Source organism: Aquabacterium sp. (assembly GCF_036279655.1).
Classification (GTDB): domain Bacteria; phylum Pseudomonadota; class Gammaproteobacteria; order Burkholderiales; family Burkholderiaceae_C; genus Aquabacterium.
The window spans coordinates 1-54640 of the sequence record NZ_DASUIT010000057.1; the positions used below are offsets into that span (position 1 = coordinate 1).

A 54640-nucleotide genomic window follows, 5' to 3' on the forward strand; every position below is an offset into this window, starting at 1 on the left:
GGGGTTGGTGTCGGCGTTGAATTGTTCGTTGAGGCCCAGGATCGGGTCGCGGGGGGCCATTTCAACGGCGGCAAACAAAGAGGCCATGCAAGCAGTCTCCGGTCGGTTGGGGTAATCTGAAAACCAGTACAGACCCGACAATGGCTCGTAGCCAGATCGGGCAAACCCTTTATTTTATTCGTTTAAGTCCTTCATGTCCCAACCCATTGATCTGCCCGGCAGCACGCCGACCCTTCAAAGCGGTGCCCATGCAGAGAATGTGCTGCCTGCCGAGGGTGAATTCGTCAGTTTCGAGGGCTCGCCGTTCCAGCTGTATCAACCCTACCCGCCAGCAGGGGATCAGCCCACGGCCATTGCGCAACTGTGCGAGGGCATCGAGGACGGACTGAGCTACCAGACCCTGTTGGGAGTGACCGGCTCGGGCAAGACCTTCACCATGGCCAATGTGATCGCCCGTGAAGGGCGCCCGGCCATCGTCTTTGCGCCCAACAAGACCCTGGCGGCCCAGCTCTATGCCGAGTTCCGTGAATTCTTTCCCAAGAATGCGGTCGAGTACTTCGTCAGCTACTACGACTACTACCAGCCCGAGGCCTATGTGCCGCAGCGCGATCTCTTCATCGAGAAGGACAGTGCCATCAACGAGGCCATCGAGCAGATGCGCCTGAGCGCCACCAAGAGCCTGTTGGAGCGCCGCGACGTCGTGATCGTGGCCACCGTGTCGGCCATCTACGGCATCGGCAAGCCCGAGGACTACATGTCCATGGTGCTGATCTGCCGCGTGGGTGACAAGATCGGCCAGCGCGATGTGATCGCTCAACTGGTGCGCATGCAGTACCAGCGCAACGACATGGATTTCACGCGCGGGACCTTCCGCGTGCGGGGCGACACCATCGATGTATTCCCGGCGGAACACTCGGAGCTGGCCGTGCGCCTGGAGCTGTTCGACGACGAACTCGAATCCATCCAGCTGTTCGACCCGCTCACCGGGCGCGTTCGCCAGAAGATCCCGCGTTTCACCATCTACCCCTCCAGCCACTATGTGACGCCGCGCGAGCGCGTGCTGGCGGCCGTGGAGGGCATCAAGGCCGAGCTCAACGAACGCGTGAAACAGTTCGTGGCCGACAACAAGCTGGTCGAGGCGCAGCGCGTGGAGCAGCGCACCAAGTTCGATTTGGAGATGCTGCAGGAGATCGGCCACTGCAAGGGCATTGAAAACTACACACGCCACCTCTCGGGCGCCCGGCCGGGCGATCCGCCGCCCACCCTGGTGGACTACATGCCTGCCGATTCGCTCATGTTCCTCGACGAGAGCCACGTGATGATCGGCCAGCTCGGCGCCATGTACAACGGCGACCGTTCACGCAAGACCACCCTGGTGGAGTATGGCTTTAGGCTGCCTTCGGCCATGGACAACCGCCCCCTCAAGTTCGAGGAGTTCGAGCGCAAGATGCGCCAGGTGATTTTCGTGTCGGCCACCCCGGCGGCCTACGAGCAGCAGCACGCGGGCCAGGTGGTCGAGCAGGTGGTGCGGCCCACGGGCCTGCTCGATCCGATCGTGGAAGTGCGCCCGGCTACCCACCAGGTGGACGACGTGCTTCAGGAGATCCGCATCCGTGTCGAGATCAACGAGCGTGTGCTGATCACCACCCTGACCAAGCGCATGGCCGAGCAGTTGACCGACTACCTGACGGAAAACGGCGTGAAGGTGCGCTATCTGCACTCCGACATCGATACGGTCGAGCGGGTGGAGATCCTGCGCGATCTGCGCCTGGGCACCTTCGATGTGCTGGTGGGCATCAACCTGCTGCGCGAGGGGCTGGACATTCCCGAGGTCTCACTGGTGGCCATCCTGGACGCCGACAAGGAAGGCTTCCTGCGGGCCGAGCGCAGCCTGATCCAGACCATCGGCCGGGCGGCGCGCAATCAGAATGGTCGCGCCATCCTCTACGCAGACAAGATCACCGAGTCCATGCGCAAGGCCATGGGCGAGACGGAGCGGCGTCGTGCCAAACAGATCGCCCACAACGAGATCCACGGCATCACGCCGCGCACGGTCAACAAGAAGGTCAAGGAGTTGATCGACGGGGTGATGTCCAACGCGGCCAAGGACGACCTGCGTGCCGCCGAGCAACTGGCCGCCTCGGTGGCGGACGCCGGTGCGCTGAGCGAGCGGGATCTGGGTAAACGCATCAAGCAGCTCGAAAAGGAGATGCTGGAGTGCGCGAAGAACCTGGAGTTCGAAAAAGCGGCCCGTTTGCGGGACCAACTGGCTCTGCTCAAGGAGCAGGCTTTTGGTGCGGCCGGGGGCGATCACATCGTGCCCATCCAGGCCGGGCGGCAGGCCTGAGCACCAGACCTGCGCCCCAGGACACTCGCTGATCAGTGAGCGTCGTGGCCAAAGCGGCGGCTGATGGCAAGGCCGGCGCGGGTGCACACGGCCACGGCGGCGATCGCTGCGCCCATGCCGGCCCACTCGGGCAGACCGGCCGCCACGATGGGCTCATACACATAACCCAAAGCGAGGGCCAGACCGGTCAGGAAACCGGCGATCACGCCCAGCTTCTCGAACTCGACGGCGGTGTCTTGCTGGTGATGAAAGGTCTGTGCCATGGTGTGCTCCGTTGGTTGCGTGTTGCAATGATGTGCATCTTACGCAGAAATTTCGGGGTTAACCCTTGTATCTGACTGTAAAACTAGTACTAACCCTCTATATGGGGGGTGTTAAGCGTTGTTTGTGAGTTGCGTGACCCATGGCCGCACACCCAAGGGAAAGCCCGTACGTGTAGTTGACTAAAGCAGTAGGTTTCTATATAATTGACTCATTCACTCGGGATTAAGAGCCTTCGTGGATCTGGTGCCCCCGGATCGGTGACATTCAGGTAAACCCTAGCTTTGTGCGGGGTCATTGGCTACCCGAACAAGGAGAGAGCAACATGCGTTTGACCACCAAAGGCCGCTTCGCCGTGACGGCCATGATCGATCTGGCACTGCGCGAGCACACCGGGCCGGTGGCCCTGGCCGCCATCAGCCAGCGTCAGCAGATTTCGCTGTCCTACCTGGAGCAACTGTTTGGCAAGCTGCGTCGCCACGAGCTGGTCGAGAGCACCCGTGGGCCGGGTGGTGGCTACTCCCTGGGCCGCAAGGCCGATGACATCACTGTGGCCGACATCATCGTTGCGGTGGATGAGCCCATCGACGCCACCGGCTGCGGCGGCAAGGAAAACTGCATGGGCGAGGACGGCGGTCGCTGCATGACCCATGACCTGTGGACCAGCCTGAACAACAAGATGATCGAGTATCTCGACTCGATCAGCCTGCGCAAGCTGGTGGACGACCAGATCGCCAAGGGCGTGTCCATCGAGGCGCAGCCCATCAAGCGGGCCATCTCGACCCAACCGGTGGTCAAGCCCATCAAGGTGACTGCGCCCAATTCGGTCTTTGCGCTCGGCTCGACCCTCACCAAGTGAGGGGAAAGGGGCTCACAAGGCCCCCGTCGAGCCCACAAGGTCCGATAATCGAGAGTTCTGTAAAAACGCCAGCCGCTGCGGTGCACTGCATCGCCGAGCCAGCCCTGTTTGAGTCCCCATCATGGACATGACCCCGCACTTCCCGATCTACATGGACTACGGCGCCACCACGCCGTGCGACCCCCGCGTCGTGGACGCCATGATCCCCTGGCTGCGTGAGCACTTCGGCAATCCGGCCTCGCGCACCCACGCCTATGGCTGGGAAGCCGAAGAGGCGGTCGAGAAGGCGCGCGTGCAGGTGGCCGAGCTGATCGGCGCCGATCCCCGCGAGATCGTCTGGACCTCGGGTGCCACCGAGTCCAACAACCTGGCCCTCAAGGGCGCTGCCCAGTTCTACAAGACGCGCGGCAAGCACATCATCACGGTCAAGACCGAGCACAAGGCCGTGCTGGACACCGTGCGCGAGCTGGAGCGTCAGGGCTTCGAGGCCACTTACCTTGATGTCAAGGACGACGGTCTGCTGGATCTGGATGTGCTCAAGGCTGCCATCCGCCCCGACACCATCCTGATCTCGGTCATGTTCGTGAACAACGAGATCGGTGTGATCCAGGACATTCCGGCCATTGGTGCGCTGTGCCGCGAAAAGGGCATCGTGTTCCACGTGGATGCGGCCCAGGCCACCGGCAAGGTCGCCATCGATCTGGCCACGCTGCCGGTCGACCTGATGAGCCTGGCCTCGCACAAGACCTATGGCCCCAAGGGCATCGGCGCGCTGTATGTGCGTCGCAAGCCCCGTGTGCGCCTGGAGGCGCAGATGCACGGTGGCGGCCATGAGCGTGGCATGCGCTCGGGCACCCTGCCCACCCACCAGATCGTCGGTATGGGCGAGGCCTTCCGCATCGCCCGCGAAGAGATGGCCGCCGAGAACGTGCGCGTCAAGGCCCTGCGCGATCGACTGCTGGCCGGCCTGCAGGAGATCGAGCAGATCTTTGTCAACGGTGACCTGCAGCAGCGTGTGGCGCACAACCTGAACATCTCGTTCAACTATGTCGAGGGCGAGTCGCTCATCATGGGCATCAAGGGCATCGCGGTGTCGTCGGGCTCGGCCTGCACGTCCGCCAGCCTGGAGCCCAGCTATGTGCTGCGCGCCCTGGGCCGCAGCGACGAGCTGGCGCACAGCTCGCTGCGCATGACCATCGGCCGCTTCACCACCGAAGAGGAAGTCGACTTCGTGGTCGCCACCCTCAAGGACCGAGTGGCCAAGCTGCGTGAACTGTCTCCCCTGTGGGACATGTACAAAGACGGCATCGACATCAGCACTATTCAATGGGCCGCGCACTGAGTTTCAGTGAACGCGCTACGCTCAAGACGCAATTGGAGTACCACCATGGCATACAGCGACAAGGTCATTGACCACTACGAACACCCCCGCAACGTGGGCTCGTTCGACAAGGGCGACGAGACGGTTGGCACCGGCATGGTCGGGGCCCCGGCCTGCGGCGACGTCATGAAGCTGCAGATCAAGGTCAACCCCAGCACCGGCGTGATCGAAGACGCCCGCTTCAAGACCTACGGTTGTGGCTCGGCCATCGCGTCGAGCTCGCTGGTCACCGAGTGGGTGCGCGGCAAGACTCTGGACGAGGCTCTGTCCATCAAGAACACCCAGATCGCTGAAGAGCTGGCCTTGCCCCCGGTCAAGATCCACTGCTCCATCCTGGCGGAAGATGCGATCAAAGCCGCCGTCAACGACTACAAGACCAAACATGCAGCCTGACCAAGCCACCTCTGCGGTCAACCCGGCCTCGTGCACTGCCGGGCCAGGCAATGGCCCGCTGGCCGAGATCGCCGAGGCCAACGCCAACATGTCCGTGGGCCTGACGGAGGCCGCGGCTCGCCACATCACCCGCTACCTCGGGCGTCGTGGCAAGGGCGTGGGCGTGCGTCTGGGTGTCAAGACCACTGGGTGCTCGGGCCTGGCCTACAAGATCGAGTTTGCCGACGAGATCAACCCCGAAGACATTATCTTCGAGCAGTTGGGCGTCAAGATCTTGGTCGACCCCAAGAGCCTGCCCTACATCGACGGCACCGAGTTGGACTTCGTGCGTGAAGGCCTCAACGAAGGCTTCAAATTCAACAATCCCAACGAGCGTGATCGTTGCGGTTGTGGAGAGTCCTTCCGTATCTGAGGCGGGCACACCCCTTGCGTCAGTCGAAGCCTCACCACCGTGGTGGGGCTTCTCACTTTGAAACGCCATGAACCTCGACGCTGACGACTTCACTCTGCTGGGCCTGCCCCGGGCATTTGCCCTGGACCGCGGTCAGCTGGATGCTGCCTGGAAGACCCTGCAGGGGCGCGTCCACCCCGATCGCTTCGCGGCTGAAGGCGCGGCGGCCCAGCGCATTGCCATGCAATGGGCCGTGCGCGTCAATGAGGCCCACCAGCGCCTGAAGGATCCGCTCAAGCGGGCAGCCTATCTGTGCGAGCTGGCGGGCATCCCCGTGAAGGCCGAGAACAACACGGCCATGCCCCCTGATTTCCTGATGCAGCAGATGGAATGGCGCGAAACCCTGGAAGAGGCTCACTCTCCCGAGGCCGTGGCCGCCCTGGACGCTGAAGTGCGCGCCCAGCGTCAGGCCCGCCTGGCACGCCTGGCGCGGCTCATCGACGACGAGGCACAGCACGCCCAGGCCGCACAGGAAGTGCGGGCGCTGATGTTCATCGACCGCCTGGGCGAAGAAATCGACCACCGACTCGAACAATACGAAGACGGCCTGTAAAGCCCCACCGACCTGCCATGGCCCTGCTGCAAATCTCCGAACCTGGACAGTCCCCCGATCCCCATCAGCGCCGCATTGCGGTCGGGATCGACCTGGGCACGACCCATTCCCTGGTGGCTGCCGTGCGCAACGGCGTCTCCGAGTGCCTGCCCGACGAACAAGGCCGGGTGATCCTGCCCTCGGCCGTGCGCTACCAGCTCGATGCCCAGGGCCGCACGCGCCGCCAGATCGGCTTTGAAGCCCTGAGTGCGCAGGCCGAAGACCCGGTCAACACCATCGTGTCGGTCAAGCGCTTCATGGGCCGCCGACTGGCGGACCTGGTGGGGGCGTCGCGTCTGCCCTATCAGTTCGAGGACCAGCCGGGCATGGTGGCCGTGCGCACCGTGGCCGGGGTCAAGACCCCCATCGAAGTGTCGGCCGAGATCCTGGCCAGCCTGCGCCAGCGTGCCGAAGACACCTTCAACGACGACCTGTTCGGTGCGGTGATCACGGTGCCGGCCTATTTTGACGACGCCCAGCGCCAGGCGACCAAGGATGCGGCACAGATGGCCGGCCTGAACGTGCTGCGCCTGCTCAATGAGCCCACGGCGGCGGCCATTGCCTATGGCCTGGACAATGGCGCCGAGGGCCTGTATGCCATCTATGACCTGGGGGGCGGCACCTTCGACATCTCGCTGCTGCAGCTCAGCCGTGGGGTGTTCGAGGTGGTGGCCACCGGCGGCGACTCGGCCCTGGGTGGGGATGACATCGACCACACCCTGGCCGAAGCCGCCTTGCTCAAGGCCACGATGCAGGCCGAGACCCCGCAGGACAAGCGCGCGGTGCTGGTGGCGGCCCGCCGCGCCAAGGAAAAGCTCTCCACCGATGGCAGCACCCACCTGTCGTGCGCGCTGTCAGGCGGCATGCTGTCCGTGAGCATCACGCGTGAGCAACTCAATGAACTGGCCAAGCCCCTGATCGACAGGACCCTGACCTCGGTGCGCCGCGCCCTGCGCGATGCCAAGGTCAAGCCCGACGAGGTCAAGGGCGTGGTGATGGTGGGAGGCTCCACCCGCATGCCCGCCGTGCGCGATGCCGTGGGTGCCTTCTTTGGCCAGCCGCCGCTGACCGACCTGAACCCCGATGAAGTCGTGGCCCTTGGGGCTGCCATCCAGGCCAATCAGCTCGCGGGCAACAACGCTCAGGGCGAGCACCTGCTGCTGGACGTGCTGCCCTTGTCCCTGGGTCTGGAGACCATGGGCGGGCTGGCCGAGCGCATCATTCCGCGCAACACCCCCATCCCCTGTGCCCGTGCGCAGGACTTCACCACCTTCAAGGATGGCCAGACCGCGCTGGCCGTGCATGTGGTGCAGGGCGAGCGCGAGCAGGTCGAGCACTGCCGCTCGCTGGCGCGCTTCGAGCTGCGCGGCATCCCGCCCATGGCGGCCGGTGCGGCGCGCATCCGTGTGAGCTTCCAGGTCGACGCCGACGGCCTGCTGAGCGTGTCGGCCAAGGAGCTGCTCTCCGGGGTCGAGGCCTCGGTCGTCGTCAAACCCAGCTACGGCCTGAGCGACGATCAGGTGGCCCACATGCTGCGCGAGGGTTTCAGCACGGCGGCCGAAGACATGAAGGACCGCGCCCTGCGCGAGGCCCGTGTTGAAGCCGAACGCATGCTGGAGGCCACCCGCACGGCCCTGGCGGCCGATGGCGATCTTTTGAGCCCCGAGCAGCGCACCCAGATCGACGCCCTGATGGCCCAGATCGGTCAGCGCTGTGACCGGGGTGATCTCGAGGCCCTGGAGGCCGCCATCAAGGCTCTGGCCAACGGCACCGAGGCCTTCGCGGCCGAACGCATGAACCGCAGCATCCGCCAGGCTCTGGCGGGGCGCACACTCGATCAGGTTTGACCATGCCCATCATCAAGATCTTGCCCCACGCCTCGCTGTGCCCCGAGGGCAAGCAGATCACGGTGGCCCCCGGCACCAGCATCTGCGAAGCCCTGCTGGAGAACCACATCGAGATCGAGCACGCCTGCGACATGAGCGCGGCCTGCACCACTTGCCATGTCATCGTGCGTGAAGGCTTCAACAGCCTCAACGAGATGGAAGAGACCGAAGAGGATCTGCTGGACCGCGCCTGGGGCCTGGAGCCCAACTCGCGTCTGAGCTGCCAGGCCATCGTGGCGGGCAGCGACCTCACGATCGACATCCCCAAGTACACGATCAACCACGCGCGCGAGAATCACTGACATGAGTCGTCAGATCTTTCTGGATACCGAAACCACGGGCCTGAGCCCCGAGTCGGGCGACCGCATCATTGAAATCGGTTGTGTGGAGATGATCAACCGCCGCCTCACGGGGCGGCATCTGCACTTCTACATCAACCCGGAGCGTCCCAACCACGAGGACGCCGTCAAGATCCACGGCCTGACCGACGAATTCCTGGCCGACAAGCCGGTGTTCGCCGCCCTGGTCGACGAGATCCTCGACTACTGCCGGGGCGCCGAGATCATCATCCACAACGCGAGCTTCGACGTCGGCTTCCTCAATGCCGAACTGCGTCGGCTGGGGCGCGGCGTGTTCACAGAGCATGTCGATGGGGTGCTCGATACCCTGGTGATGGCGCGTGAGATGTTCCCGGGCAAGTCCAATTCGCTCGATGCACTGTGCAAGCGCCTGGAGGTGGACAACACCCACCGCACGCTGCACGGCGCCTTGATGGACGCCGAGCTGCTGGCCGAGGTCTACATCAACATGACGCGCGGCCAGGACGCGCTGCTGATCGATGCAGGCAGTGCCGACGGCGGTGGTGGGGGTGGCTCCGAGGCCATGGCAGCCATCGACTACAGCCAGTACGCCTTGCCTGTGGTGGGCCCCACGGAAGAGGAGGCCGCCGCCTTCGAGAAAGCCCTGGCCGACATCGACAAAGCCAGCGGCGGAAAAACTTTGTGGAAAACGCTGGAAACCGTGGTATAGTGTCGGTCTTCGCTGATCACGGTAACGAATTCAGCGAAACCCGAACCAGTTTCGGGCGGTTAGCTCAGCGGTAGAGCACTGCCTTCACACGGCAGGGGTCGCAGGTTCGAACCCTGCACCGCCCACCAAGAAAATCAAGCACCTAGCCTCACGGTTAGGTGCTTTTTTCTTGGCGTGCTTGCTTCGCCATGCGGCCGCACAGGGTCAGTGATAGTCCTCTTCAAGTTGATGGCGCACCGCAAGCATCACGACTGTCGATGTGCTCACGATTTCATGCAGCACAACGTATCCAGTGCGTTCAAAGGGGATGATCAGTTCTCGCTGGGCGGGGTTCTGAGCCGCCTTGCGGAAGCTGTAGGGCGTGATCGCCAGCTGGTGTTGCGCTGTGGTTCTGATGGCGTCGATGGCGGCCTGAGCGCGGTCTAATTCTTCGCTGGTCTCAGCCCTGTCGATCAGGAAATCAAAGAGGCGCTCCAAGTCAGCTTCGGCTGTGGGAGCCATCTCAACGGTAAAGCTCATCGACCCAGCTTCTTTCGCTTGGCATCCAGCTTGGATTGCAGCCTGTCCAGGACCGCATCGACAGGCACCGACACGCCTGTGCGGTGGTAAGCCTCAGATGCAGCTTGCGCACGCGCATGGAACTCAGTTTGCATGCGCCTGTATGCGATCGCGTTTCGCACGGTTGTTTCGACGAATTCGGTCAGCGTTTCGCCCCGCAGGAGCACCGATTCAAGATCGGCGCGAAGCTCGGGCTCAACGCGGATTTGGGGAATGACGGCGGTTTTCATTGAAACAGTGTATTGCGTTTGCGTTACATGCGCAAACGCTGCGCGACGGCGCTCCTTACGGCTCCTGTTTCCGCTTGCTGTGTGCGCTCCCGAGCCGTCTTGGCGTGGCTGATCAGGGCATCGGCCGCTCCGGCCCCTGCATGCCGTGCGAGCGTGCCGACAGGTAGGCATACAGATCGGCGATGTGGGCCGTCACCCGAGGCTCACCTTGCCAGGCCGGCATGCTCAGGGTGTACCCCTTGCGCTGCACGATGTCTTCGATCAGGGCTTCGCGTGCGTGACCTTCGCTGCGCGCCTGCGCCGTCGGCAGGCTCCAGTCGTAGCGTTGCAGCACCAGGCCGACGAATTGCCGTGAGCCCATGTCCCGCACACGGGGCAGCAGGTTGGGCCCACCGGCGGTGCCGGCAGCGGCCGGGCCGTGGCAACTGGCACATTTGTCCTGAAAGACGCGCCAGCCGGTGTACACGGAGCCTGGCGGCTGTTTGCGCAACTCGATCTCCCGGTAAGCCTGCCGGTTTTCCAGCTCCAGGGCACATCCGGTCAGGCACATCAGGATCACAGCACCCAGGCTGAGAGGGCGCCACATGCGGCGCTGCCAGGTGGATGTTGGCAAGCTCGTCATGGCCATCTCCTGATCATTGATCGTCGGTCATTATGTGTGGGCGTATCGCCGTGGCGTCAAGTCCATTGCAACACCGCACAGTGGGGTGCACACCCATATATTCACGTGCAGGAAGGCCTCACAATCCGTCCAGAGAATTCAGGACTGTTTGAATGAATCACCCCGTTTCCCTGTGCCTGTTCGGCGTGCTGGCGGTGCTGGCCCCCTGGGCACAGGCACAGTCGATCAGCGAAGAAGAGGAGTTGGCGCTCGCCTTTGGTGACAAGGCCACCGTCAGCATCGCTACCGGCAGTCAGCAGTCGCTGAGGCGTGCACCTGCGGTGGCCACAGTCATCACGGCGCATGACATCGAAGCCATGGGGGCCACGGACCTCGACGAGGTGATGGAGACCGTGGCGGGGGTCCACGTCAACCGAGGGGTGCAAGGCAATATACCGTTGTACGTTATTCGTGGCGTACACGGTGATTACAACTCCCACACGCTGATGCTGCAAAACGGTGTGCCCATGACCACCATGCTGGTGGGCAACCGAGGCAACACTTGGTACGGCTTGCCTCTGGAAAACATTGCCCGCATTGAAATCATCCGTGGCCCGGGCTCTGCCTTGTATGGCGCAGACGCGTATTCCGGTGTGATCAACATCATCACCAAGACGGCTGCAGACACGCCGGGGACCGAGTTCGGGATGCGGGCTGGGTCTTTCCATACGCGCAGTGTGTGGGCACAGCACGGTGGACAGGTCGGAGGCATTGATGTGGCCGCTTACCTGCGCCTGCATCGCACCGATGGCTTCAAGGAGCCCATCCAGGCCGATACGCAAACCTTGCTGGACAGCTTGTTCGGAACGCAAGCCAGCCTGGCGCCGGGGCCGATGAACGTTGGCTACGACGGTGTGGATGGCAGCCTGGACCTGAGCGTTCAGAAGTGGCGCTGGCGCATGGGCTATATGAGGCGAGAAGGGCAGACCGGGCCAGGTGTGGCGGCCACGCTGGACCCTGTGGGCCGGGTGCGCAGTGAGCGCATCACGACCGATCTGTCGTGGAGCGGCATTGAGCTGGCCCGTGATTGGGATCTGGGCATGACGGCCAGCTACCTGAGTTATGTGCAGCAGTTCCCTGTGGCGGCACGCATCTTTCCGCCGGGGGCGTTTGGGGGCAGTTTTCCGGATGGGGTGTTTGGTGCGCCCAATACCTGGGAGCGTCAGATGCGCCTGTCGCTGGTGAGCACCTACTCCGGCCTGGCGAATCACAACCTGCGTTTCGGCCTGGGGCATGATGACCTGAACATGTACCGCACGCAGGAGTTCAAGAACTTCTCGCTCAATGAGGTGGGTTTGCCAATACCTACGCCGGGCGCCGAGGTGATCGAGATCCCGGCCGGTGGGGCCTTTCTGGCCCCCCATCGTCGCAAGGTGGATTACCTGTATGTCCAGGATGAGTGGCACTTTGCCAGAGACTGGACGTTGACGGGGGGGCTCCGGCACGATCGCTACTCGGACTTCGGGGGCACCACCAACCCTCGGGTGGCCCTGGTGTGGGATGCCAGCCTCGACCTGACGGCCAAGCTGCTCTATGGACGCGCATTCCGGGCGCCGGCCTTCGCGGAGCTCTACACCGCCAACAATCCCGTGGTCCGTGGCAATTCGACGCTGCGCCCCGAGACCATCAGCACCTGGGAGGCGGTGTTTGCGTGGCAGGCTCGGCCAGACACCGCGTTGAACCTCAGCCTGTTTCATTACAAGATGAAGGACATCATCCGCTCGACGGATGAGGGGGGGGGCGTGACGACGTTCAGGAACGTCGGCCTGCAGCATGGTCATGGCCTGGAACTGGAGGCCACCTGGCAGGCCAGTCGGGCCCTGCGTTTGGAGGCCAACTATGCCTGGCAGCGCTCCAGGGACGACACCACTGGGCAGGATGCGGGCTTTGCGCCCACGCATGAGCTGTTTGGTCGTGTGGACTGGAGCGTCTCCAGTGACTGGTTGCTGGGCGCCCAGATCAACCATGTCGCGGACCGCAAGCGCGCGGCGGGTGATGTGCGCCCCCAGGTGGCCGACTACACCACCCTGGACCTCACTCTGCGTACCACCATGGGCCGCAAGGGCTGGGAGTTCACCGGCTCGGTCCGCAATCTCTTCGATGCCGATGCGCGTCAACCCACGGTGGCACCCAACCCCGGCCTGTCCATCCCCGGCGATCTGCCCACCGCCGGGCGCTCGTTCTATCTGCAGGCCGTCTACAGGCTCTGAGTGCACCGGCGCACTGCCTCAGTGCGCACGCTCCCGTCCATGGTGAGCGTTTTGTCCCCCACCACCTGCTGAGCGCCGTGTCCCCTTGGGGCGCGGCATTGGCACGCTTGATGCATTGCATCTCACGGTATTACTTTTTGTTCAACCCGTAATAACCGTGAATGGGCTCAATCATGATCAGTAAGGCAGTAGCAAAGCGTCTGTTGGGTGGCGTCAAGGCGTGGGTGGTGGCCTCGGTGCTGGTGGGTGGTTCGCAAGCCGGGTGGGCTGCGCAGCCCCTGAAGATCGGCTACAGCGACTGGCCGGGCTGGGTGGCCTGGCAGGTGGCCATCGACAAGGGTTGGTTCAAGCAGGCCGGCGTGGATGTCAAGTTCGAATGGTTTGATTACTCGGCCTCCATGGAGGCGTTTTCCGCAGGCAAGATCGATGCGGTCACGGTGACCAACGGGGATGCCCTGGTCACGGGCGCAGCCGGTGCCAAGAGCGTGATGATCATGCTGACCGACTACTCCAATGGCAACGACATGATCATCGGCAGGCCGGGCATCAAGTCGGTCAAGGACCTCAAGGGCAAGAAGGTGGCGGTCGAGGTGGGGCTGGTCGAGCACCTGCTGTTGCTCAATGGGCTCAAGAAGGCCGGGCTCAAGGAGTCCGATGTCACCCTGGTGAACGCCAAGACCAATGAGATGCCCCAGGTGCTGGCCTCCGGCGATGTGGCCGCCGTGGGCGCCTGGCAGCCGATTGCCGGTCAGGCCATCAAGGGCACGCCCGGCGCGCGACCCATCCTGACCTCGGCCCATGAACCGGGCCTGATCTACGACGTGCTGACCGTCAATCCGGCCAGCCTGTCGGCCCGCAAGGCCGATTGGCAGAAGGTGGTGGGCGTGTGGGACAAGGTGGTCAGCTACATCGAGGACCCCAAAACCAAGGCGGATGCGGTCAAGATCATGGCCGCTCGCGTGGGGGTGCCGCCCGAGACCTATGCCCAGTTCCTCAAGGGCACCAAGCTGCTGTCTTTGAAGGAGGGCAAGCAGGTCATGCTCAAGGGCGAGGGCTTCAAGTCCCTGTACGGGTCCTCCAGGATCGCCGATGACTTCAATGTCCAGAACGGGGTCTACAAGACGCCTCAAGCGATCGACAGCTACATCGATCCCAGCCTGACCAGCGCAGCAGCCAAGTAAGGCGCGAAGCCCCACTCACCACCCTGGCGGGAGACGAGTCATGAGTCATACCGGATGGTTTGCCGTGCGCGCGGCACTCTCGCCCAGGCGCAAGCTGCTGCTGGGGGTGGGGTCCTTCGTGCTGCCGCTGCTGCTGTGGTGTGCGGTCAGCTACCTGCCTTTTCTGTGGCATCCGCAGGTGCTGATCACCCACCCCGGTGACGTGGCTTATTTCGAGCTCGACATGCGGGTCGACCGGGCGGTCTTTGACGAAGAGTCACAGGCCATGCGGGAGGCCGGGCAGCGCCCTCCGGTGGGCGAGCCGGCCAATCCGGTCTACCTGCCTGCACCTCACGAGGTGGCGCGAGCCTTCTACACCGCCTTCACGACCGAGCCCGTGCAACGCGATGCGCCGTGGTTGCACGAGAGCCTGTGGCACAGCATGCAGATCATCTTCTGGGGCTTTGTGCTCTCGTCGCTGGTGGGTGTCCCTCTGGGCATCGTGTGCGGTACCTACAGCAGCATCGCGCGGCTCAACGAGCCTTTCATCGAGTTCTTTCGCTACCTGCCGGCCCCGGCCTTCGGGGCACTGGCGGTGGCCATCCTGGGCATCCATGATGGACCCAAGATCGCCATCATCGTGATCGGCACTTTTTTCCAGCAGGTGCTGGTGATCGCCAACACCACACGCAAGCTGGACTTTGCGCTGCTGGAGGCCGCCATGACCCTGGGGACCCGGCGCTGGCGCCTGATCTCGCGGGTGGTGGTGCCGGGCATCCTGCCCGATCTGTACCGCGATCAGCGCGTGCTGCTGGGCTGGGCATGGACCTACCTGATCGTGGCCGAGCTGATCGGCACCAGCTCGGGCATCACCTTCTTCATCACCCAGCAGGCGCGCTATCAGCACTTCGACAACGTGTACGCCGCCATCGCGATGATCGGCATCATCGGTCTGGGCGTGGATTTGCTGCTGGCCTGGCTGGGCCGGCGCCTCTTTCCCTGGGACCGCTCCCAGGGCAAGCACTGAGCACACAAGGGGATCGCCATGACGGTTTCATACCTGGATCAGTCCGATGCTGTGCGTGCACGCTTTGACAGGCTCAAGCAGCGCGAGCTCATCCTGGAGGTCAAGGGCCTGGGCAAGACCTATGAGTCGCACCAGGGGCCGGTGACGGCGCTCAAGGACATCCACTTCAAGACCCATCGCCGCGAGTTCGTGTGCGTGATCGGGCCTTCGGGTTGCGGCAAATCGACCTTGATCCGCATTCTGGCGGGGCTGGAGTCGCACACCGCCGGAGAGGTGCTGCTGGACGGCAAGCCGGTGACAGGCCCTGGCCGTGATCGGGGCATGGTGTTCCAGGGCTATACGCTGTTTCCGTGGCTGACGGTCAAGAAGAACGTCATGTTCGGCCTGGAGATGAACAATGCCGGCCGCAATGAGGCCGAAAGCCAGGCCCGTCAGTGGCTGGAGCTGGTGGGCCTGAGCAAGTTCGCCGATGCCTATCCGCACCAGTTGTCTGGCGGCATGAAGCAGCGCGTGGCCATTGCCCGCGCGCTGGCCAACCAGCCTCGCATCCTCCTGATGGACGAGCCCTTCGGGGCGCTGGACGCGCAGACCCGCGCCAAGATGCAGGCCCATCTGCTGGAGATCTGGAAGAACATCGACATCACCATCCTCTTCATCACCCACGATCTGGATGAAGCCATCTTTCTGGCCGACCGCATTCTGGTGCTCAAGGCCCACCCGGGTGAGGTGCAGGAGTTGATCGAGGTGCCGGTGCCGCGTCCTCGTCACGCCATGCAGGTGGGCAGCCCCGAGTTCCAGGCGACCAAGGCCCGCCTGGAGGCGCTGATCCACCCGCCGGCCCCGGCCCACGAATCCCATGAGGACGACGAGGTGATCCCTCAGGTGATCCGCCTCACGGATGTGTCCGACAACGTCGAGTGAGGGGGCACCATGTTCTGGTCTCACATCACCTGGCCCGAGTTGCCGGATCGCCTGGCCCAGGCGGGCCAGGCTGCCATCTTGCCCGTGGGCGCCACCGAGCAGCACGGCCCCCACATGGGATGCGGCATGGACACGGAGATCGCTGACAAGCTGTGCCGCGCGGTGTCGCAGCGCACATCGGTGCCGATGTTGCCGCCTCTGCCCTATGGTTGTTCGCTGGGCCACAGTCGACGCTGGCCGGGCACCATCCCCGTGCAGCCCATCACCTTGATCGAGCTGGTCAAGCAGATCGGCGATGGGGCGTATCACAGCGGTGTGCGGCGCCTGTTCATCGTCAACACGCATGTGACGAATGCGGCGCCACTGCGCTGCGCCCTGGAGATGCTGCGGGCGGAGCATGACGACCTGATGGTGGCCGTGATCAATTCACCCGACATCAGCGAGCGCGTGCGCCGCTTTCACTTCGCCGATGCGGCCGACTGGCATGCCAACGACGCGGAGACCTCCTTGATGCTGGCGGTGTCGCCCGAGATCGTGCGGCCCGAGCGGATGGCGCAGGCGGACGATCCCGATCGCACCGAGGGGCAGGTGTTTGCGCACCCGGTCAATCGCACCAGCCTCAATGGGGTCACGGGCTACCCCAGCCAGGCCAGCGCCGAGAAGGGGCGTGAGGCTTTTGGCTGGATGGTGGATGACCTGTCGGCCCTGATCCAGCGCGGTCTGTCGCAGACCCCACCCCTGGCGCATTCCTATTCGGATCCGGTGGCCTGAGCCATCGCCCTTTGCTTGTCCCCTCACTGACGGAGTTTCTCCATGCATTCCCCCGAACAAGTCCAGGTCATCATGCAGTCCCTGAAAGACAAGGGCGTGAAGTACTGCATTGGTGCCTACGTTGACATCCATGGCATTCAGAAGGCCAAGGTGGTGCCCATTGACCATCTGCCACAGATGGCCGCAGGCTCCGAGCGCTACACGGGCTATGCCGTCGATGGCCTGGGCCAGGCGCCCAATGACGATGAGATCACTTCCGTGCCCGATCTGAACCACATCGTTCAACTGCCCTGGGAGCCCAAGGTGGCCTGGATGCCGGCCGACAACCACTTCCAGGGACAGCCCTATCCGCTGAGCACCCGCGTGGCGCTCAAGAACGTGCTGGCCCAGGCCGCCGAGATGGGCCTGGGCATGAACCTGGGCATCGAGTGCGAGATCTACCTGCTCAAGCAGCAGGACGACGGCCGCCTGGTGATCCCCAACCCCGACGACAAGCTGGCCAAGGCCTGCTATGACGTGCGCGGCTTCATGGACAGCTTTGGCTGGCTGGACAAGGTGGGCTCGTGCATCAACGATCTGGGCTGGGACCTGTATTCCTTCGACCATGAAGATGCCAATGGGCAGTTCGAGTTCGATTTCAATTTCAGCGATGCCCTGACCACCTGCGATCGGCTGACCTTCTTTCGCATGATGGCCAAGCACTATGCCAAGGAGGAGGGGCTGATCGCGACCATGATGCCCAAGCCCTTTGCCGACAAGACCGGCACGGGGGCGCATTTCAACATGTCGCTCTATGACCTGCGGAGCGGCAAGAACCTGTTCGCCTGCGATCCCAAGGAGGACCCGCGCGGCATCGGGCTCACGCCGCTGGGCTATCAGTTCGTGGCGGGCATCCTCAAGCACGGGCGTGCCTTGTGTGCCGTGTTCGCGCCCACCGTCAACAGCTACAAGCGCCTGGTGCGTCGTGGGGCGATGAACTATTTTTCGTGGGCACCGGTGTTCAACTCCTATGGCTCGAACAACCGGACCAATTCGGTGCGCATCCCCGCTGGCGGTGGGCGCTGCGAGTCGCGCAATGCCGATGGCGCGGTGAACCCGTATCTGGCCGCCACCCTGGCCCTGGCGGCGGGCCTGGAAGGCATCCGCGAGGGGCTGGACCCGGGGGCGGCCAATGAGGACAATCTGTACGAGCTCAGCGAAGCGCAGCGCCAGGAGCGGGGCATCCATTTCCTGCCGCAGACCCTGCAGGAGGCGGTGCAGGCCTTTGCAGATGACCCTCTGGTCGAGCGCACGCTGGGCCGTGCCTTGCGCGATGAGTTCATCAAGTACAAGACCGAAGAGTGGGAGGCCTACCACCTGGCCGTGAGCCAGTGGGAAGTCGACCGCTACAGCTACATGTTCTGAGGTGGGCATGAACGATTCCGTTGAGACACGCGCCAGCCAGGTCACGCGCATCAGCATCTCCATGCCCGAAGAGCTGCTGATGGCGCTCGACGAGATGGTGGCCGGAAGCGGCTTTGACAGCCGCTCCCAGGCCATCGGGGCGATGATCAACGCGCAGTTGCTGGAGCACAAGCGTCAACTGGGCAATGAGGTGATGATGGGCACCATCACCTTGCTCTATGACCGCTCGGTGCGCGGCCTGCAAAAGCAACTGGCCGATCTGCAGTGTTCGCACATCGACGAGGTGATCAGCTCGCTGCACGTGCATCTGGTGGGCCAGCAGATGTTGGAGGTCGTGCTGGTGCAGGGCCCGGCCAGCACGCTGCAGGCCATTGCCAATGCCATGACCACCCTGCGTGGTGTGATCACTGGTCGGCTGCAGTTGATGGCCGCCACCATGCCGCCACTTCATCCCTTGCCGCCCGGTCGCTGAGCCCGGGCAGCCCCGCCCTCAGTCGTCGATCAGCACCATCACGTCCTGACCGGCGGCCACGGCCCCGCCTTCGCGGCACAGCAGCGTGTGCACGGTCGCATCGGTCGTGGCCACGATGCTGAACTCCATCTTCATCGACTCGACCACCAGCAGTACATCGCCTGCCTGGACGTGCTGCCCCTCAGTGACGGCCACACGCCAGACATTGCCAGGCACGGTGCTGGCCACCGCGCGGCCCCCTTCGGGCAAGTCGAGCTCGCTGTCTGGACCCGCAGCGGCCACGTCGGCATCGCTGGCGTACTCGATCTGTCCTGCTGCGGCCCAGCGTTCACGTTCGGCCTCGAAGGACAGCTGCTGGCGCTGCTTGAACGCGCCGATGCTTTCGGCGTTGTCGGCCAGAAAGCGCCGGTAGTCCTTGAGGCTGAACGTCGAGGGCTCGATGCGCAAGGGGTAGCCCCCATGGGGGAAGTCTGCGCGGATGCGCAGCAGCTCGTCTTCGCTGACGGGGTAGAAGCGGATCTGGTCAAAGAAGCGCAGCAGCCAGGGCTGGCTGAACGCGCCGTGCTCCGGCCCGTGACGCCAGCGGTTCCACATTTGCAAGGTGCGGCCGACGAACTGGTAGCCACCGGGCCCCTCCATGCCGTAGATACACATGTAGGCACCACCGATGCCCACGGCGTTCTCGGGCGTCCAGGTGCGCGCCGGGTTGTACTTGGTGGTGACCAGGCGGTGGCGCGGATCCACCGGCGTGGCCACGGGGGCACCCAGGTACACGTCGCCCAGGCCCAGCACCAGATAGCTGGCCTCGAAGACGATCTTGAAGACCTCGTCGATGCTGTCCAGTCCATTGATGCGGCGGATGAACTCGATGTTGCTGGGGCACCAGGGCGCATCCTTGCGCACGGACTGCATGTACTTCTCGATGGCCAGACGCGTCTGAGCGTCGTCCCACGACAAGGGCAGATGCACGATGCGCGTGGGCACGGTGATGTCGTCCAGCAGGGGCAGTGCATCTTCGGTGGCCAACAGCACGTGCAACAGCTCGCTGCGCGGCAAACGGGCCGGGTCGAAGTGGATCTGCAGTGAGCGGATGCCGGGTGTCATGTCGAGCACGCCGTCCAGCCCCCGACCACCGTTCAGCGCCTTCAGCGCTTCCATCAGAGCGTGGACGCGAAAGCGCAACTCCAGATCCAGCACCAGGGGGCCGAACTCGGCCAGCAGGTAGCGGTCGCCGGCCTGGCGCACCAGCAGGCGCGGCTTTTCGCCTTCCTTCGGCACGTCGGCCAGGATGGGACTCACGCAGGCCTCGGCTTGATCTTGCGGGGGGGGTGGCAAGGCGGCGGCCTGAGTGCGGATACAGGCCTCCAGGGCGTGCTCGCGCGCGGCGGCCTGCTCGGCCGAGATGCGGTGAAAGCGCACCGTGTCACCGGGGCGCAGTTGGCCCATCTTCCACAGCTCGGCGTTCACCACCACCGCCGGGCAGACAAAGCCCCCCAGGCTGGGCCCGTCCGGACCCAGGATCACCGGCATGTCCCCGGTGAAGTCGATGGCGCCGATGGCGTAGGCGTTGTCGTGGATGTTGGAGGGGTGCAGGCCGGCTTCGCCACCATCGGTGCGTGCCCAGGTGGGGCGGGGTCCGATCAGGCGCACACCGGTGCGGCTGGAGTTGTAATGCACCTCCCAGTCGGTGGCAAAGAAGGTCCGGATGTCCTCGTCAAGGAAAAAGTCCGGCGCCCCATGCGGGCCGTAGAGCACGCCGATGTCCCAATGGCGATCGTAGCGGGGGATGGCCTCGGGGGCGGTGGCACGTTCAGGCGTGCCGGTGCCGGGTGCGGCCAGATGCAGCACATCACCCACGCGCAGCAGGCGCCCGGCATGGCCGCCGAACTGACCCAGCGTGAAGGTCGACCGACTGCCCAGGTACAGGGGCGTGTCCAGCCCACCGCTCACGGCCAGGTAAATGCGACAGCCGGCTTCGGCCCGGCCCAGGCTCAGTTGGGATCCTGCGGGCACAGGGTGGCTTTGCCACATGGCCAGGGGTTGGCCATCGAGCGTGAGGCTCACGGGCGCCCCCGTCACGGCGATCACGGCCTCGGCATTGAACTTCAGCGTGGGGCCCGAGAGCGTGCATTCCAGCGTGGCGGCATCGCTGGCATTGCCCACCAGTTGATTGGCCATGCGGTGGGCATAGGCATCCATGGGGCCGGAGGGCGGCACGCCCACGTCCCAGTAGCCCTGTCGCCCAGGCCAGTCCTGGACCGAGGTCTGCACGCCGGCGGCCACCACGTCGATGGTGGCGGGGCGGTAGACAAAGTCGCTGAGAAAACGCGTGACCTGGCGGCCTTCGCGAAAGACCGCTGTCTGCACGACCTGTCTCAGGTAGGCCAGATTGGTCTCGATGCCGTCCACCCTTGTGTCGGCCAGGGCCTGGTCCAGTTGCGTCAAGGCAGCGTCACGGTCATCGGCGGTGACGATGATCTTGGCCAGCATGGGGTCATACCAGGCGGGGACGTCCGTGCCGCGTTCGACCCAGGCGTCGACGCGCGCCTGTGTGGGGAAGATCACCTCGGTGAGCAGCCCTGCGCTGGGCTGGAAGTTCTTGCCCGGATCTTCGGCGTAGAGCCGCACCTGGATGGCCGCGCCGTGTGGCGTGAGAACCTGCTCCGCCAGGGCTGGCAGATCGCCCGAGGCCAGTCGCACCATCCATTCGACCAGATCGACGCCATAGACCTGCTCGGTCACGCCGTGTTCGACCTGCAGCCGGGTGTTGACCTCCAGGAAGTAGAACCGACCCGAGTCGGCGTCAACGACGAATTCCACGGTGCCGGCCGATCGGTAGTTCACGGCCTGGGCCAGGCGAACCGCCGTGGCATGCAGGGCTTCGCGTTGGGCTGCACTCAGGCCGGGGGCGGGCGTCTCTTCGATGACCTTCTGGTTGCGGCGTTGCACCGAGCAGTCGCGCTCGCCCAGGGCCACCACGGTGCCCTGGCCATCCCCGAAGACCTGGACCTCGATGTGGCGGGCGCGTTCGACGAACTTTTCAAGAAAGAGGCCGGCATCCTTGAAATTGGCGGATGCCAGCCGCTGCACCGAGGCAAAGGCTTCGGCCAGTTCGGCCTCGCTGCGCAGCAGGCGCATGCCGATGCCGCCGCCGCCAGCAGTGCTCTTGAGCATCACGGGGTAGCCGATGCGCTGTGCCTGGGCGCGGGCATCGGCCACATCGCTCAACAGGCCCGAGCCAGGCAGCAGGGGCACGGCATGGGTTGTGGCGAGTTCTCGGGCCGTGTGCTTCAGGCCGAAGGCGCGCATCTGATCGGCGCTGGGGCCGATGAAGGCGATGCCGGCGGCCTCGCAGGCCTGGGCGAAGTCGGGGTTCTCCGACAGGAAGCCATAGCCAGGGTGGATGGCCTGGGCGCCTGTGCGAAGGGCGATCTCCAGGATCGTGTCGGCACGCAGATAACTCTCGGCGGCCGGTGCCGGGCCGATGCAGTGGGCCTCGTCGGCCTCTCGCACATGGCGCGCTCCGGCATCGGCCTCGGAGTACACCGCCACGCTGCGGATGCCCATCTTCTTGAGCGTGCGGATGATGCGGCAGGCGATGGCGCCACGGTTGGCGATGAGAACCTTGTCGAACATGGTGTCCTGTGGCGGGCCGTCCCGCAGGGGGTGTCGCGCGTCAGGTCGTCCTGCCGGCCATGGATGAGGCAATGCTCAGACGGGATCCCACACCAGCAACTGGATGGGGGTGGGGTTGTAGGCGTTGCAAGGGTTGTTGAGTTGCGGGCAGTTGGAGATCAGCACCCACAGGTCCATCTCGGCGCGCATTTCCACGTACTTGCCGGGACCGGAGACACCATCGGCGAAGGTGAGCTGGCCATCGTCCGTCACGGGCACGTTCATGAAGAAATTGATGTTGGGCACCAGATCGCGCTTGCCCAGGCCGATGTCCGCATGCTGCAAGGCGATCAGGTAGTTGTCGCGGCAGCTGTGCATGAACTTCTTTTGCAGGGCATAGCGCACGGTGTTGCTCTCGGCTGCACAGGCGCCGCCCAGGGTGTCATGACGCCCGCAGGTGTCCGCCACGATGGTCAGCATGGGGCGGCCTTCATTGCTCTGCAGCACCGAACCTGTGGTCAGGTAGATGCCGCCCTGGGCGAGCATGGTGTCGGTGGCGCTGTAGTGCTCGGCCAGATCGTCCCGGCTGTAGAAGATCACGTCGGCCGCCTGGTTGCCTTCGAGGTCGACGATGCGCAGCGTCTGCCCCCGGTCGAGCTGGAACAGGATGGGCTCGCCGGCGGGGTGGCGCTGGTTGATCACGGCCTGGGCGGGGTCCAGAGGACTGTCCTGCAGGCGGATGGCGGCGGCGCTGGATGGGATGGCGGTCATGGTGCGGTCCCTCACAGGTAGAGCATGTCGGTGTTGTGGTGGGCGCGAGCGTTCTCGCCGCAGAAGGTGCGGCAGTCATCGTCTGCGGGAGCCGGGCCACTGCGCCAGGCCACGATGCCCACTTTCCTGGGGGCATAGGTGGGCGAGGGGTCCAGGGGATGGGGTGCGGTCGACAGTGCCAGCACCAGGTCCATGTCGCAGCGCAACTCGACCATGTCCCCGACGTGCGCATGCGATGAGGCAAAGTCGAAGCGGCCCTCGGCGTCGACGCTGACCTTGCTGAACAGGTTGACCGGGGCGATCAGGTCACGTCGGCTCAGGCCGTGCTTGCCGATCTCGATGAGCAGACCGTCCTTGCCGGAGCGGTGCATGGCATTGCGGTGTTGCTCGAAGCGGTGCTCACCATAGCGCTGCGCCATGCGCTGGCTGTCCAGCAGCGCCCCCATGGGGTCGTGCCAGCCCAGGCTGTCTGCGGTGATGCTGGCCATGGCACGCCCCATGTCGCTCATCAGGACATGACCACGTGTGTAGCGTGCTGTGTGCTGGGCCTTGAGCGAGTCGGGCATGTTGTAGCGCTCCAGCTTGTCATGGGCCGCATAGAGCACGACGCTGACGTTGGCGCCGGCCTCCAGGGCCACGAAGCGCAGGGCCGTGCCGCGTGACAGGCGCCAGGACCAGTGGCCCCCGCCGGGCACGATCTCCGACCACATGATCCGGTCGTCGGGCAGACCGATCAGGGCTGAGGCGGGAAAGCGCTGCCAGTGGGGCAGGGCATCCACCGCAGAGTCCTTGAGAGGGGGCGTGAGAGAGATGCTGGACATGCACAGACTCCGGAGGAGGATCCACAAAAGACGAGAGACGCTTGTGCTTGCACAAGAATCTCCCGGGCTTTTGTCCCTCCGTGGAGCCGCACGGATGCGGCCGACCGCTCTCGGACCAGGCAAGCCCTCCAGAATCTGGACGGCTTCGGAACCCTAGCGCTCATTGCTTCTCTCTGTCGATGTCAAGCAAGACAGATGCCAGACGTTGCGCGCCAGCTTGGTGCGTGGGCCACATCGCATGGCGTGCGCCCAGGGATCAAGTAAGCTCTGTGCATCGCCACTTTCCTCTCGCCCTCCATGCTGACTGCCCGCTCCGATCGTGTCCTCGCCGTGGTGGCGCTGGTCTTGCTCGCCGCGGGGTGCCTGCTGGTCTTGTGGCCCTTCATGACCTCGCTGGTGTGGGCGGCCATTCTGGCGTCGACCAGCTGGCCGGTGTTCTCCTGGCTGGATCGGGCCGTGGGTTCGCGCCGTGCCTGGGCTGCCAGCCTGATGACCTTGCTGGTCACGGTCGTGTTGCTGGGGCCTGTCGTGGCGGTGGCCTTGGCCCTGGCCGACGACGTGAGTGCGCTTGCGCAGGCGGCCTCGCAGGTGATCAAGGAGGGCTTGCCTGCGGCACCCGCGTGGTTGTCCAAGCTGCCGGTCATCGGGCCCTCGCTGCAAAGCTACTGGCAGCAGTTTGTGCATGATGGGCAGCGCCTGATGTCTGAGCTGAGCAAATGGTCTGCGCCGGTGCAAGCGCTGGCCTTGTCGGGGGGGCGCATTGTGGGGCAGGGCGTGCTGGACATGGGCTTCTCGGTCTTCCTGGCGTTCTTCTTCTTTCTGCACGGCGAGGCACTGGCCCGCCGTCTGCGCATCGGGCTGGAGCACCTGGCGGGCTTGCGTGCCGACTATCTGCTGGGCATTGTCAAGGGCACGGTGAGCGGGGTGATCTACGGGGTGCTGGGGACGGCCCTGGCGCAGGGGGTGCTGGCCGCCACCGGCCTGGCCATCTCGGGTGTTCCCGGCGCGGTGCTGCTGGGCATGGCCACCTTCTTCCTGTCCGTGGTGCCGGTGGGGCCGCCCCTGGTCTGGGGCGGCGCTGCGATCTGGCTGTTCCAGCAGGGGCAACCGGGTTGGGCCGTGTTCATGGCCGCCTGGGGGTTCTTTCTGGTCAGCACCGTGGACAACGTCATCAAGCCCTTCATCATCAGCCGCGGCGCCAGCCTGCCGTTTGCCATCGTCTTCCTGGGGGTGCTGGGGGGCGTGCTGGCCTTTGGCGTGATCGGCGCCTTCCTGGGTCCGACCTGCCTGGCCGTGGGTTACCGCCTGATCAATGAGTGGACGGCCAATCCGCCGCAGATCACGCGTCCGGGCGAAGGGGCTTGAAGGGCTGCCGGTCGCGCAATTCGTCCACATAGGACTCGATGTGCGCGCCTTCCTGGGCCAGAAAGCGGGCCACGGCGTCCGCGAAACGTGCATCCCGCAGCCAGTGGGCTGACCAGGTCGTTGTGGGCAGCAGGCCTCGCGCCATCTTGTGCTCGCCCTGCGCGCCGCCTTCAAAACGGCCATAGCGCTGCTCGATGCACCAGGCCAGCGGAGCGTAGTAGCACAGCTCGAAGTGCAGGCAGGGGATGTGCGCCAGGGCACCCCAGTAACGCCCCCAGGCCGTGCCCTGCACGGGGTCGATGCCCAGCAGGGAGGCCGCCATGCGCTGCCCCTGGTGCTCGGCGACGAACATCAGCCACTGCGCCGGCAGGGTGCGTGCGATCTGCTGGAAGAACTCGGGGCTCAGGTAGGGTGGGGCGCCATGGGCCAGATAGGTCTGCCGGTAGCAGCGGTAGAAGAAGTCCCAGTCCTCGGGCTGGATGGCCGGGCCGACCAGGGCACGCACCTGGACACCGGCGTCTGCGACGCGACGGCGCTCCTGCTGGATCTTCTTGCGCTTGTCCCGATGCAGCGCCCCCAGAAAGTCGGCCATGTCGGCATAAGGTGGGGCACCTGGCGTGGTCAGGGACCGGTTCTCCCAGTGGAACTGCACGCCCTGGCGGATCAGCCAGCCGGCCTGCCGTGCGGCATCCAGGTCATCGCTGTCCGGGAACAGCAGGTGAGCCGATGACGCCCCCATCTGCTCTGCCAGTGTGCTGATGGCCGACAGCAGAGCTGTGCGCGCGCCCGGTTCTCGGGCCAGCAGCCGGCTACCCGGCACGGGCGTGAAGGGTGAGGCACACAGCAGCTTGGGGTAGTAGCGCAGGCCTGCGCGCTGGTGGGCATCAGCCCAGGCCCAGTCAAAGACGTATTCGCCGTAGGAGTGCGATTTGATGTAGACCACACAGGCGCCGGCCAGAGCCTCTGGGGCGTCTGCACGGTGGGCGGTCAGAAACAGGGGCACCCAGCCCGTCTCGGCCGAGGCGCAGCCGCTGTCATGCAGCGCGGCCAGCCACTCGTGACGCATGAAAGGGGTGGCTTGCAGGCCGCTGGCCAGCAAGGTATTCCACTGCCCGGCGTCGACCTCGTGGGGTGACGCGTGGGTGCGGACCTCCCAGCTCAGAGGTACCACCGCGACACCAGTTCGGCCACACAGGCGGGTTTGTCGCCGCCTTCAACTTCGATGGTGGTGCGCCAGACCTGCTGCATGCCGTGGTCTGGAAGGTCTTCCACGCTGATCAGGTGGATGTGGCAGCGGATGCGCGAGCCGGCAGGCACGGGCGCCGGGAAGCGCACCTTGTTGGCCCCGTAGTTCACGCCCATGCGCACGCCCTTGCACACCAAGCTGGACTGCAGGAACTCCGCGGTCATGGCCAGTGTCAGGAAACCGTGCGCGATGGGGCCCCCAAAGGGCGATTCGCGCCGGGCGCGTTCCGGGTCGGTGTGGATCCACTGCTGGTCACCGGTGGCATCGGCAAAACGCTGGATGCGCGCCTGATCCATCACGACCCAGTCGGTGGTGGTGATGTCCTTGCCGACCCAGTCATGCAGGTCGGCGGGCGATTCGAAGACGATCTTGTCGGGCATGGCGAATCAAGGCGGCGGGACCGCAGGGTGCGACATGCCATCGACTCTAGCAGCGCCAGGGCCAGCGTGGGCGCGGGTGGCGGGCGAGTCATGAAAAAGCCAGGGGCGGCTGTTGCGCGGGCCGCCCCTGGTCGTTCAACGGGAGATCAGTGCAGGATCAGCGGGCTTCGGAGGCCTTCTGGGGGTAACGCTGAGCCATCACGTCAAACACGGTCACGTCGTAGTTTTTGTAGGTTGCGGGCTTGGCCTTTTCAGGGGCCGGGGTGGCAACGACGGTCTTTTCGACCTTGTCTGCGTAGGCGCTGGGGAACAGCTGGTTGAGCAGCAGGCCGGTTTCAGCGTCACGGATATTGCCGGTGCGTTGGGCTTCAGCCAGTTCCGCCTTGACCTGCGCGCGGGTCAGGCCCGTGTCGGCGTGGGCGACACCGGTCAGCGAGGCCGACACGGCGATCAGGGTGGCGGCGGCAATGGAAGCGATACGGGTGGTGGTCATGGTCAGCTCCTTCAAAGAGGTGGAAAAGCGTTGTCGATGGACATGACTGTATTGATGTTGATTTGTTTGATAAATAGTGTTTCAATCAATCTATTGATGACTGAATTGAAATAATCGGCATGGACCGTCTGCAGACCATGAAGACTTTTGCCCGCGTGGTCGACGAGGGTGGCTTTGCCGCCGCTGCCCGCGTGATGGACGTGGACCAGGCCCTGGTGACGCGGCAGGTGGCCGATCTGGAAAAGCACCTGGGGGTGAAGTTGCTGGAGCGCACGACCCGCTCCATGCGCCTGACCGAGGCGGGAGAGGCCTATCTGGCGCGGTGCCGTGGCATCCTCTCCGAGGTGTCCGAGGCCGAGGCCCTGGTCAGCCGCTCGCACCAGGACATGGTGGGGCGGGTGCGCATGGCCCTGCCGACGCTGTTCGGCAAGGAGGGCATCGCCCAGCAACTGGCCGAACTGCACGAGCAGTTCCCCGATCTCGTGGTGGAGGTGGCCATGCTGGACAGGCCGGTGGATCCGGTGGCGGAGGGCTTCGACGTGGTCATCATGGAGTCGGCCTTCGGCGTGTCGGCCACGGCAGTGTCGCGGTCCTTGCTGGAGGTGCCCTTCATGCTGTGTGCGTCGCCCGCCTATCTGCGCAAGCACCCGATGCCGATGCATCCTCGTGATCTGGCTGCGCACCATGCCGTGGCGCAGTGGGCCTCGGGCGAGGCCGGCAGTGCCCAGGAGCGCTGGACGCTGGCACAGTCCGATGGCCTCGTCGAGAGTGTGGATCTGCGGGTGGCTTTGCGCACCAACACCTATGCCTTGAGCCTGGAGGCCGTGCGCTGCGGCATGGGCATTGGCCGTTTGACGCCCAGGCTGCTGGCCGATGACCTGGCTGCAGGGCGCCTGGTGCACCTGCTGCCCGGGTGGCGTGCGGGGCAGTTGTCCTTCAGCCTGGTGTACCCGGGGCGCCGCATGTTGCCCCGGCGGGTGCGTCACGTGATCGATGCCATCGTGGCGCGATGTGCGGAGCTGAATCAGACCCTCACGCGCGCATGCCCAGCGGCTGAGTGTCTTGCCAGTGAGTGACACGTCGGGTGCGCTCGGCGGGTGCCGGCGTGCGGGCGACCACCCACACCGAGACCTCCCGGGCGCCGGCCACCCACAGCGTGCGGGCGATCTCGTTGAGCGTGGCGCCGGTGGTCAGCACGTCGTCGACCACGGCCACATGGCGCCCTCGGATCAGCGCCGCCTGTGCCGGTGGCACCGTGAAAGCGCCCCGGATCTGCAGTTCACGTTCATCGGCGTCCAGGGACATCAGGCGGGCTGTGTCTCGTGGCCGCAGCAGGATGTCGGTGCGCATGGGCAGGCTCAGGGCGCTGGCGATGTGCTCGGCCACCAGCGCCGCCTGGTTGTAGCCCCGCTCGCACAGGCGAGCCGCCGACAGCGGCACGGGCAGCACCAGGGTGGGCGCGCCGGCCCGCAGGCGCATCAAGGTCTTGCGCTGGCCAGGAGCCTTGAGCTCCCAGCGCTTGAGGATCTGCTCCAGTAGCAGCGCGCCCAAGGCCTGGGCCATGGCCGGGTCTTCCTTGAACTTCAGGTGGGCGATCAACTGACGCCAGGGCGAGGCGTAGTCCAGCGCTGCGACCGCGTGGTCGAACTGGGGCGGATCGTCGGCGCACTGGGGGCACAAGGCATCCCCCTGGGGGTGCAGGGCCGTCAAGGGCAGGGCGCAGCGCTGGCAGCGCAACTGCGCCATGATGTCGGGCGTCAGGCAGGTGCTGCAGAGCATGCGCCCCTGCCAGCGACGGCAGGCGCGGCACATCGTGGGCCACCACGGTCTTCCTGATTTTTTCATGGGGTCAATATACTCGCGCAACCCCCTTGGACCCCCATGATGTCGAACCCGTCAGACACCTCGCCCCCCCCTGAATTGTTACCGTCTGTGGCGCCTCAGGCGCAGGCGCTGGCGCATCAATGGAGGCGCCTGGCGCGTGCGCCGCAGGCTCCCTGGCTGCACACCGAGGTGGCGCGTCGCCTGGGGGACAAGCTCGATGCCATCCGTCTCACGCCGGCCCACTGGCTGGACTGGTCGGCCACCCTGGGCGGAGGGGCGGCCGTGGTCACGCAACGTTACCCTCAGTCACATCGTTGGGTCTGGGAGCCCACGGCGGAACTGGCTGGGCGTGCAGCCCAGGCCTGGCTGGCCGAGCACCCCAATCCCTGGTGGGCCGCCTGGCGCAAGCAGGCCAGCGCACCCGTGGTACAGGCCGGGCAGGCCTGGCCCGAGGGCTGGCCTGCGGACGGGGTGGGGCTGGTCTGGGCCAATATGGCGCTGCACACCCAGGCCGATCTGGACGCCACCTTGCGTGCCTGGCATGCGGCCCTGGCGGTCGACGGCTTCCTCATGTGTTCGGGGTTGGGGCCCGACACCGCGGGCGAACTGCGTGCCCTGTATCAGCGCCAGGGCTGGCCTTTACCTACGGTGCAGTTCATCGACATGCACGACCTGGGCGACGCCCTGGTGCAGGCCGGCTTTGCCGACCCCGTGATGGACATGGAGCGCCTGACGCTGACCTGGGACAGCGCGCGCGCCATGCTGGCCGAGTTGCGCACCTGGGGTGGCAATGTGGCCCGGGGGCGTTTTGCGGGTTGTCGCACGCCCCGCTGGCGCCAGCGTCTGGAAGACGCCATCGATGCCGAGCTGCGTCGGCCGGACGGCCGCATCGGCTTGACGGTAGAGCTGGTCTATGGACACGCCATCAAACCGTTGCCGCGCGCCCTCGTCTCCGAGGAAACCCGCGTGTCATTGAACGATATGAAGCGCATGATCAAAGGTGGATCTCGCCAGCCGTGATGACTCGCGACATGAAGTGCGCCCACTTGTCAAACCCAAAGCTGGCAGTGATGGGAATACGCATCACTTGAGGGAAAGCCATAACAGATCCGTTGCACACTCGACTTGAGCCAGCGCAACTCAGTCCCTAGAATGGGTCGGAGAAAGTGGTTCGGTGTGGCGATGTTGCCGCGCAAACCGCGACTTTGTTGCTTTCGCCCCTGGTAGTTGCGCTGGCTGGGTTCACAAGACGAGTCGGTGTCCAACGCCCGGGGATGGAGTTGTGGCTTCCATGCCTGTTGCCCTGTCTTTTCGGACTGTCTTTTCGCCCGCTGCAGGGCGCGCACTCCCCACCACACCGCTCGCATCGCGAGCTGCCCGAACGTCTCTGGGTCTGGTCGCCATGTCGCGGCCGGGCCTGTGATGGCTTGCTTCAACAGAGAAGACCCATGAATCACACCCCTCAACCTGCACAACACGGCGCACCCGGGTCATGGCAACGTGGTCTGGCGCGGCTGTCGGCGGCTGCCGTGACGACCACCCTGCTGGCGCTGTCGCCCGCGGCCTGGGCTGTCAATGATCTGCCGGGCGGTCCGTCCGTGCTGCAGATGGACCTGCCGCCGCCAGCCACCAAGATCGCCGCGGCTCAGCAAGATCTGCACGTCATGATGCTGTGGATCTGCGGTGTGATCTGCGTGGGTGTGTTCGGGGTGATGTTCTACTCCATCCTCAACCACCGCAAGTCCAAAGGGGCCAAGGCCGCGAGCTTTCATGAGTCCATCACCGTGGAAGTCGTCTGGACCGTGATCCCCTTCTTGATCGTGATCGGCATGGCCCTGCCAGCCACCAAGGTGGTGGTGGCCCAGAAGGACACCACCAACGCCGACCTGACCATCAAGGCCACAGGCTACCAATGGAAGTGGGGCTACGACTATCTGAATGGCCCCGGTGAGGGCATCCAGCTCATTTCCTCGCTCGACGCCACACAGCGCGCGCTGTCTGACGCCGGCACCCCCGAGGGCGACAACTACCTGCTCAAGGTGGACGAGCCCATGGTCGTGCCCGTGGGCAAGAAGATCCGCGTGATCACCACCGCCAACGACGTCATCCACTCCTTCATGGTGCCGGCCTTCGGCATCAAGCAGGACGCCATCCCCGGCTTCGTGCGCGACACCTGGTTCAAGGCTGAAAAGACCGGTGACTTCTACGGGCAGTGCGCCGAGTTGTGCGGCAAGGAACACGCCTACATGCCCATCCATGTGCGCGTGCTGTCCGAAGAGGCTTACGCCGCCTGGGCAGAAGGCAAGCTCAAGGCTCAGCAGGCCAAGGCCGACGATCCCAACAAGGTCTGGGAGCAGGCCGATCTGATCGCACGCGGGCAGAAAGTCTATGAAGCCAACTGCGCGGCCTGTCACCAGGCCAACGGCAAGGGCGCTGGTGCTGTCAAGCCCATCGATGGTTCGGCCAAGGTGCTGGATGCCGACAAGGGGGTTCAGATTGCCGTGCTGCTCAACGGTCAGAACAACGGCGCCATGCCCGCATGGAAGCAGTTGTCCGACACCGAGATCGCGGCCGTGATCACCTACACCAAGAACAACTGGTCCAACAAGACCGGTCAGACCGTGCAGCCGGCCGATGTGCTGGCTGCCCGCAAGTGAGTCAGAAAGGACAATGAAATGAGTGCGGTTCTGGATCACGGCGGCCACGGCCACGGACATGACGACCACGGTCACCCACACGGGTGGCGTCGCTGGGTATTTGCGACCAACCACAAGGACATCGGCACGCTGTATCTGCTGTTCTCTTTCACCATGCTGATGATCGGTGGCGTTCTGGCCCTGCTGATCCGCGCCGAGCTGTTCCAGCCGGGGCTGCAGGTGGTCAACCCTGAGCTGTTCAACCAGCTCACCACCATGCACGGCCTGATCATGGTGTTCGGTGCCATCATGCCGGCCTTCGTGGGCCTGGCCAACTGGATGATCCCGCTGCAGATCGGCGCGTCCGACATGGCCTTCGCGCGGATGAACAACTTCAGCTTCTGGCTGATGATCCCGGCGGCCATCATGCTGGTGTCGTCCTTCTTCATGCCCGGTGGTGCGCCCGCTGCGGGCTGGACCCTGTATGCGCCCCTGACGCTGCAGATGGGCCCCTCGATGGATGCGGGCATCTTCGCGATGCACCTGCTGGGCGCCAGCTCCATCATGGGCTCGATCAACATCATCGTGACCATCCTCAACATGCGTGCCCCCGGCATGACGCTGATGAAGATGCCGATGTTCGCCTGGACCTGGCTGATCACCGCCTACCTGCTGATCGCTGTGATGCCCGTGCTGGCCGGTGCCATCACGATGACGCTGACCGATCGCCACCTGGGCACCAGCTTCTTCAATCCCGCCGGTGGCGGTGATCCGATCATGTACCAGCACATCTTCTGGTTCTTCGGTCACCCCGAGGTCTACATCATGATCCTGCCGGCCTTCGGCATCGTGAGCCAGATCGTGCCGGCCTTTGCCCGCAAGAAACTGTTCGGCTACACCTCCATGGTGTACGCCACCGGCTCCATCGCCATCCTGAGCTTCATCGTGTGGGCCCACCACATGTTCGCCACCGGCATGCCGGTGACCGGCCAGCTCTTCTTCATGTACGCCACCATGCTGATCTCGGTGCCCACGGCCGTGAAGATCTTCAACTGGGTGGCCACCATGTGGCGCGGCTCCATGACGTTTGAAACCCCGATGCTGTGGGCCGTGGGCTTCATCTTCGTGTTCACCATGGGTGGCTTCACGGGCCTGATCTGCTCCATGGCGCCCATCGACACTCAGATCCAGGACACCTACTACGTGGTGGCGCACTTCCACTACGTGCTGGTGGCCGGCTCGCTCTACGCTCTGTACGCTGGCGTCTACTACTGGGCACCCAAATGGTCGGGCGTCATGATCCCCGAGTGGAAGGGCAAGTTCCACTTCTGGGGTTCGCTGATCACCTTCAACATCACCTTCTTCCCCATGCACTTCCTGGGTCTGGCCGGCATGCCGCGTCGCTATGCCGACTATCCCATGCAGTTCGCCGACTTCAATGCCGTGGCCTCGGTGGGTGCCTTCGGTTTCGGTCTGATGCAGGTCTTCTTCCTGCTGTTCGTCATGATCCCCATGATGCGCGGCAAGGGTGAGCCCGCACCGCAGCGGCCCTGGGACGGTGCCGAAGGCCTGGAGTGGGAAGTGCCGTCGCCGGCGCCCTTCCACACCTTCGAGAACCCGCCCAAGCTGAATGCTTCGGCCACCAAGGTGATCGGCTGATGAGCGCGAACGCTTCTCCCCAGAACGCCTCGGTGCGTGGCAAGAACCTGCGCCTGGCGCTGATCCTGGCGTCGGTGGTGGCGGTGTTCTTCTTCGGCTTCATGCTGAAGATGACCTTGCTGGCACACCCGAACTGATCCCGGTGTGCAGGCATGAGCGCTGACCGCGATCCTCACACCGACCCCGGGCGCAAGCCCTCGTCGGTGTCTCGGCGCGTGGCCGCGAGCAACCGCCAGATGGTGGGCAAGCTGGTCGTGATCGCCGGGGTGATGTTCGGCTTTGGTTATGCCATGGTGCCTATGTACCGGGCCATCTGCGATGCCCTGGGGGTGAACGTGCTCTCGCTCGCGGAGCAGAACATCCCCGGTGGCTCGTCCAAGGCCCGGCCCAACACCCAGATCGATGTGAGCCGCACCATCACGATCGAGCTGGACGCCAATGCCCGCGGTCCCTGGGCGTTTGCGCCTGAGCAGCGCGTGGTCAAGGTTCATCCCGGACAGCTCACCACGGTGATGTACGAGTTCCGAAATGTGCAGGATCGCACCATGCGGGCCCAGGCCATTCCCAGCTATGCGCCCAAGCAGGCGACGGCACATTTCAACAAGATCGAATGTTTCTGCTTCAACGAATACACGCTCAAGCCGGGCGAGGTCAAGCGCTGGCCGGTGGTGTTCGTGGTGGATCCCAAATTGCCTCGTGATGTGCGCACCATCACCCTGTCCTACACCTTCTTTGAAGTGGGCTCCAAGGTGCCTGCGGCGCCCGGAGGCAGGACATGAGCGAGGCGGGCAAGGACCTGCGCGAGGCCGCAGCCCGCAAGGGCTCGTTCCTGCAGACGCTCAAGGCGGTGGCCTGGGCTTTTTTCGGGGTACGCAAGTCCAAGGGTTACCAGGACGACACCGACCGCATCAACCCCATCCATGTGATCGTGGCGGGTGTGCTGGGCGGGGTGATCTTTGTGGTGACGCTGGTGCTGGTGGTTCGTTGGGTGGTGGCCAGTGGTGCGGGGGCGTGAGCCCCGGCCACAGACAAGACAACACCCATGCAAGTGATATGTGAAGCGGCCTGGCCGCGTGTTCAATGACAGGAGCCTGTATGTCGGCAGCGATTCCCAAGGGGCAGACCCCGTACTACTTCGTGCCAGGGCCTTCCAGGCACCCGGCGATGGCGGCGTTTGGCCTCTTCTTTGTGATCCTGGGCGCAGGCCAGTGGATCAATGGTGTCTCCTGGGGGCCTTACTGTGCCGCGTTCGGCCTGGCCTGGTGGCTGGTCGTGCTCAAGCAGTGGTTCGGCGATGCCATCCACGAGAGCGAGGGCGGCCTCTACAGTGACCGCATCGACGTTTCCTTCCGCTGGAGCATGGCCTGGTTCATCTTCTCGGAGGTGATGTTCTTCGGGGCCTTCTTCGGGGCGCTGTACTGGGCACGCATGCATTCGGTTCCGGAGCTGGGCAATATGGAACATGCCATGCTGTGGCCTGACTTCAAGGGCGTGTGGCCATCGGTGGTGGCCGGCGCCACGGGGTCGCCGGCCGGCACGGTCGAACCCTTCCAGACCATGGGCCCCTGGCCTCTGCCCACCATCAACACGGCCCTGCTGCTGACCTCGGGGGTGACGCTGACCATCGCTCACCACGCCCTGCGTGAGAACAAGCGTGGCACCACCATCACCTTCATGTGGCTCACCGTGCTGCTGGGCATTGCCTTCCTGATCTGCCAGGGCTATGAGTACTACGAGGCCTACCATCACCTCAACCTCAAGCTCACCTCGGGTGTGTATGGCTCGACCTTCTTCATGCTGACGGGCTTTCACGGCTTCCACGTCTTCGTGGGCATGCTGATGCTGCTGTTCATCACGCTGCGTCTGCAAAAGGGCCATTTCACGGCCGACCGTCACTTTGGTTTCGAAGGGGCCGCCTGGTACTGGCACTTCGTGGACGTGGTCTGGCTGGGCCTGTACGTGATCGTCTACTGGACCTGATCAGGTCTCAAGGCAGTGTTTCCCTTCAGCGGCAGGGCTTTCAGCGTCCTGCCGCGACACCGGTGGGGTGGATCCACCCCATCTTGTAGCTCAGCAGGATGAACAGGAACAAGGCAATCGACAGCCCGACGCGCAAGGCCAGGGCGTTGACCATGCGGTTGCTTTTGGGCTGGCCATCGCGGCCATCCTTGAGCATGGCGCGCCCGCCCAGGGCCAGCGCGAGAATGATGGCCACCAGTGCCGCGATGAGGATGATCTTCATGCGCACGGATGATACGGCCTGCAGGCCTGCCGTGGTGACACACCGATGACTCGCAAACCCTCCCTGTGGGTGCTGCTGGCCACTGTGATCGGGATCGGCATCACGGCCTCTCTGGGGGCCTGGCAGCTCGACCGAGCCGATCAGAAGCAAGATCTGCACGACACCATGATGGCGCGTGAGCAGTTGCCCATGCTCGATCACACCGCCTTGCCCTGCAGCGCCAGCGACTGGCAGCAGGCCGAACAGCGGCATGCCTGGCTGCGCGGCCATTGGCTCAGCGGGCACACCCTTTACCTCAGCAACCGCAGCATGCAGGGGCGCGCGGGCTTCGTGGTGCTGACCCCGTTGCGTCTGGAGCCCTCGCCGGGCGTGGCGTGCGCGGCCACGGTGGTGCTGGTGCAGCGCGGCTGGGTGCCACGCGATCTGGTCGATCCGGCCCGTGTGCCAAAAATTCAGGACACGGCCGCAGGGGTGCGCGTGCCGGTGAGGTTGGTACCACCGCCTTCGCGCATGCTCGAACTCGGGTCGACCCAGGGGTCTGACACCGGCCCTGTCCGTCAGAATGTGACGCTGAGTGAGTTGTCGAAGGAGTGGGGCGTGATCCTGCGCCCTGGCAGCGTGCAGCAACTGGCGGCGGAGTCGCCATCGGCCGTCAAGGCGCCTGAACTCCTGCGGCAATGGTGGCAGCCCTCGGCCGATGTCGGCAAGCATCAAGCCTACGCGGCGCAATGGTTTGCCATGGCGCTCATCATGGGGACGCTGTACGCTTGGTTTCAATGGTGGCGCCCCCGTCGGGGCGCCGCCCAGTGATGGATGACATGAGTTCGACCCTGACCCCTCCCACCGATGCCCGCCCTCCTGAGGGCGATCCCGCGCTGATGCAGTTGAGCGTGCACAGTCTGCCCGCCCCTGTGGCGGCGGACGCGCAGCGCCTGCGCAGCGGCCGCCTCAAGATGCTGATGGTGCTGGCGGTGTGTGCGGCGCCGGTGCTGGCCTCCTACTTCACCTACTATGTCGTGCGTCCGCAGGGGCGCACCAACTATGGCGAACTGATCAACCCGGTGCGCCCACTGCCAACGGATGCGGCGCTGCCTTTGAGCACACCGGAAGGCCGTGCGGTCCTGGCATCGTCGCTGAAGGGGCAGTGGCTGTTCGTCACCGTGGCGGGGGGGGATTGCACGGCCCGCTGCGAACAGCAGCTCTATCTGCAGCGACAGATCCGCGAGTCACTGGGCAAGGAAAAGGACAAGGTGGACCGTGTCTGGCTGATCAACGATGGACGCCCCATGAAGGACAGCCTGCGCCCGGCCATGCATGACGCCACGGTGCTGTCGGTCGATGGTGCGGCGCTGTCGCGCTGGCTGGCGCCCCAGCCGGGTCGCGCCTTGAGCGACCATTGGTTCCTGATCGATCCCCACGGCCAGTGGATGATGCGTTTTGAACCCCAGGCCGAACCGCGCAAGGTGATCAAGGACCTGAACCGTCTGCTCAAAGCGGCCGCGTCCTGGGATGAGGCGGGTCGGCCATGAACGAGTCGCTGTCTCTGGTCGATCTGGGGCCGGCGGCCAGCGTGGCTCTGGCCGGGGCCTTGCTGGCCTTGCTGCCACTGTTGTGGGCCGCGCGTCGTCTTTGGCGCGAGGGGGGCATGGCCGCCTGGCGGCGCCCGGTGGCCTGGCAGCGCGCCCTGACCCTGGCCACGCTGTTCCTGACACTGGACCTGGTGGTCTTTGGGGCGTTCACGCGTCTGACGGATTCCGGTCTGGGTTGCCCTGACTGGCCCGGCTGCTACGGCAGTGCCAGCCCGGTGGGTGCGCATGGCGAGATCACACAGGCCCTGCAGGAGGCGCCGCATGGCCCGGTGAGCCACGGCAAGGCCTGGATCGAGATGATCCACCGCTACCTGGCCACGGGGGTCGGTGCCCTGATCACGGGCTTGATGGCCCTGGCCTGGTGGTCTCGTGGTCGGGCTTCGGCGGGGGAGCCCCTCATCTCACCCTGGTGGCCCACCTGGACCTTTGTGTGGGTGTGCGTGCAAGGCGCCTTTGGTGCCTTGACCGTGACCCTCAAGCTCTACCCCCTGATTGTCACGGGCCACCTGCTGGGGGGGCTCACCGGCGTGGCGCTGCTGGCCGCTCAGGCGCGTGCGCTGGCCACACCCTCGCAGGCATCGAGTCCCCAGAGTGTGTGGGCCCAGGCCTTGCCCGAGGTGTTGCGGCGATCGGCAGGCTGGGTGCTGGCCGTGTGGGTGTTGCAGGCCATGCTGGGAGCCTGGGTGAGCACCAACGGTGCCGTGCTGGCCTGCGCCGAATTCCCCCTGTGCCAGTCGCAATGGGTGCCTGACATGGACTGGCGCCAGGGCTTCACGCTGCTGCGTGGCCTGGGCGAGGACGGCCAGGGGGGCACCGTCACCCTGGCGGCGCTGACCGCCATCCACATGGCGCATCGACTGGGGGCGATCGTGGCCACGCTGGCCATGCTCTGGCTGGCCTGGCGAGCGATGCAGCTCGGTGCCCGCTCGCACGGGCGCATCTTGCTGGCCCTGCTGGGCTGGCAGGTGGCCACGGGGCTGAGCAATGTGGTGCTGGGCTGGCCGCTGCTGGCGGCGCTCGGTCACACGCTGGGGGCGGCCCTGACGGTGGCTTGGCTCACCGGCCTGGCGGTGTCTCCTCTTTCCAAGCCTGTGTCGCAGGCGGATCAACCGACCCGTTTGAGGGCTCGCTGGGCTTCCTGATATGTCGTCTACACCTTCGTCCCCCGACGCGCCTGTGAGCGCCACCACCTCGCCTGTGACCCTGGGCAATCTGCCCTCGCGCTGGCGCCAGTTCTATGTGCTGACCAAGCCTCGTGTGGTGCAGCTGATCGTCTTCTGTGCCGTCATCGGCATGCTGCTGGCCGTGCCTGGCGTGCCGTCGGCCGATGAGTGCCTCAAGGCGGTCGCTGCTTGCATCGGCATCTGGCTGGTGGCGGGTGCGGCAGCGGCCTTCAATTGCCTGATCGAGCAGGGCATCGATGCCCGCATGAAGCGCACGGCTTGGCGGCCCACCGCCCGCGGGGAGCTCACGCGCACGCAATCGCTGGTGTTCAGCCTGGGGCTGTGCACGATCGGCGGGGTGGTGCTGTATGTGGCGGTGAACCCGCTGACCCTGTGGCTCACACTGGCCACCTTCGTGGGTTATGCCATCGTCTACACGGTGGTGCTCAAGCCCTTGACACCGCAGAACATCGTGATCGGCGGTGCCTCGGGGGCCATGCCACCGGTGCTGGGCTGGGCGGCCATGCGTGGCTCGGTCGACCCGGAAGCGCTGATGCTCTGCCTGATCATCTTCCTGTGGACCCCGCCGCATTTCTGGGCCCTGGCGCTCTACCGCGTCGAGGACTACGCCCGCGCCGGCCTGCCGATGCTGCCGGTGACCCACGGCAACGAGTTCACGCGCCTGCACATCTTCCTCTACACCATCGTGCTGCTGGCCGCGACCTTGTTGCCCTATGTCTACGGCATGAGCGGGCACATCTATCTGGTGAGCGCGCTCATTCTGGGTGCGCTGTTCATGCTCTATGCTTTCAGGCTGTGGCGTCGGTACAGTGATGAGCTGGCCCGCAAGACCTTCCGTTTTTCCATCGTCCACCTGATGCTGCTGTTCGCGGCGCTGCTGGTGGACCACTATGTCTGGCTCTGATCTGCTGATGATGCGCGCACCTCTGGCTTCACACTCCCTCTCTCGTCGCCAGGGCCTGCGTCGTCTGGCGTTGGGCGTGGCCGCACCGCTGCTGGCCGCGTTGCTGTCGAGCGGCTGCGATCAGAAGGGACTCAATCCCATGACGCCCAGTGGCCCGCGCTTTCAGGGGGTCGACATCACCGGGGCGCAGTACGCCCAGAAGCTCTCCCTGCCAGACACCACGGGGCGCATTCGCACCCTCGCCGAGTTCAAGGGCAAGGTGGTGGTGGTGTTCTTCGGCTTCACGCAGTGTCCGGACATTTGCCCCACGACCATGACCGAACTGGCCGAGGTCAAGCGCCGCCTGGGTCCGCAGGGCGAGCGGCTGCAGGGGGTGTTCGTGAGCGTGGACCCCGAGCGCGACACCGATGCCGTGCTGGCCGAGTACATCCGCGCCATGGATCCCAGCTTTGTGGCTTTGCGCGGTTCGGTGCAGCAGGTGACCGATGCCGCGCGCGAATTCAAGGTCTTCTTCCAGAAGGTGCCCAGCCAGGATGGCAAGAGCTACACCATGGACCACACGGCAGGCTCCTATGTGTTCGATCCACAGGGGCGCGTGCGACTGTTCGTGCGCTACGGCTCCGGGGTCGATGCCCTGAGCTCGGACATCAAGCTGCTGCTCGACGAGAAGCCCTGAGCGGGCCGATGGCGCCGGCTCAGTCCGGCAACACCAGGCTCTGGCGGGCTGTCCAGCTGTCGCCGGGGGCCAGGGTGGGCGGGCGGAGGATCTGCGCGGCTTCGACACACAGCATGTGCTGCCAGTCCTCGTCGGGCATGTCCTGAAGGGCCGCGCATTTGTCGCTGCCCGGGTTCCACAGCACCAGGTCCTCGAAGGTCTCGCTCTCCAGGGTCAGGCGGCGCGGGCCGTCACGCAGCAGCAGTGAGCGGGGCACGCGGGCATAGATGCGGTCCATCTCGCCAGCAAAGCGTTTTTCGGGGTGGTCCTCGATGTGCTCGCCGTTGGTGATCGCATCGATGAAGCGGCAACCTTCCAGGCCCTGCAGGCGCACCTGTGACAGCTCGCTCACGGCCAGATAGGTGTGGAGCGCGGCAGAAAATGACCAGGCGGTGTCGCCCGTGTTGCTCACGTGCAGTTCCATGTCCAGGCGCTGCGGCGCCAGGCTCACGGTGAGCTCCAGCGTGAAGCCATGCGGCCACAGGGCGCGGGTGTCCTCGTCATCGCTGCGGGTCAGGGTCACCAGGGCGTGATCGCCTTGCGCGCGCAGTGTGTCGATGGTCCACGGGCGGGTGCGCACCAGGCCATGGCGAGGCAGGCTGCGGTCGGGGCCGCGTTGCTCGAACTGGGGGAAGATCACCGGGACGCCGCCGCGCACGGCTTTGCCCGCCACCACGGGGCTGTCGGGCGAGAGGTAGAGCTGCTCGCCCTGGCCCGCAGGGTGCCAGGACACGACCTGACCGCCATGCAGCAGCACCACGGCATAGGAGCCATCGGGCAGGCTGAGCTTGACGGTGTGGTGGCCCTTGTGCTCGATCTCGACGGCGGACGGGGTGTAAGTGTGTGGGGTGTTCATGTCGTGAGTATCCATCCTTCGACCGGGTCGATGTCGGGGGGCAGACCACAGCGGGTGTCCCCCTCGCTCCAGCGCAGGTGGGCCCAGCCCGCCTGCAGCAGGCAGAGCACGGCATCCAGGCGGTCGCCCTGGGGGTCGCTGGCCAGGTGGTCGCGCTGCGCGGGGCTGAGCTTGAGGCGCAGGCCCAGGCGGGTGCGGCCCTGCTCCAGTGCATCGATGAGGCTCAGGCGATGGAGCAGGCGCTCGTGATTCTGCTGCGCGCGGTCGTCGCTCTTGTAGCTGCCTCGGCCCAGGACTTCCTGCGCCAGCAGACCAGGGTAGGCCTCCAGGGCCAGCCTTGGCGGGGCGTCAGACACGGTGGCACAGGGGCGCAAACCGGGCAGGGCCACATCGGCACGCACCAGGCGCGACAGGCCCTCGAAGTACATCTTGCCCACTGGCACATAGCGGGTCTGCAGGGGGCTGGTGCTGGAGATGCCGGGCAAGGCGGTGTCGGCTCGGCGGTGGGGCAAGGTCGTCGGACGGCTGCCCTGACCCCAGTCGCGCCCCCAGCCATCGACCAGCGCTTGAAAGCCTTGCCGGTCACCGCAGTGCTGCAGCAGTTGCGCGATCAGGCGCTCGGCGGGCGAGCTGGGGATGCCCGGGTTCGAGCCGGGCCATCCCGCCGGGGGCGCATGCGCCAGGGCGTCGACAAAGCACCGTGGCAAGCCAAATGGGAAATCAAAACCGCCGATCCAGCCCGAGCCACCGCGGGGGTGGCCGGTGGACAGCAGGGCCTCGAAGGCGTCCAGCGTGGGCAGGGCTTCGAGCGCCTCCAGGCGCACCACCGTGCCTTGGCGTTGCCCCCAGGCGGCGGTGATGGGTTTGCGCTGGCTGGGCGCGCAGCTGAAGTCCACCCCGAGCAGGCAGGGGCTCATGCGGGCAGGACTCCGCTCAGCCGCCGCGGCAGGTGGCGATGCAGGCGGTGTCGATGAGTTCCTGCAGCAGGGCCATCGAGACCTGACCCGAGACGCTGTAGGGGTCGAGCACCGGGCGCTCGGAGTACTTCAGCAGGGTCGAGGGGTTCACCCGGGCCAGGTTGACCTGGCCCATGGTCCAGCCCGCAAAGCGGCGCTCGGTGATTTCCTCGTAATGCAGCAAGGTGACGTCGTGGTGGCGCGGGTCGGCGCTGATGCGGGTGTAGAGCCCGTTGACCACGTCGCGGCCACCTTCGAGGACCTGCATGAAGATGTCGCCACTGTGGCACAGCAGGCCCGTGACCCCCAGGGCAGGGTTGTTGCGGCGGGACGAGGCCAGCAGGCCGTCGATGACCTCCTGGCTCAGCGTGCTCGACGAGCGACTGGCGTACAGCAATCGAACCAGCATGACTTCAGCCTTTCCGGTGGGTGACCAGCGAGAGGAATTCTCGGCGCAGGTTGGGATCCTTGAGGAAGGAGCCCCGCATCACACTGTTGATCATTTTGGAGTCGGAATCCTTGACGCCGCGCCAGTGCATGCAGAAATGATCGGCTTCCATCACGACGGCCAGGCCATCGGGTTGCATGCGCGACTGCAGCAGGTCGGCCACCTGGGTGACGGCTTCTTCCTGGATCTGGGGGCGGCTCATGATCCAGTCGATCAGCCGGGCGTACTTGGACAGGCCGATCAGGTTGGAGTGCTCGTTGGGCATGATGCCGATCCACACCTTGCCGATGATGGGGCACAGGTGGTGCGAGCAGGCGCTGCGCACCGTGATGGGCCCGACGATCATCAGCTCGTTGAGGCGCTCGGCATTGGGGAACTCGGTGACGGCTGGGGCGGCATGGTAGCGGCCGCGGAAGATCTCGTTGAGATACATCTTGGCCACCCGGCGGGCCGTGTCCTGGGTGTTGTGATCGCTCTCGGTGTCGATGACCAGGCTGGAGAGCACGCCGCTCATCTTGCCCTGCACCTCGTCGAGCAGTTTGTCGAGCTCGCCGGGGTGGATGAACTCGGCGATGTTGTCGTTGGCGTGGAAGCGCCGCTGTGCCTGCTTGATCCGTTCGCGGATGCGCACCGACACGGGCACGCCCTCGTCACCCGGAGCATCGGTGGCGGCAGGGGCGGTGTCGACGGTGCGCAGGGGAGGGGGGGAGCTCATGGGGGCCTTCGGTCCAGTCCGTTGAGGGGCAAGGACGAGATGCTAACGCGCCTTGACATTTCCTGCTGGCTCAGGACTTGACGATCTGGGATCATCACGGGCTGTGAGGGAAGCCGCGGATTGAATGTCGTGATCACTTAATAATGAGATTGATTCGCAATTGCATTTGATGCTAGACTCCGTTCCCATGTCGACCCTGCTTTCCCAAGACCTTGATCTGCGCGCACCGCAGGCCGTGCGCCTGGGATGGCCCGAGCCGCGAGATCTCACGACGCGTCAACGCTGGGTGCTGGCCGCTCTGGTGCTGCTGGCCCATGTCGGGGCCGCCTGGTGGTTGGCCCATGCCCGCCCGGCACCGGAAGCGGTCGGCGAGCCCGATCCGGTGATGGTGGAGCTGATCGCGCCCGATCAGTCCCCGCCGCCCATGCCCCAGGCCGCGCCCCAACCCCCGGCGCCCAAGCTCACTGAACCCTTGCCCGTGCCCCGCGTGGTGACCGCGCGCAGCGCGCAGCCGAGCACCTTCGAGGCGCCGCCCGAGCCGCCCCCCAAGGTGGTGGAGGCCGCACAGCCTGTCACCCCCGTGGCGACGGCCGCGCCCGTGGCCCCCCTGTCGGCTGCACCTTCCAGCATCGCTGCGGCCATGCCCCAGGCACCTGTGGCGCCGCGCCAGTTGGCCATTTCGGCGGTGCGTTATCTGGTCAAGCCGCCCCTGGTCTTCCCGCCGGCCTCCGAGCGTCTGGGCGAGTCGGGCAGGGTGCTCTTGCGCGTGCTGGTGGATGAGCAAGGCCGTCCGGCCGAGGTCACCGTGCAGCAGTCGTCGGGTTTTTCTCGCCTGGATCAGGCGGCCGTGGCCTGGGTCAGGGCCGCTCGCTTCGAGCCCTACAAGGAAGGGGGCGTGGCCATGCCGTTTCGCGTGAGCGCCCCCGTGGATTACGAAACTTCGGATTGATCACCATGAATGACGTCACACCTGTGGTGATGGCCGCATCGGCCGCCACACCGCTCTCCTCGGCCAGTGCCCCTGAGGCGGCCGCCAGCGCACTGGATGCGGCCAACGCCACCACCGAGGTGGGGGCGAGCACCCAGTTGGGTTTCAGCCACTTCATCAGCCAGACGGATGCGGTCGGCCAGGGCCTGTTCGGCATCCTGGTGCTGATGTCGGTGATCTCCTGGGCATTGATCGCCACCAAGGGTGTGGCGCTGATGTTGCGCCAGCGTCGCAGCAAGTCCTTTCTGAACTTTTTCTGGAACGCGACCTCGCTGGATGCGGTGCAGAACGAGATCGCCACCCATGGCGCGCAGGAGCCCTTCGCTCACCTCACGGCCCATGCCATGCATGCGCAGTCCCACCATGCTCGCTATGGTGCGGCCAAGCTGGAAGAAGCCGGTTCGGCCCAGGACTTCCTGACCCGCACCATCAAGAAGGTGCTCGACGAGGAGACCATGCGCATGGAAAGCGGTCTGGCGGTGCTGGCCACCATCGGTGCCACGGCGCCCTTCGTGGGCCTGTTCGGCACCGTCTGGGGTGTTTATCACGCGCTGCTGGCCATCGGGGCTTCGGGTTCGGGTTCGCTCGACAAGGTGGCCGGCCCCGTGGGCGAGGCCCTGATCATGACCGGTGTCGGCCTGGCCGTCGCCATCCCTGCCGTGATGGCCTACAACTGGCTGACCCGCAGCAACCGCGTCTGGTCGGCCCGTCTGGATGCTTTTGCCTTCGAGCTCTTCACCTTCCTGAGCACCGGGCATTCGCTCAAGACCTCGTCCGCATCGGACACGGGCAAGGGCAGCGCCACGGTGCGCCCCCTCAATCCCCAGGCCGGCAAGGCCGGCAGCTGATCGGGAGCGGCCATGGCTTTTGCAAGCTTCGACAACAAGGGGGGCAACGCCCCGCTGGCCGAAATCAACATGGTGCCGCTGATCGACGTCATGCTGGTGCTGCTGGTGATCTTCATCGTGACGGCGCCCCTGCTGAGCCACTCGGTCAAGCTGGAGTTGCCCAAGGCCAGTGCGCAGACGGTCAGTGCCAAGGCGCCCAAGATCGATCTGTCCATCGACGCGGCTGGTGTGCGCTACTGGGATGGGCAGGCCCTCAGCCGCGAAGAGGCCGCCCAGCGCTTTGCGGCACAGGCCCAGTTGCAGCCTCAGCCCGAGGTGCATCTGCGTGCGGACCAGTCGGTGGCCTACCGCGTGGTGGCCGAGACCCTGGCCGATGCCTCCAAGGCGGGCCTGAACAAGATCGGCTTCGTGACCGATCCCGTGACGACACCCGGCGCCAAGTGATCGGGCGGGCTCGCCTTTGCCGCTACCATGCGGGGCCATGAGCATCTCCTCGACCCCTTCTGCCTCGCCCTCCACTGCCTCGCTGTCGGCACTTGCCGGTTTGCGCGTCATCGAGCTGGGCCAGTTGATCGCCGGCCCCTTTGCGGGCAAGACCCTGGCCGATTTCGGGGCCGAGGTCATCAAGATCGAGCCCCCGGCCACGGAGAACGGTGCCGGGGGCGACCCGCTGCGCCAGTGGCGCATGCTGCACAACGGCCTGAGCGTGTGGTGGCAGGTGCAGAGCCGCAATAAGAAGAGTGTGGTGCTGGACCTGCGCACGCCCGAAGGGCGCGCCATCGTGCGCGAACTGATCGATCAGGCCGATGTCGTCATCGAGAACTTCAAGCCCGGCACCATGGAGAAGTGGGGCATGGGCTACGAGGCGCTCAGCCGCAGCAATCCGGGGCTGATCATGCTGCGCATCAGCGGGTATGGCCAGACCGGGCCCTACCGCGAGCGACCTGGTTTTGCCGTGGTGGCCGAGGCCATGGGGGGCATGCGCTACCTCAATGCCGAACCCGGCCGCACCCCGGTGCGCGCAGGGGTGAGCCTGGGCGACACGCTGGCGGCCTTGCATGGCGTGATCGGCATCTTGCTGGCCTTGCAGGCCCGCCATGCCAGCATCAGCCCCGAGGCGCCCAAGGGGCGCGGCCAGGTGGTCGACGTGGCCTTGTACGAGGCCGTGTTCAATTGCATGGAAAGCCTGCTGCCCGAGTTCAGCGCCTTCGGGGCGGTGCGCCAGCCCGCTGGCTCGGCCCTGCCGGGCATCGCGCCCAGCAATGCCTATCCCTGTGCCGATGGCATGGTGGTGATTGGTGGCAATGGCGACTCGATCTTCAAGCGGCTCATGTCCTCGATCGGGCGGGAGGATCTGGCCCAGGATCCGGGCCTGGCCACCAACCCGGGGCGTGTCCAGCGGATTGACGACATCGATGCGGCGATCAGCGCCTGGACTTCGCGACACCCTGTCAGCGAGGTGGTGGACCAGCTCAATGCGGCCAGCGTGCCGGTGGGCCGCATCTACAACGCCCAGGACATCGCAGAGGACCCGCATTACCGGGCCCGCGAGATGATCCTGCCGGTCACCACCCACGATGGCCTGACCGTCGAGGTGCCCGGCATTGTCCCGAAGTTGTCGCGCACGCCAGGGGCGATCACGCGGCGGGGGCCCACGCTGGGCGAGGACACCGATGAGGTGCTCTCGGGCCTGAAGGGCATGTCATATCGCCCTGATGGGGGATGAGGGAGTGCAGGGCGTTCGCAGGGGGGGTGAGCGCTTAGAGTGTCGGCATTGTTGCAAGCAAGGAGCTTCATGATGGTTCGGTCTTTGCCTTTGTCCTGGCTTCGTGCGGCCTGTGTAGCGGCCGCCGTGTCCCTGTGTGTTCCTCAGGCGCGCGCTGCCGCGGGGGCCAGCGATCTGTCGATGGCGCCCCTGGCCGTGTCGGTCATGGCGCCCGCCGGTTTTCTGCAAGCCAGTGCCAAGATGGTGGTCGTGTCTGTCGAGGCCAGCGCGGAGGGGACCGTGTGGGTCATCGAGCGCGTGGGCGATGGCGTGCGCATGACCGTGAATGTGTCAGGCAGGGCGGTCAAGGGTGCTGCCAGTGCGGTGGGCACGGTGGTCGTGGCGACGGCCATCAGCACCGGCACCATCCTGTCGGCCGCAGGCGAAGTGATCGCGTTCGTGCCCAGCGAGCTGGGCAAGGCCTTGTTCTACGACGAACAGGTGACGCAATGAGGTGTGGCGGGCTTCGGTCCCTGGCCGGGCTGGCGTGTCTGCTGTTGGCCCTGCTGCAGGCGCCCACGGCACAGGCGGGGCGGCATTGCGAGGCCTCCGTGGTTTCGCTCGAGCAGATTCGCCAGGGCATGGGGCTGGCCGAGCGGGTCTCCAGGGCGCTGGATGTGTCTGGGGCGCAGGTGGTGCTGCTGGCGCGCATGGGACAGGATCTGAGCAAGTACCAGCAGCGCTACTCGCACATGGGCTGGGCCTACAAGACGCCCGAAGGCTGGCGCGTGGTCCACAAGCTCAACGAGTGCGGCACCGACCATGGGGATGTGTATCGCCAGGGGCTGGCGCAGTTTTTCCTGGACAACCTCTACCGCTACGAGGCGGCCTATGTGGTGCCCACACCGGAGGTGCAGGCCCGCATGCTGAGCCTGCTCAAGGACAATCGACAGGTGGCCCAGTTGCACCAGCGCGCCTACAGCATGCTGGCCTATCCCTGGGCCCAGCGTTATCAGCAGAGCAATCAGTGGGCACTCGAATCCCTGGCCCTGGCCATGGAACCCGGGGCGAACTCGCGTGACAAGGCCCAGGCCTGGCTGCGCCTCAAGAGCTACGAGCCAGTGGAGCTGAAGATCTCCGCGCTGACCCGCCTGGGCGCGCGCGTGACGCGGGCCAACATCGCCTTTGACGATCACCCCGATGAGCTGCGCTACAGCAGCCGCATCCGCACCACCACGGTTGATTCCGTATTCGCATGGCTGAGCCAGCGCGGCATGGGGTCTGCCGTGATCGCGGTTCATTGACAAGGATTCCGTCGTGTCCCAACCCCATGATTCGGGCCAGTTCGGCCTGCTCAAGCAGCGCCGCTTCGGCCCCTTTTTCTGGACCCAGTTTCTGGGTGCGGGCAATGACAACCTGTTCAAGTTTGCCTTCACGGTGCTCGTGACCTACCAACTGCAACTGAGCTGGCTCAAACCCGAGATGGCGGGCCTGGTGATCGGGGCCTTGTTCATCCTGCCCTTTGTCGTGCTGTCGGCGTCGGCAGGGCAGTGGGCCGACAAGTACGACAAGGCCACGATCATGCGCTCGATCAAGCTGCTGGAGATCGCCATCATGGGTCTGGCGGCCTGGGGCTTTTTCACGCTGACGGTGCCCATCCTGCTGCTGTGCGTGTTCCTGATGGGGGTACATTCCACGCTGTTCGGGCCGGTCAAGTATGCCTACCTGCCTCAGCACCTCAGCCCGGCCGAGTTGACCGGCGGCAATGGCATGGTCGAGATGGGTACCTTTGTCTCCATCCTGCTGGGCAACCTCACGGGCGGGCTGCTCATGAGCCTGGGGCCGCAGGGGGCCCACTACACCGCGCTGGCCTGCCTGGGCGTGGCCGTGCTGGGCTGGTGGGTCTCACGCAGCATTCCGCCTTCGCCATCCTCGGCGCCCAATCTGCAAATCAACTGGAACCCGGTGTCCGAGACCTGGCGGAACCTGCAACTGGCCTATCAGTACCCCAGTGTGTTTCGCTCGCTGCTGGGCATCTCGTGGATGTGGTTCTTCGGCGCCGTGTTTCTGTCGCAGTTCCCGTCCTTCGCGCGCGATGTGCTGGGGGGCGACACGCACGTGGCCTCCTTGTTGCTGGTGGTGTTTTCCATCGGCATTGCCGTGGGTTCGCTGTGGTGCGAGCGGCTGTCGCACCGGCATGTGGAAATCGGCCTGGTGCCCATTGGTGCGGTGGGCATGACGGTGTTTGCCTTTGATCTGTACCAGACCACGGCGGGCATGCACCGACAGCCGGGGGCCGATCTGCTCACGGTGACTGCGTTCGTGGCCGATCACCGCCATTGGCGCGTGATGGCCGACCTGTCCCTGCTGGCCTTCAGTGCGGGGCTGTACAGCGTGCCCATGTACGCCCTGATCCAGTTGCGGGCCCAGCCCAGCCATCGAGCACGGATCATCGCGGCCAACAACATCCTCAATGCGCTGTTCATGATCGTCAGCAGCCTGGGGGCCGGTGCCATGCTGTCGGCCGGGTTCTCCATCTCCGAGGTTTTCGGGGCCACGGCCCTGCTGAACGTGCTGGTGGTGGGCTATGTGTTCTGGCTCATGCCCGAGTACATCATCCGCCTCATCATGCTGCTGGTCACGCGCCTGGTCTACCGGCTCAAGGTGCGTGGCGACGAGCACATCCCCACCGATGGCGCGGCCATCCTGGTGTGCAATCACGTCAGCTTTGTCGATGCGGTCATCCTGGGGGTCATCAGCCCGCGGCCCATGGTCTTCCTGATGGATCACCGCATTTTCAAGAACCCCGTGCTGGGCTGGTTCTTCCGGCTGTGCAAGGCCATTCCCATCGCGCCTCAGAAAGAAGACCCCGAGGCCTATGAGCGGGCCTTCGAGCGTGCGCGCCAGGTGCTCCAGGAGGGCGATCTGCTGTGCCTGTTCCCCGAAGGGGCCATCACCCGCGACGGGCAGTTGCAGCCCTTCAAGGGTGGCATCATGAAGATCCTGGAGACCCACCCGGTGCCGGTGGTGCCTGCGGCGCTGCACAATCTGTGGGGTTCCTATTTCTCGCGCATTGATGGGGCTGCCATGAGCAAGCCCTTCCGGCGCGGCCTGTTCAACCGCGTGGGCCTGGTGGTGGGCGAGGCCCTTCCTGCCGCCGAGGTGAGTCCTGAGCGCTTGCAAGATGAGGTTCGCGACCTGCTGGCGCAACCTTCGCCATGAGCGAGGGGCATCAGTTCCGCCTCTTGCGCCAGCGGCGCTATGCGCCGTTCTTCTGGACGGTGTTCCTGGGCACGCTCAATGACAACCTGCTCAAGTTCGCGGTCACGCTGCTGCTGACCTACCAGGTCTCCCTGGCGTGGTTGCCACCCGCGGTGGTGGGGCCGGCCACGGGCGCCTTGTTCATCCTGCCGTCCTTGTTGTTGTCGGCCACCGCCGGGCAATGGGCCGACAAGTGGCCGCTGGATCGTCTGATCCGTGCCGGCAAGGCGCTCGAAGTGGCCATGATGCTGCTGGCCGCCTGGGCCGTCTGGCAGCGCGAGCCCTGGACCTTGCTGGGTTGCCTGCTGCTGTCGGGCATCCATGTCACGGTGTTTTCGACCCTGAAGTACGCCTATGTGCCCCGCCACCTGGATGAGCCCGAGCTGGTGGGGGGCAATGGTCTGCTGGAGATGGGCATGTTCACCGCCATCTTGCTGGGCTCGCTGGTCGGGGGCCTGCTGGTGGCGCCCCGTGAGTGGTGGCCCGGCCTGCCGATGGGGGTGGAAGAGACTGCTTTGCCGCTGGCACTGGTCGTGCTGGCGCTGCTGGGTTGGTGGCGGGCCCAGGCCATCCCCATGACCGCAGCCGTCGATCCTGAACTGCATGTGCATCTCAATCCCATCGGGGAAACCTGGCGCAATCTCCAGCGCGCCAGCGCACATGGGCAGGTGCTGTGGTCCTTGCTGGGCATCTCGTGGATGTGGTTCTTCGGGGCGGTGTTTCTCAGCCTGTTCCCGGCACTCACGCATGACACCTTGAAAGCGCCCTCCTCGGTGGCATCGCTGCTGCTGGTACTGATCTCCCTGGGCATCGGCAGTGGGGCCCTGATGTGCGAGCGTCTGGCTCGGGGGCATTCGCCCTTGCGCCTGGTGCCTCTGGGGGCGCTGGGTATGGCCGTCTTTGGTGGTGATCTGGCCTGGTCGGTGATGCAGCTGGAGCAGGGTCAGGGCTTGCCCACGGGCGGCTGGCACCTGCAGGCCATCTTGGGTGAAGTTGCCTTGTGGCGGCTGCTGGCCGATGTCTGGCTGATGGCCATGTCGGTGGGCTGGTTCAGCGTGCCGCTGTATGCCCACATGCAGGCGCAGTCCGAGCCCAGTCACCGGGCGCGCATCGTGGGCGCCAACAACATCCTCAATGCCGTCTTCATCCTGCTGTCCGCAGCCCTGGCCTGGGGCCTGGGCGCGGCTGGTCTGTCGTATGGGCAGGTCTTTGCCGCTACGATCGCGTTGCACCTGCTGGCGTGTGGCCTGGCGTGGCGCATCCTTCGCGCGCAAAACCGTTGAATCCCATGGAACGATTGATCTCTCCTGCTGGTCTGGCCCGTTGTGTGCCGTTTTTCCTCTTCATGGCCTTGCTGGCCTTGCGGGGGCAATTGCCCGCCGATGGCTCGGGCTTCATCGATCCGCGCTGGGTCTATGGCCTGTCGGTGCTGGTGGTCAGCGGCTCGCTGCTGTGGTTCTGGCGTCGGTACGGTGAACTGGCTCGGGGCCTGGGGCTGAGCTGGCAGGAGTGGTTGCTGTCCATCGCTGTGGGGGTGGTGGTCTACCTGTTGTGGGTCCGGCTGGACCATCCCTGGATGATGCTGGGCGAAGCCACGGCGAGCTTCAAACCGGTCGATGCCGAAGGGCAACTGATCTGGTCTCTGGTGATCGTGCGCTGGATAGGCGCGGCCCTGATGGTGCCGGTGATGGAGGAACTCTTCTGGCGTTCCTTCCTGATGCGCTGGGTGGACAACCCCGACTTTGAACAAGTCGACCCGCGTCGCACCACCCTCAAGGCGGTGGTGTTGTCCACCGTGGTGTTCATGCTGGCCCACACCCAGTGGCTGGCCGCCATCGTGGCCGGTCTGGCCTATGCTTGGCTGTATCGCCGCACCGGCAAGCTCTGGGCACCCATCGTGGCCCATGCGGTCACCAACGGGGTGCTGGGCATCTGGGTCGTGATCTGGGGCAACTGGCAGTTCTGGTGATCAGCGGGGGCGGCCTGGCGTGGCCGCCATCAGGGCCCGCAGGGCCAGGGCGGTGACCAGGCCGTTGCTCAGGTGCCAGCCAGCATGGGTGCCCAGCGGCCACCAGGGGCAGACCAGCAGATCGATCTGGCGCAAGCCCAGGGCCAGCGTGAACAGGGCGGTGCAGCCCCACATCCAGGCGCGCATGGCCAGGCCGGTCGATGCCATCCGCGGCGTGAAGACGGTGGTCAGGGCAATGGCCAGCCAGGTGCTGATGTACCAGGCCACTTCCGTGCGCATCCAGGTGGCGGGCACCTGCATCAGGGCGATGGTGCCCACCCCGATGAAACTGCCTGCGATGGGTGCGGCCAGCCAGGCGCGTCGCCAGGGCCAGCCCAGCACGCGCTGCGTCCAGGTGGCGGCAAAGCCCAGCAGGAAGACCAGGATGCTGATCGAGTCCAGCCAGGCAGCCCAGCGTTGGCCTACGGTGTGAAAGGCGAAGCTGCACACGCCGATGGAGGCCATGGACAGGGTCAGCCAGTGCAGGTCACGGGCATGGAGGCCCCGCTGATGCAGCGCACGCCTGGCCCACAGCGCCGCGGCGATGAAGGCCAGATTGCTCAGCGCGTTGACCGGTTCGGACCAGAAGCTGGCGTCCAGGCGCTCGCAGTACAGATCGATGGCTGCGAGAAAGTAGCTGCCCAGGTCCATGGTGTGCTGCGGCTCGGCGTGTTCAGATGCCGCGCGCGCGGTCGGCCGCGAACTGCTGCTGATACGCCGCAAAGCGGCCTTCGTCCAGAGCGTCGCGGATCTCCTGCATCAGGTTGAGGTAGTAGTGCAGGTTGTGGATGGTGGTGAGCATGGGGCCCAGCATCTCGCCGCAGCGGTCCAGGTGGTGCAGGTAAGCGCGGCTGAAGTTCTGGCAGGTGTGGCAGGCGCAGGTCTCGTCGATGGGGCGCTCATCGGCCTTGTAGCGGCTGTTGCGCAGGCGCAGGTCGCCAAAGCGGGTGAAGAGGTGGCCATTGCGTGCGTTGCGTGTGGGCATGACGCAGTCGAACATGTCCACCCCGGTGGCCACGCCGGCCACCAGGTCCTCCGGGGTGCCCACGCCCATCAGGTAACGCGGTTTGTGGGCTGGCAGCTTGGGGGTGATGTGGTTCATCACTCGCAGCATCTCGTCCTTGGGCTCCCCCACGCTGACCCCGCCGATGGCATAGCCCGGCAGGTTCAGATCGACCAGGCCGGCTAGCGATTCTTCACGCAGGTGGGGGAACATGCCCCCTTGCACGATGCCGAACAGGGCATTGGGGTTTTGCAGCTTGTCGAACTCGGTGATGCAGCGCTTGGCCCAGCGCAGGCTGAGCTCCATCGACAGGCGGGCTTCCTTCTCGGTGGTGATGTGGCCCAGGGACTTGTCGCCCTTCCAGTAGGGTGTGCACTCATCGAACTGCATGACGATGTCCGAGTTCAGGATGGTCTGGATCTGCATGCTGATCTCGGGCGTCAGGAAGAGCTTGTCGCCATTGACCGGCGAGGCAAAGCGCACGCCCTCTTCGCTGATCTTGCGCATGTCACCCAGCGACCAGACCTGAAAGCCTCCCGAGTCCGTGAGAATGGGTTTGTTCCAGGACTCGAATTTGTGCAGGCCACCGAACTGCTTCATGATGTCCAGCCCGGGGCGCATCCACAGGTGGAAGGTGTTGCCCAGGATGATCTGCGCGCCCATCTCTTCGAGCGAGCGGGGCATCACGCCCTTGACCGTGCCATAGGTGCCCACGGGCATGAAGATGGGGGTCTGGACCACGCCGTGGTTGAGGGTCAGGCGGCCGCGACGGGCTTCGCCTTCGGTCTTGATGAGATCGAACGTGAGCATGGTGGTGGTCTTCAGTGAGCCAGTGAGGCGTGGTCCCGGGATTTCAGCAGGGCCAGCAGTTGTTCGAGCAGGCGCTCGCTGCGGAAAGGCTTGGACATCAGGTGCAGACCCGAGCTGTTCATGCGGGCGATTTCGGTGGGGTCGGTGTCGCCCGAGATGATGAGCGGGGCGGCGTGATGTCCGTGCATATTGAGCTGGGTGTTGACCGACTGGCTCAGCACGACACCGTCCATGCCGGGCAGGCGGTAGTCGCTGATGAGGATGTCGGGCAGGCGGTCTTGCTGGTGCGGGCCGATCAGCAGGGGCAGCTCACCCATCAGTGATTCACCATCGTGCCACACACGGGTGTGCGCGCCCCAGCTTTGCAGCAGCTCGGTCAGGGCGCGGCGCAGCAGCAAGTCGTCTTCCACCACCCAGATCGAGCGGTTCTTGAGCGGTTGGGTGGGCGAGACCAGCACCGAGGGCTTGGGTGCGGTGGTGTGGTGCAGTGGCAGTTCGATGGTGAACACCGAACCCTTGCCGGGTTTGGAGCGCACGCTGATCTGCTCACCCAGCACGCTGGCGGTGCGGCGCACGATGGCCAGGCCCAGACCGATGCCCCGGCTGCGGTCCCGCGCGGTGTTGCCTACTTGATAGAACTCTTCGAAGATGCGCTCCATCTGGTCCGCCGGGATGCCGATGCCGGTGTCCCAGATCTCGATGCGCAGGCGGCGCTTGCCCTTGCGTCGTGCCGCCACCAGCACCCCGCCGCGCTGGGTGTAGCGGATGGCGTTGGAGACCAGGTTGCGCAGCACACTGTGCAGCAACAGCGGGTCGGTCATGACCATCAGGTGGGCATTGGGGCCCGTGGGCAGGCGGAAGCGCAGGTCCAGCCCCTTGGCCTGGGCGGCACTTTGTTCGTGCACCCGCACGGCCTGGAAGACGTCGTGCAGAGATACGGGCTGGAACTGCGGCTGCACGGCGCCGGCATCCAGGCGTGAGATGT

The 54640-nt window shown here is 65.2% G+C and carries 58 protein-coding genes, 1 tRNA gene and 1 riboswitch (1 of these 60 cut by a window edge); of the genes, 40 read left to right on the plus strand and 19 right to left on the minus strand.

From position 1 onward, the window contains the following. Positions 1 to 193 precede the first annotated feature (193 nt). On the plus strand, positions 194 to 2347 hold the full coding sequence (gene uvrB, locus VFW84_RS06360) for an excinuclease ABC subunit UvrB (protein WP_329679602.1): 2154 nt from the start codon (positions 194 to 196) through the stop codon (positions 2345 to 2347). A gap of 32 nt (positions 2348 to 2379) precedes the next feature. Here uvrB and VFW84_RS06365 read toward each other — a convergent pair whose 3' ends face one another. Beyond that, positions 2380 to 2610 (minus strand): hypothetical protein, encoded by a 231-nt coding sequence (locus VFW84_RS06365; protein ID WP_329679603.1) that lies wholly within the window; start codon positions 2608 to 2610, stop codon positions 2380 to 2382. Positions 2611 to 2933: 323 nt separating this feature from the next. Here VFW84_RS06365 and iscR point away from each other — a divergent pair, with 323 nt between their 5' ends. The 9 genes from iscR (at position 2934) to VFW84_RS06410 (ending at position 9327) form a co-directional block, all read left to right on the plus strand. Further along, positions 2934 to 3467, plus strand: a complete 534-nt coding sequence (gene iscR / locus VFW84_RS06370; RefSeq protein ID WP_329679604.1) for a Fe-S cluster assembly transcriptional regulator IscR — start codon at positions 2934 to 2936, stop codon at positions 3465 to 3467. Positions 3468 to 3588: 121 nt separating this feature from the next. Then, positions 3589 to 4809 carry an IscS subfamily cysteine desulfurase gene (locus tag VFW84_RS06375; RefSeq protein WP_329679605.1) on the plus strand — a complete coding sequence of 407 codons (1221 nt, stop codon included), beginning with the start codon at positions 3589 to 3591 and terminating at the stop codon, positions 4807 to 4809. 45 nt (positions 4810 to 4854) lie between these two features. After that, a complete protein-coding gene (iscU, locus tag VFW84_RS06380) occupies positions 4855 to 5241 on the plus strand; it encodes a Fe-S cluster assembly scaffold IscU (RefSeq protein ID WP_329679606.1) in 387 nt (128 codons plus the stop codon). Between the two features lie 88 nt (positions 5242 to 5329). Beyond that, the gene (gene iscA, locus VFW84_RS06385; protein ID WP_329679678.1) at positions 5330 to 5653 is read left to right on the plus strand and encodes an iron-sulfur cluster assembly protein IscA; all 324 of its coding nucleotides are present in this window, start codon (positions 5330 to 5332) and stop codon (positions 5651 to 5653) included. Between the two features lie 67 nt (positions 5654 to 5720). Then, the gene (gene hscB / locus VFW84_RS06390) at positions 5721 to 6245 is read left to right on the plus strand and encodes a Fe-S protein assembly co-chaperone HscB (RefSeq protein WP_329679607.1); all 525 of its coding nucleotides are present in this window, start codon (positions 5721 to 5723) and stop codon (positions 6243 to 6245) included. 17 nt (positions 6246 to 6262) lie between these two features. After that, a complete protein-coding gene (gene hscA, locus VFW84_RS06395; RefSeq protein ID WP_329679608.1) occupies positions 6263 to 8131 on the plus strand; it encodes a Fe-S protein assembly chaperone HscA in 1869 nt (622 codons plus the stop codon). Between the two features lie 2 nt (positions 8132 to 8133). Then, a complete protein-coding gene (gene fdx / locus VFW84_RS06400) occupies positions 8134 to 8472 on the plus strand; it encodes an ISC system 2Fe-2S type ferredoxin (RefSeq protein WP_329679609.1) in 339 nt (112 codons plus the stop codon). A gap of 1 nt (position 8473) precedes the next feature. Beyond that, on the plus strand, positions 8474 to 9199 hold the full coding sequence (gene dnaQ / locus VFW84_RS06405; protein ID WP_329679610.1) for a DNA polymerase III subunit epsilon: 726 nt from the start codon (positions 8474 to 8476) through the stop codon (positions 9197 to 9199). Positions 9200 to 9252: 53 nt separating this feature from the next. Further along, positions 9253 to 9327: transfer RNA gene (locus VFW84_RS06410), tRNA-Val, on the plus strand. A gap of 76 nt (positions 9328 to 9403) precedes the next feature. On the opposite strand, the gene VFW84_RS06415 is transcribed toward VFW84_RS06410, so the two are convergent. The 3 genes from VFW84_RS06415 to VFW84_RS06425 all read right to left on the minus strand — a co-directional run bounded on the left by VFW84_RS06415 (position 9404) and on the right by VFW84_RS06425 (position 10609). Next, the gene (locus VFW84_RS06415; protein ID WP_329679611.1) at positions 9404 to 9718 is read right to left on the minus strand and encodes a type II toxin-antitoxin system RelE/ParE family toxin; all 315 of its coding nucleotides are present in this window, start codon (positions 9716 to 9718) and stop codon (positions 9404 to 9406) included. Continuing rightward, positions 9715 to 9987, minus strand: a complete 273-nt coding sequence (locus tag VFW84_RS06420) for a YlcI/YnfO family protein (RefSeq protein ID WP_329679612.1) — start codon at positions 9985 to 9987, stop codon at positions 9715 to 9717. The genes VFW84_RS06415 and VFW84_RS06420 overlap by 4 nt, the downstream gene beginning before the upstream one ends. A gap of 112 nt (positions 9988 to 10099) precedes the next feature. Next, positions 10100 to 10609 carry a c-type cytochrome gene (locus VFW84_RS06425; protein ID WP_329679613.1) on the minus strand — a complete coding sequence of 170 codons (510 nt, stop codon included), beginning with the start codon at positions 10607 to 10609 and terminating at the stop codon, positions 10100 to 10102. 152 nt (positions 10610 to 10761) lie between these two features. Here VFW84_RS06425 and VFW84_RS06430 point away from each other — a divergent pair, with 152 nt between their 5' ends. The 7 genes from VFW84_RS06430 (at position 10762) to nikR (ending at position 18613) form a co-directional block, all read left to right on the plus strand. Beyond that, a complete protein-coding gene (locus VFW84_RS06430; RefSeq protein WP_329679614.1) occupies positions 10762 to 12858 on the plus strand; it encodes a TonB-dependent receptor in 2097 nt (698 codons plus the stop codon). Between the two features lie 173 nt (positions 12859 to 13031). Continuing rightward, entirely contained in the window at positions 13032 to 14039 is a 1008-nt protein-coding gene (locus VFW84_RS06435) for an ABC transporter substrate-binding protein (RefSeq protein WP_329679615.1), read from the plus strand. A gap of 40 nt (positions 14040 to 14079) precedes the next feature. Further along, on the plus strand, positions 14080 to 15045 hold the full coding sequence (locus VFW84_RS06440; RefSeq protein ID WP_329679616.1) for an ABC transporter permease: 966 nt from the start codon (positions 14080 to 14082) through the stop codon (positions 15043 to 15045). Between the two features lie 18 nt (positions 15046 to 15063). Next, positions 15064 to 15966, plus strand: a complete 903-nt coding sequence (locus VFW84_RS06445) for an ABC transporter ATP-binding protein (protein ID WP_329679617.1) — start codon at positions 15064 to 15066, stop codon at positions 15964 to 15966. Between the two features lie 9 nt (positions 15967 to 15975). Then, positions 15976 to 16737: a creatininase family protein gene (locus VFW84_RS06450; RefSeq protein WP_329679618.1), complete on the plus strand. Its 762-nt coding sequence runs from the start codon at positions 15976 to 15978 to the stop codon at positions 16735 to 16737. Positions 16738 to 16779: 42 nt separating this feature from the next. Then, a complete protein-coding gene (gene glnT / locus VFW84_RS06455) occupies positions 16780 to 18141 on the plus strand; it encodes a type III glutamate--ammonia ligase (RefSeq protein WP_329679619.1) in 1362 nt (453 codons plus the stop codon). 7 nt (positions 18142 to 18148) lie between these two features. Then, positions 18149 to 18613, plus strand: coding sequence for a nickel-responsive transcriptional regulator NikR (nikR, locus tag VFW84_RS06460; RefSeq protein ID WP_329679620.1), 465 nt, complete (start codon positions 18149 to 18151; stop codon positions 18611 to 18613). An 18-nt stretch (positions 18614 to 18631) separates the two neighbouring features. Here nikR and uca read toward each other — a convergent pair whose 3' ends face one another. The 3 genes from uca to VFW84_RS06475 form a co-directional block, all read right to left on the minus strand. Next, on the minus strand, positions 18632 to 22249 hold the full coding sequence (gene uca / locus VFW84_RS06465) for an urea carboxylase (protein ID WP_329679621.1): 3618 nt from the start codon (positions 22247 to 22249) through the stop codon (positions 18632 to 18634). A gap of 75 nt (positions 22250 to 22324) precedes the next feature. Continuing rightward, the gene (locus tag VFW84_RS06470; protein WP_329679622.1) at positions 22325 to 22999 is read right to left on the minus strand and encodes an urea amidolyase associated protein UAAP2; all 675 of its coding nucleotides are present in this window, start codon (positions 22997 to 22999) and stop codon (positions 22325 to 22327) included. 11 nt (positions 23000 to 23010) lie between these two features. Next, a complete protein-coding gene (locus VFW84_RS06475) occupies positions 23011 to 23709 on the minus strand; it encodes an urea amidolyase associated protein UAAP1 (RefSeq protein ID WP_329679679.1) in 699 nt (232 codons plus the stop codon). Positions 23710 to 23877: 168 nt separating this feature from the next. After that, positions 23878 to 23988, minus strand: a riboswitch (guanidine-I (ykkC/yxkD leader). Positions 23989 to 24117: 129 nt separating this feature from the next. Here VFW84_RS06475 and VFW84_RS06480 point away from each other — a divergent pair. After that, positions 24118 to 25185: an AI-2E family transporter gene (locus VFW84_RS06480; protein WP_329679623.1), complete on the plus strand. Its 1068-nt coding sequence runs from the start codon at positions 24118 to 24120 to the stop codon at positions 25183 to 25185. On the opposite strand, the gene VFW84_RS06485 is transcribed toward VFW84_RS06480, so the two are convergent. The 3 genes from VFW84_RS06485 to VFW84_RS06495 form a co-directional block, all read right to left on the minus strand. Beyond that, positions 25160 to 26356 (minus strand): GNAT family N-acetyltransferase, encoded by a 1197-nt coding sequence (locus VFW84_RS06485; protein ID WP_329679624.1) that lies wholly within the window; start codon positions 26354 to 26356, stop codon positions 25160 to 25162. The two genes, VFW84_RS06480 and VFW84_RS06485, sit on opposite strands and share 26 nt — an antisense overlap. Beyond that, the gene (locus tag VFW84_RS06490; RefSeq protein WP_329679625.1) at positions 26344 to 26811 is read right to left on the minus strand and encodes a MaoC family dehydratase; all 468 of its coding nucleotides are present in this window, start codon (positions 26809 to 26811) and stop codon (positions 26344 to 26346) included. Before VFW84_RS06490 ends, VFW84_RS06485 begins: the two co-directional genes overlap by 13 nt. Positions 26812 to 26968: 157 nt before the next feature. Continuing rightward, a complete protein-coding gene (locus VFW84_RS06495; RefSeq protein WP_329679626.1) occupies positions 26969 to 27304 on the minus strand; it encodes a DUF4148 domain-containing protein in 336 nt (111 codons plus the stop codon). A 119-nt stretch (positions 27305 to 27423) separates the two neighbouring features. Between VFW84_RS06495 and VFW84_RS06500 the strand changes: the two genes are divergently transcribed. Next, positions 27424 to 28380 (plus strand): LysR family transcriptional regulator, encoded by a 957-nt coding sequence (locus tag VFW84_RS06500; protein ID WP_329679627.1) that lies wholly within the window; start codon positions 27424 to 27426, stop codon positions 28378 to 28380. Here the strand turns inward: VFW84_RS06500 and VFW84_RS06505 are convergent. Next, positions 28337 to 29149 (minus strand): ComF family protein, encoded by an 813-nt coding sequence (locus VFW84_RS06505; RefSeq protein ID WP_329679628.1) that lies wholly within the window; start codon positions 29147 to 29149, stop codon positions 28337 to 28339. The two genes, VFW84_RS06500 and VFW84_RS06505, sit on opposite strands and share 44 nt — an antisense overlap. Before the next feature lie 36 nt (positions 29150 to 29185). On the opposite strand from VFW84_RS06505, the gene VFW84_RS06510 reads away from it, so the two are divergent. The 7 genes from VFW84_RS06510 (at position 29186) to VFW84_RS06540 (ending at position 35403) form a co-directional block, all read left to right on the plus strand. Then, on the plus strand, positions 29186 to 30148 hold the full coding sequence (locus tag VFW84_RS06510; protein ID WP_329679629.1) for a biotin synthase: 963 nt from the start codon (positions 29186 to 29188) through the stop codon (positions 30146 to 30148). A gap of 428 nt (positions 30149 to 30576) precedes the next feature. After that, the gene (gene coxB, locus VFW84_RS06515; protein ID WP_329679630.1) at positions 30577 to 31785 is read left to right on the plus strand and encodes a cytochrome c oxidase subunit II; all 1209 of its coding nucleotides are present in this window, start codon (positions 30577 to 30579) and stop codon (positions 31783 to 31785) included. A gap of 18 nt (positions 31786 to 31803) precedes the next feature. Beyond that, positions 31804 to 33423: a cytochrome c oxidase subunit I gene (ctaD, locus tag VFW84_RS06520; RefSeq protein ID WP_329679631.1), complete on the plus strand. Its 1620-nt coding sequence runs from the start codon at positions 31804 to 31806 to the stop codon at positions 33421 to 33423. Continuing rightward, complete coding sequence (locus VFW84_RS06525) at positions 33423 to 33560, plus strand: cytochrome oxidase small assembly protein (protein WP_329679632.1); 138 nt, start codon at positions 33423 to 33425, stop codon at positions 33558 to 33560. Before ctaD ends, VFW84_RS06525 begins: the two co-directional genes overlap by 1 nt. 15 nt (positions 33561 to 33575) lie before the next feature. After that, positions 33576 to 34202 carry a cytochrome c oxidase assembly protein gene (locus VFW84_RS06530; RefSeq protein WP_414638911.1) on the plus strand — a complete coding sequence of 209 codons (627 nt, stop codon included), beginning with the start codon at positions 33576 to 33578 and terminating at the stop codon, positions 34200 to 34202. After that, entirely contained in the window at positions 34199 to 34438 is a 240-nt protein-coding gene (locus VFW84_RS06535) for a DUF2970 domain-containing protein (protein WP_329679633.1), read from the plus strand. Before VFW84_RS06530 ends, VFW84_RS06535 begins: the two co-directional genes overlap by 4 nt. 80 nt (positions 34439 to 34518) lie before the next feature. Then, positions 34519 to 35403 carry a cytochrome c oxidase subunit 3 gene (locus VFW84_RS06540; RefSeq protein ID WP_329679634.1) on the plus strand — a complete coding sequence of 295 codons (885 nt, stop codon included), beginning with the start codon at positions 34519 to 34521 and terminating at the stop codon, positions 35401 to 35403. A gap of 40 nt (positions 35404 to 35443) precedes the next feature. Here the strand turns inward: VFW84_RS06540 and VFW84_RS06545 are convergent, their stop codons facing one another. After that, positions 35444 to 35665 (minus strand): twin transmembrane helix small protein, encoded by a 222-nt coding sequence (locus VFW84_RS06545; RefSeq protein ID WP_329679635.1) that lies wholly within the window; start codon positions 35663 to 35665, stop codon positions 35444 to 35446. 45 nt (positions 35666 to 35710) lie between these two features. On the opposite strand from VFW84_RS06545, the gene VFW84_RS06550 reads away from it, so the two are divergent. The 5 genes from VFW84_RS06550 to VFW84_RS06570 are packed head-to-tail and all read left to right on the plus strand — an operon-like array spanning position 35711 to position 40018. After that, on the plus strand, positions 35711 to 36475 hold the full coding sequence (locus VFW84_RS06550; RefSeq protein ID WP_329679636.1) for an SURF1 family protein: 765 nt from the start codon (positions 35711 to 35713) through the stop codon (positions 36473 to 36475). Between the two features lie 8 nt (positions 36476 to 36483). Continuing rightward, positions 36484 to 37194, plus strand: coding sequence for a hypothetical protein (locus VFW84_RS06555; RefSeq protein WP_329679637.1), 711 nt, complete (start codon positions 36484 to 36486; stop codon positions 37192 to 37194). Next, positions 37191 to 38396: a COX15/CtaA family protein gene (locus VFW84_RS06560; RefSeq protein ID WP_329679638.1), complete on the plus strand. Its 1206-nt coding sequence runs from the start codon at positions 37191 to 37193 to the stop codon at positions 38394 to 38396. Before VFW84_RS06555 ends, VFW84_RS06560 begins: the two co-directional genes overlap by 4 nt. Position 38397: 1 nt before the next feature. Continuing rightward, on the plus strand, positions 38398 to 39342 hold the full coding sequence (gene cyoE / locus VFW84_RS06565; protein WP_329679639.1) for a heme o synthase: 945 nt from the start codon (positions 38398 to 38400) through the stop codon (positions 39340 to 39342). Next, the gene (locus VFW84_RS06570) at positions 39329 to 40018 is read left to right on the plus strand and encodes an SCO family protein (RefSeq protein ID WP_414638912.1); all 690 of its coding nucleotides are present in this window, start codon (positions 39329 to 39331) and stop codon (positions 40016 to 40018) included. The genes cyoE and VFW84_RS06570 overlap by 14 nt, the downstream gene beginning before the upstream one ends. Positions 40019 to 40037: 19 nt before the next feature. Here the strand turns inward: VFW84_RS06570 and VFW84_RS06575 are convergent, their stop codons facing one another. Genes VFW84_RS06575 through folE form a run of 4 tightly spaced genes read right to left on the minus strand, consistent with a single transcriptional unit; the run spans position 40038 to position 43032 of the window. Beyond that, positions 40038 to 40913, minus strand: coding sequence for a D-hexose-6-phosphate mutarotase (locus VFW84_RS06575; RefSeq protein WP_329679640.1), 876 nt, complete (start codon positions 40911 to 40913; stop codon positions 40038 to 40040). Further along, positions 40910 to 41830: a DUF429 domain-containing protein gene (locus VFW84_RS06580; protein WP_329679641.1), complete on the minus strand. Its 921-nt coding sequence runs from the start codon at positions 41828 to 41830 to the stop codon at positions 40910 to 40912. The genes VFW84_RS06575 and VFW84_RS06580 overlap by 4 nt, the downstream gene beginning before the upstream one ends. A gap of 16 nt (positions 41831 to 41846) precedes the next feature. Further along, complete coding sequence (locus VFW84_RS06585; protein ID WP_329679642.1) at positions 41847 to 42278, minus strand: BLUF domain-containing protein; 432 nt, start codon at positions 42276 to 42278, stop codon at positions 41847 to 41849. Positions 42279 to 42282: 4 nt separating this feature from the next. Further along, a complete protein-coding gene (gene folE, locus VFW84_RS06590; RefSeq protein WP_329679643.1) occupies positions 42283 to 43032 on the minus strand; it encodes a GTP cyclohydrolase I in 750 nt (249 codons plus the stop codon). A 187-nt stretch (positions 43033 to 43219) separates the two neighbouring features. On the opposite strand from folE, the gene VFW84_RS06595 reads away from it, so the two are divergent. The 9 genes from VFW84_RS06595 to VFW84_RS06635 all read left to right on the plus strand — a co-directional run bounded on the left by VFW84_RS06595 (position 43220) and on the right by VFW84_RS06635 (position 51803). Then, a complete protein-coding gene (locus tag VFW84_RS06595; protein WP_329679644.1) occupies positions 43220 to 43981 on the plus strand; it encodes a TonB family protein in 762 nt (253 codons plus the stop codon). 5 nt (positions 43982 to 43986) lie between these two features. After that, positions 43987 to 44868 carry a MotA/TolQ/ExbB proton channel family protein gene (locus tag VFW84_RS06600; protein ID WP_329679645.1) on the plus strand — a complete coding sequence of 294 codons (882 nt, stop codon included), beginning with the start codon at positions 43987 to 43989 and terminating at the stop codon, positions 44866 to 44868. 12 nt (positions 44869 to 44880) lie between these two features. Further along, the gene (locus tag VFW84_RS06605; protein WP_329679646.1) at positions 44881 to 45312 is read left to right on the plus strand and encodes a biopolymer transporter ExbD; all 432 of its coding nucleotides are present in this window, start codon (positions 44881 to 44883) and stop codon (positions 45310 to 45312) included. A 37-nt stretch (positions 45313 to 45349) separates the two neighbouring features. Next, the gene (locus tag VFW84_RS06610; protein WP_329679647.1) at positions 45350 to 46594 is read left to right on the plus strand and encodes a CoA transferase; all 1245 of its coding nucleotides are present in this window, start codon (positions 45350 to 45352) and stop codon (positions 46592 to 46594) included. Between the two features lie 69 nt (positions 46595 to 46663). After that, entirely contained in the window at positions 46664 to 47086 is a 423-nt protein-coding gene (locus VFW84_RS06615) for a hypothetical protein (RefSeq protein ID WP_329679648.1), read from the plus strand. Continuing rightward, positions 47083 to 47877 (plus strand): DUF2145 domain-containing protein, encoded by a 795-nt coding sequence (locus tag VFW84_RS06620; protein ID WP_414638913.1) that lies wholly within the window; start codon positions 47083 to 47085, stop codon positions 47875 to 47877. Before VFW84_RS06615 ends, VFW84_RS06620 begins: the two co-directional genes overlap by 4 nt. Before the next feature lie 13 nt (positions 47878 to 47890). Beyond that, the gene (locus tag VFW84_RS06625) at positions 47891 to 49795 is read left to right on the plus strand and encodes an MFS transporter (RefSeq protein WP_329679650.1); all 1905 of its coding nucleotides are present in this window, start codon (positions 47891 to 47893) and stop codon (positions 49793 to 49795) included. After that, the gene (locus tag VFW84_RS06630) at positions 49792 to 51117 is read left to right on the plus strand and encodes an MFS transporter (RefSeq protein ID WP_329679651.1); all 1326 of its coding nucleotides are present in this window, start codon (positions 49792 to 49794) and stop codon (positions 51115 to 51117) included. Before VFW84_RS06625 ends, VFW84_RS06630 begins: the two co-directional genes overlap by 4 nt. 5 nt (positions 51118 to 51122) lie before the next feature. Next, entirely contained in the window at positions 51123 to 51803 is a 681-nt protein-coding gene (locus VFW84_RS06635; protein ID WP_329679652.1) for a CAAX prenyl protease-related protein, read from the plus strand. On the opposite strand, the gene VFW84_RS06640 is transcribed toward VFW84_RS06635, so the two are convergent. The 3 genes in view from VFW84_RS06640 to VFW84_RS06650 are tightly spaced (at most 22 nt apart) and all read right to left on the minus strand, a layout consistent with a single transcriptional unit that may run on beyond the window. Further along, positions 51804 to 52493, minus strand: coding sequence for a ceramidase domain-containing protein (locus VFW84_RS06640; protein WP_329679653.1), 690 nt, complete (start codon positions 52491 to 52493; stop codon positions 51804 to 51806). It abuts the gene before it with no gap. A 22-nt stretch (positions 52494 to 52515) separates the two neighbouring features. Continuing rightward, complete coding sequence (tgt, locus tag VFW84_RS06645; RefSeq protein ID WP_329679654.1) at positions 52516 to 53655, minus strand: tRNA guanosine(34) transglycosylase Tgt; 1140 nt, start codon at positions 53653 to 53655, stop codon at positions 52516 to 52518. Between the two features lie 11 nt (positions 53656 to 53666). Beyond that, a protein-coding gene (locus VFW84_RS06650) for an ATP-binding protein (protein ID WP_329679655.1) crosses the window boundary here: on the minus strand, positions 53667 to 54640 show its final stretch. 1444 nt of this gene lie beyond the right edge of the window; only the last 974 of its 2418 coding nucleotides appear in the window; its start codon lies off the right edge, out of view; its stop codon occupies positions 53667 to 53669.

Bases quoted from the DNA above. Each gene is read 5' to 3' on its own strand.
- uvrB (WP_329679602.1), top strand. From the start codon at position 194: ATGTCCCAACCCATTGATCTGCCCGGCAGCACGCCGACCCTTCAAAGC.
- VFW84_RS06365 (WP_329679603.1), bottom strand. From the start codon at position 2,610: ATGGCACAGACCTTTCATCACCAGCAAGACACCGCCGTCGAGTTCGAG.
- iscR (WP_329679604.1), top strand. From the start codon at position 2,934: ATGCGTTTGACCACCAAAGGCCGCTTCGCCGTGACGGCCATGATCGAT.
- VFW84_RS06375 (WP_329679605.1), top strand. From the start codon at position 3,589: ATGGACATGACCCCGCACTTCCCGATCTACATGGACTACGGCGCCACC.
- iscU (WP_329679606.1), top strand. From the start codon at position 4,855: ATGGCATACAGCGACAAGGTCATTGACCACTACGAACACCCCCGCAAC.
- iscA (WP_329679678.1), top strand. From the start codon at position 5,330: ATGTCCGTGGGCCTGACGGAGGCCGCGGCTCGCCACATCACCCGCTAC.
- hscB (WP_329679607.1), top strand. From the start codon at position 5,721: ATGAACCTCGACGCTGACGACTTCACTCTGCTGGGCCTGCCCCGGGCA.
- hscA (WP_329679608.1), top strand. From the start codon at position 6,263: ATGGCCCTGCTGCAAATCTCCGAACCTGGACAGTCCCCCGATCCCCAT.
- fdx (WP_329679609.1), top strand. From the start codon at position 8,134: ATGCCCATCATCAAGATCTTGCCCCACGCCTCGCTGTGCCCCGAGGGC.
- dnaQ (WP_329679610.1), top strand. From the start codon at position 8,474: ATGAGTCGTCAGATCTTTCTGGATACCGAAACCACGGGCCTGAGCCCC.
- VFW84_RS06415 (WP_329679611.1), bottom strand. From the start codon at position 9,718: ATGAGCTTTACCGTTGAGATGGCTCCCACAGCCGAAGCTGACTTGGAG.
- VFW84_RS06420 (WP_329679612.1), bottom strand. From the start codon at position 9,987: ATGAAAACCGCCGTCATTCCCCAAATCCGCGTTGAGCCCGAGCTTCGC.
- VFW84_RS06425 (WP_329679613.1), bottom strand. From the start codon at position 10,609: ATGACGAGCTTGCCAACATCCACCTGGCAGCGCCGCATGTGGCGCCCT.
- VFW84_RS06430 (WP_329679614.1), top strand. From the start codon at position 10,762: ATGAATCACCCCGTTTCCCTGTGCCTGTTCGGCGTGCTGGCGGTGCTG.
- VFW84_RS06435 (WP_329679615.1), top strand. From the start codon at position 13,032: ATGATCAGTAAGGCAGTAGCAAAGCGTCTGTTGGGTGGCGTCAAGGCG.
- VFW84_RS06440 (WP_329679616.1), top strand. From the start codon at position 14,080: ATGAGTCATACCGGATGGTTTGCCGTGCGCGCGGCACTCTCGCCCAGG.
- VFW84_RS06445 (WP_329679617.1), top strand. From the start codon at position 15,064: ATGACGGTTTCATACCTGGATCAGTCCGATGCTGTGCGTGCACGCTTT.
- VFW84_RS06450 (WP_329679618.1), top strand. From the start codon at position 15,976: ATGTTCTGGTCTCACATCACCTGGCCCGAGTTGCCGGATCGCCTGGCC.
- glnT (WP_329679619.1), top strand. From the start codon at position 16,780: ATGCATTCCCCCGAACAAGTCCAGGTCATCATGCAGTCCCTGAAAGAC.
- nikR (WP_329679620.1), top strand. From the start codon at position 18,149: ATGAACGATTCCGTTGAGACACGCGCCAGCCAGGTCACGCGCATCAGC.
- uca (WP_329679621.1), bottom strand. From the start codon at position 22,249: ATGTTCGACAAGGTTCTCATCGCCAACCGTGGCGCCATCGCCTGCCGC.
- VFW84_RS06470 (WP_329679622.1), bottom strand. From the start codon at position 22,999: ATGACCGCCATCCCATCCAGCGCCGCCGCCATCCGCCTGCAGGACAGT.
- VFW84_RS06475 (WP_329679679.1), bottom strand. From the start codon at position 23,709: ATGTGGTCGGAGATCGTGCCCGGCGGGGGCCACTGGTCCTGGCGCCTG.
- VFW84_RS06480 (WP_329679623.1), top strand. From the start codon at position 24,118: ATGCTGACTGCCCGCTCCGATCGTGTCCTCGCCGTGGTGGCGCTGGTC.
- VFW84_RS06490 (WP_329679625.1), bottom strand. From the start codon at position 26,811: ATGCCCGACAAGATCGTCTTCGAATCGCCCGCCGACCTGCATGACTGG.
- VFW84_RS06495 (WP_329679626.1), bottom strand. From the start codon at position 27,304: ATGACCACCACCCGTATCGCTTCCATTGCCGCCGCCACCCTGATCGCC.
- VFW84_RS06500 (WP_329679627.1), top strand. From the start codon at position 27,424: ATGGACCGTCTGCAGACCATGAAGACTTTTGCCCGCGTGGTCGACGAG.
- VFW84_RS06505 (WP_329679628.1), bottom strand. From the start codon at position 29,149: ATGAAAAAATCAGGAAGACCGTGGTGGCCCACGATGTGCCGCGCCTGC.
- VFW84_RS06510 (WP_329679629.1), top strand. From the start codon at position 29,186: ATGATGTCGAACCCGTCAGACACCTCGCCCCCCCCTGAATTGTTACCG.
- coxB (WP_329679630.1), top strand. From the start codon at position 30,577: ATGAATCACACCCCTCAACCTGCACAACACGGCGCACCCGGGTCATGG.
- ctaD (WP_329679631.1), top strand. From the start codon at position 31,804: ATGAGTGCGGTTCTGGATCACGGCGGCCACGGCCACGGACATGACGAC.
- VFW84_RS06525 (WP_329679632.1), top strand. From the start codon at position 33,423: ATGAGCGCGAACGCTTCTCCCCAGAACGCCTCGGTGCGTGGCAAGAAC.
- VFW84_RS06530 (WP_414638911.1), top strand. From the start codon at position 33,576: ATGAGCGCTGACCGCGATCCTCACACCGACCCCGGGCGCAAGCCCTCG.
- VFW84_RS06535 (WP_329679633.1), top strand. From the start codon at position 34,199: ATGAGCGAGGCGGGCAAGGACCTGCGCGAGGCCGCAGCCCGCAAGGGC.
- VFW84_RS06540 (WP_329679634.1), top strand. From the start codon at position 34,519: ATGTCGGCAGCGATTCCCAAGGGGCAGACCCCGTACTACTTCGTGCCA.
- VFW84_RS06545 (WP_329679635.1), bottom strand. From the start codon at position 35,665: ATGAAGATCATCCTCATCGCGGCACTGGTGGCCATCATTCTCGCGCTG.
- VFW84_RS06550 (WP_329679636.1), top strand. From the start codon at position 35,711: ATGACTCGCAAACCCTCCCTGTGGGTGCTGCTGGCCACTGTGATCGGG.
- VFW84_RS06555 (WP_329679637.1), top strand. From the start codon at position 36,484: ATGAGTTCGACCCTGACCCCTCCCACCGATGCCCGCCCTCCTGAGGGC.
- VFW84_RS06560 (WP_329679638.1), top strand. From the start codon at position 37,191: ATGAACGAGTCGCTGTCTCTGGTCGATCTGGGGCCGGCGGCCAGCGTG.
- cyoE (WP_329679639.1), top strand. From the start codon at position 38,398: ATGTCGTCTACACCTTCGTCCCCCGACGCGCCTGTGAGCGCCACCACC.
- VFW84_RS06570 (WP_414638912.1), top strand. From the start codon at position 39,329: ATGTCTGGCTCTGATCTGCTGATGATGCGCGCACCTCTGGCTTCACAC.
- VFW84_RS06575 (WP_329679640.1), bottom strand. From the start codon at position 40,913: ATGAACACCCCACACACTTACACCCCGTCCGCCGTCGAGATCGAGCAC.
- VFW84_RS06580 (WP_329679641.1), bottom strand. From the start codon at position 41,830: ATGAGCCCCTGCCTGCTCGGGGTGGACTTCAGCTGCGCGCCCAGCCAG.
- VFW84_RS06585 (WP_329679642.1), bottom strand. From the start codon at position 42,278: ATGCTGGTTCGATTGCTGTACGCCAGTCGCTCGTCGAGCACGCTGAGC.
- folE (WP_329679643.1), bottom strand. From the start codon at position 43,032: ATGAGCTCCCCCCCTCCCCTGCGCACCGTCGACACCGCCCCTGCCGCC.
- VFW84_RS06595 (WP_329679644.1), top strand. From the start codon at position 43,220: ATGTCGACCCTGCTTTCCCAAGACCTTGATCTGCGCGCACCGCAGGCC.
- VFW84_RS06600 (WP_329679645.1), top strand. From the start codon at position 43,987: ATGAATGACGTCACACCTGTGGTGATGGCCGCATCGGCCGCCACACCG.
- VFW84_RS06605 (WP_329679646.1), top strand. From the start codon at position 44,881: ATGGCTTTTGCAAGCTTCGACAACAAGGGGGGCAACGCCCCGCTGGCC.
- VFW84_RS06610 (WP_329679647.1), top strand. From the start codon at position 45,350: ATGAGCATCTCCTCGACCCCTTCTGCCTCGCCCTCCACTGCCTCGCTG.
- VFW84_RS06615 (WP_329679648.1), top strand. From the start codon at position 46,664: ATGATGGTTCGGTCTTTGCCTTTGTCCTGGCTTCGTGCGGCCTGTGTA.
- VFW84_RS06620 (WP_414638913.1), top strand. From the start codon at position 47,083: ATGAGGTGTGGCGGGCTTCGGTCCCTGGCCGGGCTGGCGTGTCTGCTG.
- VFW84_RS06630 (WP_329679651.1), top strand. From the start codon at position 49,792: ATGAGCGAGGGGCATCAGTTCCGCCTCTTGCGCCAGCGGCGCTATGCG.
- VFW84_RS06635 (WP_329679652.1), top strand. From the start codon at position 51,123: ATGGAACGATTGATCTCTCCTGCTGGTCTGGCCCGTTGTGTGCCGTTT.
- VFW84_RS06640 (WP_329679653.1), bottom strand. From the start codon at position 52,493: ATGGACCTGGGCAGCTACTTTCTCGCAGCCATCGATCTGTACTGCGAG.
- tgt (WP_329679654.1), bottom strand. From the start codon at position 53,655: ATGCTCACGTTCGATCTCATCAAGACCGAAGGCGAAGCCCGTCGCGGC.